We start from the raw sequence: 57,118 nt of genomic DNA on the forward strand, positions 1-57,118 counted from the left end.
GAACTCGACATCGAGCGCGTCAAGCCCGAGGCCAATCTCTACGAAGACCTGGAGATCGACAGCATCGACGCCGTCGACCTGATCGACCACATCAAGCGCCAGACTGGCAGGAAGATCTCCGCCGAGGACTTCAAGGCCGTGCGCACCGTCAACGACGTGGTCGAGGCCGTGTTCCGCGTGGTCAACGCCCCCGCTCCGACCTGACCGATGAAGCGCCTGCTGGGACTGATCCTGGTGGTGGCCGGCGTGCTCTACCCGTTCGCCGTGTATTTCGGCCTCGGCCACCTGTCGCCCCGCCAGTTCGCCCTGCTGCTGGGTGGCCTGTGGATCGCCCGCACGCTGAGCGACTGGCGCAAGCCCGGCAGCCTGTGGATGGCGGGCCTGGCCCTGGTCTTCTGCCTGACTCTCGGACTGGTCGACGAACCGGCGCTGCTGCGCTGGTATCCGGTGCTGCTCAACGCCATGCTACTGGCCGTGTTCGGCCTCAGCCTGAAATTCGGCACGCCGCTGGTCGAGCGCCTGGCACGCCTCAGCGAGCCCGACCTGTCCGACGCAGGCGTGCGCTATACACGCCGCGTGACCCAGGTCTGGGTCGGCTTCTTTCTCGCCAACGGCCTGGTGGTGACCGCCCTCAACCTGTGGGCGCCGCTGAGCTGGTGGACCCTTTATACGGGGCTGATCGCCTATGTGCTGATCGGCCTGTTGTTCGCCGGCGAATGGCTGGTGCGCCAACGCGTGCGGAGGTACGCATGAGCTGGATCGGCCTGGATGCCATCCTTGAAAAAGCCCGTCCCGAGCGGGTCGTCGCGGTAGAGCCGGTGCTCGATCACGGCCAGTTGCAGGCACGCGCACTGCGGGTCGCCGGTGCCTTCAAGGCACGCGGCATCGAGCGGGTCGCGCTGCACCTGGAAGACACCGCCGAGCTGGCGATCGCCTTGCTCGGCGCCTGGCGCGCGGGCGTCGAAGTGTTGCTGCCGGCCGATGCCCAGGCGCAGACGCGCAAGCGCCTGGCCGAGCATTGCCAGCTATGGCTCGATGACCTGAATGGCTTCGACGGCGAGCCGCTGACGCCCGCCGTCCTCGACCTCGATGCCTGCCGCCTGACCCTGAGCACGTCCGGCTCCAGCGGCGCGGCCAAGCTGATCGGCAAGAGCCTGCGCCAGTTGGCCAATGAAGTGCAGGCACTGGAGAACCTCTGGGGCGAGGCTCTGGATGACAGCCTGATCCTCGGCAGCGTCGCCGCGCAACACATCTACGGCCTGCTGTTCCGCGTGTTGTGGCCCTTGTCTGCCGGCCGGCCCTTCGTGCGCCGCGCCCTGCCGTTCCCGGAAGACCTGCAGCGCGAAAGCCTCGAACTCAGCATCACCGGCAGCTTTGCCTGGATCGCCAGCCCAGCCCTGCTCAAGCGTATGGGCGACAACCTCGACTGGTCGGCCTTGTCCCAGGTACGGCAGATATTTTCCTCGGGCGGCGCCTTGCCAGCAGAAGCCACCGAACGCCTGCATGAACGGCTTGGCCAATTGCCGACAGAAATCTACGGCAGCTCGGAAACCGGCGGCATCGCCTGGCGCCAGGGCGGCGAGCACTGGCAACCGTTCGCCGACGTCAGGCTGAGCCTCAACGATGAAGGCGCGCTGCGCCTGACTTCGCCCTACCTGCCGAGCGGCCATGTCGAGCAGACCGCCGATGCCGCGCAGATCGACGCCGACGGCCGTTTCATCCTGCGCGGCCGCCTCGACCGCATCGTCAAGCTGGAGGAAAAGCGCATCGCCCTGCCCGCTCTGGAACAGGCCTTGGTCAGCCATACCTGGGTCGACGATGCGCGCCTGGGCATGGTCGAGCAAGGTCGTGCCTTCCTCGGCGCCCTGGTCGCCCTGAGCCCGGCGGGCCTGCATGCGCTGCGCAACCAGGGCCGGCGTACCGTCACCAAAGCCCTGCGCGCGCACCTGGCCGGCCAATGCGAGGCGATCGCCCTGCCGCGCCGCTGGCGCCTGCTCAAGCAGTTGCCCTACAACGCCCAGGGCAAGCTGGCGCAAGCCACGGTGGACAGCCTGATCCAGGCCGAACGGCCAACCCGCGCCGAACCGCTCGACCCGCGCCGGCAAGACAATGGCGAGTGGCTGTTCGAGCTTGAGGTGCCGCTGGACCTCGCCCACTTCACCGGCCACTTCCCGCAGACGCCCGTGCTGCCGGGCGTGGTCCAGGTCGGCTGGGCCCAGCAACTGGCGGGCGAGCTGATTCCCGACCTGCCGCCGCGCTTCAGCGGCATGGAAGTGCTGAAGTTCCAGCAACTGGTACGCCCTGGCGACCGCCTGCAGGTCTCGCTGCGTTTCGATGCGGAAAAAGGCAAGCTCTACTTCGCCTACCGCAACGGCGAGCAAGCCTGCTCCTCCGGGCGCATCCTGCTGAGTGCAGCAGCGGCCGATGCATAGGCCCTGCGCGGTGATCCCGGTGTACAACCACGAGCACGCGCTGCCCGTGGTGGTCGACGCCTTGCGCGCCAGCGGGCTGCCCTGCGTGCTGGTCGACGATGCCTCGACGGCCGCCTGCGCCAGGGTCATCGATCAGCTCGCCGAGCGCGAGGACGTGTACCTGGTGCGCCTGCCCGTCAACCAGGGCAAGGGCGGCGCAGTCATGGCCGGGTTGCGCGAGGCCCTGCGCCTGGGCTTCAGCCACGCCCTGCAAGTGGATGCCGATGGCCAGCACGACCTGCACGACGTCGAGACCTTCCTGGCCACCTCGCGGCAGTATCCACAGGCGCTGGTCTGCGGTTATCCACAGTACGACGAGAGCGTGCCGAAAAGCCGCCTGTACGCCCGCTACCTGACCCACGTCTGGGTCTGGATCAACAGCCTGTCGCTGCACATCCGCGATGCCATGTGCGGTTTCCGCGTCTACCCGCTGCCGGCCACGGTGGCGTTGATCGATACGACCCGGCTCGGCAGGCGCATGGACTTCGACCCGGAAATCCTCGTGCGCCTGGCCTGGCGCAACCAACCGATGCAGTGGCTGCCGACCCAGGTGCACTACCCGCTCGATGGCCTGTCGCATTTCCGCCTGTTCCACGACAACGCGCTGATCTCGAAGATGCACGCCAAGCTGTTCTTCGGCATGCTCGTGCGCTCGCCGCTGATCCTCTGGCGCCGAGGTCGTGGATGAACGAACGCGGCAGCACCAGCCACTGGGCCGCCCAGGGCGAACGCGGCAGCTACTTGCTGATGAAGTTCACCGCCGTGGCCGCGCGCCTGCTTGGCCGCCGCCTGCTCAGCCCGCTGCTGTACGGCATCGTCCTGTACTTCTTTATCTTCGGCGCGCGGGCGCGGCGCAGCATCCACGAGTACCAGCGCAACCTGGCGACCTGGAGCGGCCGGCCCGAACTGGCGCCGAGCCGGCGCCGGGTGTTTCGCCAGTTCATGAGTTTCGCCGACACCCTGCTCGACAAGCTCGACGTGTGGAACGGCAGGATCGGCCTGCAACACATCATCCTTGAGGACCCGCAGGACCTGCGCGGGCAGATCCGCAGCCAGGCACGCGGGCAGATGGTGGTCGGCGCGCACCTGGGCAACCTCGAGGTCTGCCGCGCCCTCGCCGAGATGGGCAAGCACGTGCAGATGAACGTGCTGGTGCATACCAAGCATGCCGAGCAGTTCAACCGCCTGCTCGGCGAGTCCGGCGCCACCCACATGCGCCTGATCCAGGTCAGCGAACTGGACGCGGCGATCATGCTGCAATTGTCCCAGCGCCTGGACCGTGGCGAGTGGCTGGCCATCGCCGGCGACCGCGTGCCTCTGCGCGGCGTACGCAGCAGCCGCGTGGACTTCCTCGGTCACCCGGCGGCATTCCCGCAAGGCCCCTGGTTGCTCGCCGGCCTGCTGCAATGCCCGGTCAACCTGCTCAATTGCCTGAAGATCGACGGCCGCTATCACGTGATCCTCGAAGCGTTCACCGAACGCGTCGAATGGAAGCGCAACAATCGCGAGGCGGTGATCGAGCACTGGATTCGACAGTACGCCGAACGCCTGGGCCAACGTTGCCTGGACGCTCCCCTGCAATGGTTCAACTTCTATCCGTTCTGGAATCGACATGACTGACTCCATCGTTTTTGGCGAAGCCCACCTCAGCATCGAGCAGGTCGTGGCGCTGTCCCGGCGCGCTGCCAGCGCCAGCCTGCAGAATGACGCGGCCTACCGCGAGAAGATCGCCAAGGGCGCGCGCTTCCTCGATACCCTGCTGGACAAGGAAGGCGTGATCTACGGCGTCACCACCGGTTATGGCGACTCCTGCGTGGTCGCCGTGCCGCTGCATCAGGTCGAGGCGCTGCCCAGGCACCTGTTCACCTTCCACGGCTGTGGCCTGGGCAAGTTGCTCGACGCACCGAGCACCCGGGCCGTGCTGGCCGCCCGCTTGCAGTCGCTGTGCCATGGCGTTTCCGGCGTGCGCGTGGAACTGCTGGAACGCCTCCAGGCGTTCATCGACCACGACGTACTGCCGCTGATCCCGGAAGAAGGCTCGGTCGGCGCCAGCGGCGACCTGACCCCGCTGTCCTACGTCGCCGCCACGCTCAGCGGCGAGCGCGACGTGCTGTACAAGGGCGAGCGTCGCAGTGCCGCCGAGGTGCATGAGGAACTCGGCTGGACGCCGCTGACCCTGCGCCCGAAAGAAGCCCTGGCGCTGATGAACGGCACCGCGGTGATGACCGCCCTGGCCTGCCTGGCCTACTCGCGCGCCGACTACCTGCTGAAACTGGCGACGCGCATCACCGCGCTCAACGTGGTCGCCCTGGAAGGCAACCCGGAGCATTTCGACGAGCGCCTGTTCGCCGCCAAGCCGCATCCGGGGCAGACCCAGGTCGCCGCCTGGATTCGCCAGGACCTGGCCGTCGAAGCGCCACTGCCGCCGCTGCACCGCCTGCAGGACCGCTACTCGATCCGCTGCGCGCCGCACGTGCTCGGCGTACTGGCCGACAGCCTGGGCCTGCTGCGCCAGTTCATCGAGACCGAACTGAACAGCGCCAACGACAACCCGCTGTTCGACGCCGAAACCGAACGCACCCTGCACGGCGGTCACTTCTACGGCGGGCATATCGCCTTCGCCATGGACAGCCTGAAGAACCTGGTCGGCAACGTCGCCGACCTGCTCGACCGCCAGCTCGCGCTGTTGGTCGACAGCCGCTACAACCACGGCCTGCCGAGCAACCTCTCCGGCGCCCCGGCCGCGACGGCGATGATCAACCATGGCTTCAAGGCCGTGCAGATCGGCGCCAGCGCCTGGACCGCCGAAGCGCTGAAGAACACCCTGCCGGCCAGCGTGTTCTCGCGCTCCACCGAGTGCCACAACCAGGACAAGGTGAGCATGGGCACCATCGCCGCCCGCGACGCCCTGCGCAGCCTGGAACTGACCGAGCAGGTCGCCGCCGCCACCCTGATCGCCGCCAACCAGGGCGTGTGGCTGCGCGAACGCGCCGGCAAGCGCGACATCCCGGCGCCACTGGCGGCGATGCGCGAGCAACTGGCTGCAGACTTCCCGCCGGTGATCGAAGACCGTGCCCTGGAGCGCGAGCTGCGCCTGTGCCTGGAGCGGATTCGGGCGCAGCACTGGACACTGTATGTTTGAGGCATTGCTGAAAAGCGCCACGGAGCCCTCCTGCCATGCGTAGCCAAGGCATCGTCCACGCCGAGATCGAAATCCTCGTGCCGTTCTTCGACGTCGACATGATGGAAATCGTCTGGCACGGCCACTACGTCAAGTATTTCGAGCAGGCCCGCTGCGCCCTGCTCGACAAGCTCGGCCACAACTACGCGCAGATGCGTGACAGTGGCTATGCCTGGCCGGTGATCGACCTGCAATTACGCTATGTCCGGGCCGCGCAGTTCGGCCAGCGTATCCGCGTGCGCGCCGATCTGGTCGAGTGGGAAAACCGCCTCAAGATCAACTACCTGATCAGCGATGCCAGCAGCGGCGAACGCATGACCCGCGGCAGCAGCGTGCAGGTCGCCGTGGCAATCGCCAGCCGGGAAATGCAGTTCGCTTCGCCCAAGGTATTCACCGACATCGTGCAGAGGTTCCTGCCGTGAAACGCTCGTTCAGCACGGCCATGGCCGTCGTCCTGGCTTGCCTCGCACCGCTGGCGCAGGCCTTCGACATCGACCAGCTCAGTCAGCAGTTGGGCAAGCCCGAGGTCGTGCGCGGCAGCTTCATCCAGGAAAAGCACCTGCGCGCCATGCCGCAGCCGCTGACCAGCCGCGGCCACTTCGTCCTGGCCCGCGAACACGGCCTGCTCTGGCTGCTGGAAAAACCGCTGCAACAGGACTATCGCATCGACGGCAAGGGCATCGCCCGGCGCAGCGAGCAAGGCTGGCAGTTCGTCGCCCAGCAAAGCGCCACGGCCCAGCAGAATCGCCTGTTCCTCGCCGTGCTCAAGGGCGACAGCAGCGGCCTGCGCGAAGACTTCGAGCTGAGCCTCAGCGGCAGCGCGGACAATTGGCAGCTCGACCTGACGCCACGCGGCGTGCTGCTCAAGCAGGTGTTCAGCACGATCCACATCAGCGGCGGTAGCCTGGTCCAGCGTATCGAGCTGAACGAAGTGCAGGGCGACCGCAGCGTACTGACGCTGCAGAACGCCAGCGCCGACCAGCCCTTGAACGAAGCGGAACAGAATGACTTCCAGGATTGAATACTGGGGTCCGCGGCTGTTCCCGCTGGCCCTGTTGCTGCTCGTCGCCCTGGCCGCCTGGCAATGGCGGGACGGCCCGCCGGTATCGGCCAACCTGCTCGAACTGGTGCCCAGCGCTGCGCCCGATGCGCTGGAGCAGCAGGCCGAACAGCGCATACAGGAGCCGCTCAACCGCGAGCTGCTGGTGTTGATCCAGCATCCGGATCGCCAACAGGCGATGAGCCTGGCCAGGCAATTGGGCCAGCGCTGGCGCGAGGCGGGGCTGTTCGAGAAGGTCCAGTGGGATTTGCAATCGGACCTGCCAAGTCTGCGTCGCCAGTTACAGGACCAGCGTTTGGCATTGCTGCCTAGCGCCGATGCCCAACTGCTTCTCGAACAGCCAGGACGCTTCATCGAACGCCGGGCCCAGGATTTGTTCGATCCGTTTCGCGGCGAAGGCGTGGTCGCGACTGCCGACGACCTGCTGGGCCTCAGCACACTGATTGAAAAAAACCTGCCCCATGTACACAACGTGCAGGTCGACCTCAGCGGCGCCTTGATTGCCGAAAGCCAGGGCGAGACCTGGGCGATGCTGCGCGCCCGCACCACCGCCGACGCCTTCGACGGCAACCTGCCGCTGGCCGTCGATGCGCTGGTCGCCCAGGCCCGCGAGGAGGTCACGGCCAAGGGCGGGCAACTGCTCGCCAGCAGCGGCCTGCTCTACTCCGCCCATGGCCAGCGCCAGGCCACCAGCGAAATCGGCCTGATGGGCAGTATCGCCAGCGCCGGCGCACTGCTGCTGATGCTGGTGGTATTCCGCCGCTTTCGCGTGCTGCTGGCCTTCATTCCCGCCGGCATCGGCGTGCTGGCCGGCCTGACCGCCTGCGTCGCGGTGTTCGGCCACATTCACGTGATGACGCTGGTGCTTGGCTCCAGCCTGATCGGCGTGGCCATCGACTACCCGCTGCACCTGCTGTCGAAAAGCTGGACCCTGCAACCCTGGAACAACTGGAAAGCCCTGCACGCCACGCTGATCGGCCTGACCCTGGGCCTGGCGACCAATGTCATCGGCTACCTGGCGCTGGCGTTCACGCCGTTCCCAGCGTTGACCCAGGTGGCGATCTTTTCCTCGGCCGGCCTGATCGGCTCTTACCTATGTTCGGTGTGCCTGCTGCCGGCACTGATGGGCAAGGTCGAGATAAAACCCTGGCATCCGCCCCATGCCCTGGCCGAACGCATGCTCGCCTGGCGCGAGGCCCTGCTCGAACGGGTCTCGACGCCCTGGCTGCTGCTCCTGTTCATGCTGTTCTGCATCGCCGGCATCGCCCAGCTCTCGCACAAGGACGACCTGCGCCAGTGGGCCAGCGTGCCACCGCACCTGCTCGAACAGTCGCAGCAGGTCGGCAAGATCGTCGGCATGCAACCGACCAGCCAGTTCTTCCTGGTCCGCGCCGCCGACGAGAATCAGTTGTTGAGTCGGCAACTGCTGCTGAGCCAGCGCCTGGACAAACTGGTGGCCGACGGCAAGCTGAAGAGCTACCTGGCCCTGAGCCAACTAGCCGCACCGGTCGCTCGCCAGGACGCCCTGCGCCAGGCCCTGTCGCGACTGCCCACTGTGAGCCAGCCGCTGACCGACCTCGGCCTGCCACAACAGGCCATCGAGCAGGAAGTGATGCGCCTGCAGGCCTTGCCTTCGCTGAATATCGAACAGGTTCTCGCCGGCCCATTGGGCGAACCCTGGCGGACGCTCTGGCTAGGGCGCACCGCGGATGGCCAGGTCGCCGGCCTGATCAGCCTGCAGGGCCTGAGCAACAGTGACCTGCTCGCCGCCCAGGCCGAAGGGCTCGACGGGGTGAAACTGGTCGACCGCCTGGGCGAACTCAACCGCCTGTTCGCCGCGACCCAGGTCAGCGCCGCCGAACTCAAGCTGGCCTCCTGCGTGCTGATCTTCGTGGTGCTCTGGGTGTCCTTCGGCGCCCGTGGCGCGACCCGCGTACTGGCCGTGTCGCTGCTCGCGGCCCTGGCCAGCCTGGCCAGCCTGGGCTGGCTCGGCCAACCGCTGACCCTGTTCAGCCTGTTCGGCCTGCTGCTGGTCACCGCCATTGGCGTGGACTACGCGATCCTCATGCATGAACGGGTCGGCGGCGCCGCCACCAGCCTGCTCGGTACACTGCTCTCGGCCCTCACCACCTGGCTGTCGTTCGGCCTGCTGGCCATGTCCAGTACCCCGGCGGTGAGCAATTTCGGCCTGACCATCAGTATCGGCCTGGCCTTCAGTTTCCTGCTCGCCCCCTGGGCGGGAAGTGCGCACAAAGGGGAGCGCCAGCCATGACTGTGATCCTGTTCTGGCTGCTGGCCCTGGCCAGTTACATGCTGCTGGCGATCATTGGCGGGCGGCGTTTGATCCCCATCGTCGGCCAATTGCTGGTCGCCAGCCTGGCCGTTCCGGCGCTGCTGCTCGGCTGGTTCGAACCCCACACCGGGTTGACCGCCCAGGCGCTGCTCGCGCCGGTATGGGTCGGCACCCTCTACAACTTCTGCTTCGCCCTGTTGCTCGGCTACATCCTCAGCGATGTGATCGACATGCAGGTCAGCAGCGACTGCCTGAAGATCGCCCTGCCGAGCTTCCTGGTGCCGCTGCTGGTCGGCCTGGCCTGTGCCCTGTGGCTGCTGCCGGGCGAGCACCCGTGGTTGAGCGCGGTGGGCATCGGCCTGCTGTTCTCGATCACCGCGATCCCGGTGCTGTACCTGTTCCTGCAAAGCATCGGCTACCCGGCCGAGGCGACCAAGCGCCTGCTGCACGCGGCGATCCTCATGGACTTCATGTGCTGGACCCTGTTCGGCCTGGCCCAGGGTACAGCCAACCCGGCCGCCTTGCTGTGGCCGCTGGCGGCCTCGCTGCTGCCGCTGCTGCTACACAAGCTGCTCGGCCTGCGTCACGGCCTGTTCTACAGCCTGCCGTTCTTCGTCCTGATGCTGGTGTTCCAGCACTTCAAGCTCAACGCCCTGGTCTTCGGCATCGGCTACATGCTGTGCCTGGCGTGGCTCAAACAGCCGTTCAATCTGCCCTTGCCGGAAAAGCAGTGGAAACGCCTGCTCAACGGCCTGGCCGTGCCATTGATCCTCACCTGCGGCGTTTTGCGCGTCGATTTCCACGGCGTCGGCGAGCACTATTCCTGGCTCTACCTCGGCACCCTGCTGGTGTTGCCGGTGGTCAGCAAGGTCCTCGGCAGTTGGCTCGGCCTGCACTGGGCCGCGCCTCGGCAAAGCCAGCGCATCAAGTGGCGCGAAAGCCTGCTGCTGAACATTCGCGGGCTGACCGAGATCGTCTTCCTCAACCTGCTGCTGCAATTGCAACTGATCGATTCGCTGGTCTATTTCAGCCTGCTGCTGATGAGCCTGTTTTCCACTCTGCTGCCCGCCGTGCTGGGCCGCCACCAATCTTCCGCGAGCGAGGGAAAGAACCGTTATGAAGCCTCTTGAAGTCGAACAACGTCGCGTCGTCGTCATCGGTGCCGGCCCGTCCGGCGCCATCGCCGCCGCCCTGCTCAAGCGCAACGGCCATGACGTGCTGGTGCTCGAGCGCCAGCAATTCCCGCGTTTCTCCATTGGCGAAAGCCTGCTCTCGCATTGTCTGGATTTCGTCGAAGAAGCCGGCATGCTCGACGCGGTGCAAGCGGCCGGCTTCCAGATCAAGCACGGCGCGGCTTTCGCCTGGAAGGAGCGCTACACCGAGATCGACTTCCGCGAGAAATTCACCGACGGCAAGGACACCACCTTCCAGGTCCAGCGCGCCGCCTTCGACAAGCTGCTGGCCGACGAAGCCGCACGCCAGGGCGTGGAAATCCGCTACGAGGAAGAAATCGTCGCCGCCGACTTCTCGCAGGCCCGTCCGCGCCTGAGCGTGCGCCGCCTGGCCGATGATCAGCGCTACGACGTCGAGTGCGACTTCGTCCTCGACGGCAGCGGCTACGGTCGCGTGCTGCCGCGCCTGCTCGACCTGGAGCAGCCGTCCGATTTCCCGGTACGCCGCGCGGTGTTCACCCACATCGAAGACCGCATCGACCCGGCCAGCGGCTTCAACCGCGAGAAAATCCTCATCACCACCCATCCCGAGTTCCGCGACGTGTGGTTCTGGAGCATTCCGTTCAGCAATGGCCGCTGCTCCCTCGGCGTGGTCGCCGACGCCAATCGCTACCAAGGCCGTGGCGACGACCTGGACGCCGTGCTCAAGCAATTCGTCGCGGAAACGCCAAGCCTGGCCCGCGTCCTGGACAACGCCGTGTGGGACACCCCGGCGCGCGAGATCAAAGGCTACTCGGCCAACGTCAAGCGCCTGTACGGCCCGGGCTTCGCCCTGCTCGGCAACGCCGCCGAATTCCTCGACCCGGTGTTCTCCTCCGGCGTGACCATCGCCATGCGTTCGGCGAGCATGGCCGCCGGCCTGCTCGACCGCCAGTTGAACGGCGAAACGGTGGACTGGGAAAACCAGTTCTCCGAGCCGCTCAAGCGTGGCGTGGACACCTTCCGCGTGTACGTCGAGGGCTGGTACGAAGGCGCCTTCCAGGACGTCATCTATTACGACAAGTCATCGCCCGACATTCGCGCCATGATCAGCTCGATCCTCGCCGGCTACGCCTGGGACCTGAACAACCCCTACGTCGCCGAGCCGCGCCGGCGCCTGCGCGTACTGGCCGAAATCTGCACCACGGAGTGAGTCGATGCGCCGCGTCCTGCTCATCGGCCTGTGCCTGCTGCTCGGCGCCTGCGCCGCCCGTGCGCCGCTGCCAAGCCAGCCGCCAACCCTGGCCTTGCCGCTGTCGCTGCATATCCAGCGCGAGCAGGATGCCGTGCGCCAGGACTGGCTGCTGGTGGTGCAGGAAGAGCACGGGGCATTGCGCTGGTCGCTGTTCGACCCGCTCGGCATGCCCCTCTCGCGGCAACTGCTGAAAGACGGCGCATGGCACAACGACGGCCTGCTGCCGCCCAACGGCGAGGCCCGCGAGCTGTTCGCCGTGCTGCTGTTCGCCCTGACGCCCGCCGATCAACTGGCTCCTCGTTACGACGGCAAGAGCTGGGCGCAAGACGCCGATGATCGACGCCGACTTAACCCGGGCTGGCGCATCGTTTATCGTGCGCCCTCGGATTTCACCCTGGATACTCCGGCGGGCCCGCATTACCGGGTCACGCCTCTGGACTCGCAAGAAGGCTTTTGATGCCCAGTTATCTCAACGCCCTCGGCCTGCTCTGCGCCCTTGGCCAGGGCAAACAGGCCGTGGCGACTGCCCTGTTTGCCGGCGATGCCTCGGGCATGCGCGCCGAGTCGGGCTGGGTCAGCGAACACGCGCTGACCGTTGGCGCGGTGCGCGCCGAATTGCCAGCGCTACCCGTTGGCCTGCCACAGCCAGCGAGCCGCAACAACCAGATGCTGCTGGCCGCCGCCCTGCAGATCGAAGACGACATCCGCGCCGCCATCGCCCGCTACGGGGCCGGACGCATCGGCGTGATCCTCGGCACCAGCACCACCGGCATCGACGACGCCGCGCGTGGTATCGCCCGCTACGTCAACGAAGGTGAATTGCCGCCTGACTACCATTACGGCCAGCAGGAACTGGCCGCGCCAGCCGGCTTCCTGGCCGACTGGCTGGGCCTGAGCGGGCCGGTGTACAGCCAGTCCACCGCCTGCACCTCCAGCGCCCGCGCCCTGCTCAGCGCCCACCGCATGCTCCAGCAGGGGTTGTGCGACGCGGTATTGTGCGGCGGCGTGGATACCCTGTGCCGGCTGACCCTCAACGGTTTCTCGTCGCTGGAAGCGGTCGATCCAGAGCGCTGCAACCCGTTCTCGGTCAACCGCCACGGCATCAACATCGGCGAGGGCGCCGCGCTGTTCCTAATGAGCCGTGAGCGTTCGCCCATCGCCTTCCTCGGCGGCGGCGCCACCTCCGACGCCCATCATATTTCCGCGCCGCAACCCGATGGGCTTGGCGCCCAGGCCGCCATGCGCCGCGCCTTGCAAAGTGCCGGCCTGCAAGCCGGGGACATCGATTACCTGAACCTGCACGGCACCGCCACCCGGCACAACGACGCCATGGAAAGCCTGGCCGTGCGGGCGGTTTTCCCGGACGGCGTGGCCTGCTCCTCGACCAAGCCGTTGACCGGCCACACCCTCGGCGCCGCCGGCGCCCTGGAAGCGGCGTTCTGCTGGCTGACGCTCAGCCAATACAACCCCGACAGCCGCCTGCCAGCGCATTTGTGGGATGGCGAGAAACAGGACGACGTGCCGACGCTTGATCTGGTCAACGGCGATCAGCGCCTGGCCACAGGCCGGGCACGCAGGTTGATGAGCAACTCGTTCGCCTTCGGCGGCAGCAACCTCAGCCTGATCCTGGGAGATACGCCGTGATCGCGTGGCGTATCGAAGAGCTGCTGCCCCATGCCGGCGACATGCTGCTGATCGACGCGGTGCACTTCATCGATGAAGAGAACGTGCAGGCAACCGTACGCATCCGGCCCCATGGCTTGTTCAGCCAGGCAGACGGCAGCATGCCGGCCTGGGTCGGTATCGAACTGATGGCCCAGACCATCGCGGCCTACGCGGGTTATCACCTGCTCAGCGCCGGCCAGCCCATCGAGCTTGGCTTCCTGCTCGGCACCCGCAACTACCAGTGCAGCGTCGAGCGCTTTCCTGTCGATAGCGTGCTGCAACTCAAAGCCTTGCGCACCCTGGAAGACGAAAGCGGCATGGGTATGTTCGAATGCCACATCGACGCACCCGGCATCCACGCCGAAGCGCGCCTGAACGTTTTCCGCCCGCCCAATGTGGCCAGCTATCTGAAGGAACCCGAATCATGAGCGACCCGATCCTGGTCACCGGCTCGAGCCGCGGCATCGGCCGGGCCATTGCCCTGCGCCTGGCCCAGGCCGGCCATGACCTGGTACTGCACTGCCGCTCGCGCCGCGACGAAGCCGAGGCGGTGCAGGCACAGGTCCAGGCCCTCGGCCGCCAGGCGCGCATCCTCCAGTTCGATGTCTCCGACCGCGCGGCCTGCAAGGCAATCCTCGAAGCGGACATCGAGGCCCACGGTGCCTACTACGGCGTAGTGTGCAACGCCGGGTTGACCCGCGACGGCGCCTTTCCGGCCCTCTCCGAGGAGGATTGGGACCAGGTGCTGCGCACCAACCTGGATGGTTTCTACAATGTCCTGCACCCGCTGAGCATGCCGATGATCCGCCGCCGCAAACCAGGGCGCATCGTCTGCATCACCTCGGTATCCGGCCTGATCGGCAACCGTGGCCAGGTCAACTACAGCGCGTCCAAGGCCGGCATCATCGGGGCGGCCAAGGCCCTGGCCATCGAGCTGGGCAAACGCAAGATCACGGTCAACTGCGTGGCGCCGGGATTGATCGACACCGAGATTCTCGATGGCGATCTGCCGCTCGAGGAAATCCTCAAGATGATCCCGGCGGCGCGCATCGGCACCCCCGAGGAAGTGGCGGGCGCGGTGAATTTTCTGATGTCCGAGGAAGCCGGCTACATCACCCGGCAGGTCCTCGCGGTCAATGGCGGATTGTGCTGATGAGTGGATTCAAGCGGGTTGTAGTCACCGGCATGGCCGGGGTGACGTCGCTGGGTAGCGACTGGGCCAGCATCGCGGCGAACTTCCGCGCGGGCAAGAGCGGCATCCGGCGGATGCCCGAGTGGGATCGCTTCGGCGAACTCAACACCCGCCTCGGCGGGCCCATCGACGACTTCGTCCAGCCCAGCCACTGGACCCGCAAGCAGACCCGCAGCATGGGGCGGGTCTCCAAGCTGGCGGTAGCCGCCGCCGAGCGTGCCCTGGAAGATGCCGGCCTGCTCGGCGACGAGCGCATCGGCGACGGACGCATGGGCGTGTCCTGCGGCTCGTCGATCGGCAGCACCGAAGAGGTCAAGGTCTTCGGCAACATGCTGTCCACCTCGGTGGCCTCGGGCCTCAACGCCAACACCTACATCCGCATGATGCCGCACACCGCGGCAGCCAATATCAGCATCTTCTTCGGTCTCAAGGGCCGCTTGATTCCCACCTCCAGTGCCTGCACCAGTGGCAGCCAGGGCATCGGCTACGCCTATGAAGCAATCAAGTTCGGCCGCCTGCCGCTGATGCTCGCCGGCGGTGGCGACGAACTGTGCCCGACCGAAGCCATGGTCTTCGATGCGCTGTATGCCACCAGCCTGAAGAACGATACGCCCCACCTCACTCCGCGCCCCTATGACGCGGGCCGCGATGGGCTGGTGATCGGTGAGGGCGCCGGTATCCTGGTTCTCGAAGAGCTGGAACACGCCCTGGCCCGTGGCGCGCGCATCCATGCCGAGATCGTCGGCTTCGGCTGCAACGCCGACGGTGTACACGCCACCAAGCCGGAAGAGGCAACGATGCGCGGCGCAATGGAACTGGCCCTGCATGACGCGGGTCTGAGTCCCGACGCCATTGGCTACGTGAACGGTCACGGCACGGCGACCGAGCAGGGCGACGTCGCGGAAACCCGTGCCACCAACAGCCTGTTCGGCCCGAACATGCCGATCAGTTCGCAGAAGAGCTTCCTCGGCCATACCCTGGGTGCATGCGGTGCGCTGGAGTCCTGGTTCAGCATCGAGATGATGAACAGCGACAGTTATGCGCACACCCTCAACCTGGATACGATCGACCCGGCCTGCGGCCAACTGGACTACCTGCGCAGCGAGTTCCGCCCAATGAGCAACCGCTACGTGATGAACAACAACTTCGCTTTCGGCGGCGTGAACACATCCCTGATCTTCCGCCGTTGGAGCTGATTCCCCAGGACCTGCACCCATACCGCGGGCAGGTCCGCACCACCGCCAAGAAGGAGACTGGCCCCATGCTTCGCAAACTCTCTATCGCCCTGTTCGGCGTGCTGTTCCTCGGCCTTGCCGCCTGCTCTTCCAAATCCTTGCAGACCATCGAGAGTGACGTTCCGGCCAACACCGCACGCAACGAGGACGATGTCCGGGTGGCGATCCTCAGCGCCCTGGAGCGCCGCCGCTGGTCCGTGCAGCGCGCCGACCGTGGCCAGGTGTTCGCCAGCATCGCCCCACGCGGCAACATTCGCGTCGAGATCGTGATCCCCTATAGCGCCAATCATTACTCGATCCGCTACCGCGACAGTGAAGGCCTGAGCTATCGCAACGGCAAGATTCATCGCAACTACAACAATTGGGTGATCAACCTCGATCGCACCATCAAGCAGGAACTGAGCAGCCCCACCCGCTACCTGAATCGATAAAGAAGGAGACGACCATGAAAACCAAGAACTGGATCATCGCAGCATTCTGCCTCGGCGCACTGCCCGGCCTGGCCCAGGCCCGCGACACCCAACTGTTCCCTGTATTCCAGACCGCCGTGCAGGAAGCGACCGCGGCAGGCCGTCTCGACGGCAGCGTGAAGTTCTACCTGGCCGGCCAGCCGATCGGCAAGGCCAGCATCATCAGGCCCAACGTCACCACCAGCCAGAAAACCAATGCCGTGGGCAAGAGCGACGAGGAGGCATGCAACTGGGCCATGCAATCGGCGCTGATCCGCCTGCAGAACGCCGCCAAGCAGGCCGGTGCCAACGCGGTGGTGAACATCGCCAGCAACTACAAGAACATCGAGTACAAGGACCCGGCCAAGTACGAATGCCACGCCGGCGCCATCATGGCGGGCGTCGCCCTCAAGGGCGACCTGGCCAACGTCCGCTAAGGGCAGCTACAAGCAAAGGCGGCGCCTCAGCCCGAACGGGCCTGGAGCGCCGCCGCCTCTCGCGTTACCAACTCGACGAATGCCCTGGCCTGGGGCGAACGTTCGTCCTCGCGCATGACCAACCAGATGGCCGATGTCGCGCCCTCGTCCAGCAGTGTCCGGTACACCACCCCATCCACCCGCGTGCGACGGAACGATGCCGGCAGCATGGATACACCCATGCCCGCCGCCACCAGACCGATGATGGTCATCGCCTCGCTTGCCTCCTGGGCGATATGCGGTACGAAGCCGGCCCGGCTGGCCAGGTCGAGTAGCTGGTCGTTGAGCCCGGTTCGATAAGAACGCGGGAAGAATACGAAGGGCTCGCCCGCCAGGTCAGCCATCGACAGTCCCTCCTCGCTGCCCTGCGCCAGCGGGTGATCCGCGCGCATGACCGCCACCAGCGGATCACGGAACAGTTCTACCGAACGAATGTGCTCGGGCAGCACGAAGGGACGGATCACTCCGACTTGCAGGCTCCGCTCGGTCAGGCCTTCGACCACCTCGCCACTGCTGCCTTCGAGCAGGCTGAGATGGACATCCGGATAGGCCTGGCGAAAGGCGAACAGGCTGCGGGTGATGGTCGAGGTGAAAGGCGCCGAGGCCGTGAAACCGACCTTCAGCTCGCCGACCTCGCCGAGATGGGCGCGCCGGGCGAGCAGTGCCGCCCGCTCCGAGCGCTCGAGAATCTGCCGGGCCTCACCCAGAAACAGGCGCCCGGCCTCGGTCAGCGCGACCCGGCGGTTGGTGCGCTCGAAAAGGCGTGCGCCGATCTCCTCTTCCAGCGCCTGGACCTGCTGGCTCAGCGGCGGCTGGGAGATGCCCAGGGCTTCGGCAGCCCGGCCGAAATGCAGGGTTTCGGCAACCGCGACGAAGTAACGCAGATGGCGCAGCTCCATGGTTCGTCATCCAGGAATGAGTCGAAAAACCTATTAAACGTGTCGATCAATATATTGGAAATAACAAAATGCGTTCCTTATCCTTTTTCACAGTCGTTATTTCGCTTGAGGTGCGTTGTGAGCAAGGCAGTTGCAGGGACCACGTTGGAGCCAGCCGACTTCATCGAGAAAGGCACGCCGCAATTCCTGCACACCTCCCTGGCCCTGTTCGCCGGGGGCTTCGCCACCTTTGCCCTGCTCTATTGCGTGCAGCCCTTGATGCCGGTGATGTCCAGGGACTTCGGCCTCAACGCGGCGCAAAGCAGCCTGGTGCTGTCCATCTCCACCATCATGCTGGCCATCGGCCTGCTGTTCACCGGCCCGCTGTCCGACGCCCTCGGCCGCAAGCCGGTGATGGTCGTTTCGCTGATGTCGGCCGCGCTGTTCACCGTACTCGGTACGCTGGTGCCCAATTGGGAGGGTCTGCTGGTTACCCGCGCCCTGCTCGGCCTCTCGCTCAGCGGACTGGTGGCGGTGGCCATGACCTACCTCGGCGAAGAAATGGACCCGCGCTTTCTTGGCGTGGCCATGGGCCTGTATATCGGCGGCAATGCCATCGGCGGCATGGGCGGTAGGCTGATCGTGGGCGTGCTGGTGGATTTCGTCGATTGGCGCATCGCCGTCGGAGCCCTGGGAATGATCGCCTTGATCGCCGCCACGCTGTTCTGGCGCGTGCTTCCCGAGTCCCGGCATTTCCAGGCGAGCCCGCTGAACCTGCGCACCATCATCGGCAACTTCGCCCTGCACATGCGCGACGCCGGCTTGCCCTGGCTGTACCTGGAAGCCTTCCTGCTGATGGGTGGCTTCGTCACCCTCTACAACTACATCGGCTATCGCCTGCTGGACGGCCCTTACAACCTGAGCCAGGCGCTGGTCGGCCTGCTCTCGGTGGTCTATCTCTCGGGTATCTGCAGCTCGGCCTGGGCCGGCTCGCTGGCGGACCGCCTGGGCCGGCGCAAGGTGTTCTGGGCGTCGGTCAGCCTGATGCTGGCCGGTTTGCTGGTGACCTTGCTGCCACAGCTACCGGTGATCCTGCTGGGCATGGTGGCCTTCACCTTTGGCTTCTTCGCCGCCCATTCGGTGGCCAGCAGTTGGATCGGTCGCCGCGCCCTGACTGCCAAAGGCCAGGCCTCGTCGCTGTACATGTTCAGCTACTACCTGGGGTCGAGTGTGGCGGGCACCGTTGGTGGCGTGTTCTGGCACAACTTCGGCTGGCTGGGAGTGGGGCTGTTCATTGCTGCGCTGCTGGCGCTGGCACTGGCCGTGGCTCTGCACCTGAGCCGCCTGCCAGCCAAGGTCAACCCTCAATAAAATGCAAAAGCCGGGCGACTTCGCCCGGCTTGCGCGCCTTCAAACGATACTTACTTCACGATCTCGACCAGATCGACGTCCACTTCCCGGCTCATCAGGTTCTTCTCCACTTCGCCGGTGAGCTTGACCCGGGTCTTCTCGTTGAACGGCGTCGGCGGCAGGTCTTCGTCGTCGATCTCGACGGTGATGGTGCCGGTCTCGTCCTTGAATTCGTACTTGTCGTCGTTGTTGATCTTCTTGGTCACGAAGCCTTGCAGCACCACAGGCGAATCATCGGCAGCGCTGTTGGCCGCGGCAACGGTGGTGATGGTCTGCGCGCCCGGCCCGGTGTAGCTGGAGGCCAGGGCCGCGGTGCTGAACAGCGGTGCGAGTACGAGGGCGAGGTAACGGGTTTTCATGAGGCTGGTCCTTGTTTCGGTTTCGATGGGACCAGGCTATGCGCAGCGGCTGAATTGAAGCTTAATCGCGGGCTATTGCGGTTTCGACTTGAACGACGGCGATGAGGGGCGGGCGTTCAAGATGATTAACCGTCACTCCCGCGAAGGCGGGAGCCCAAATAAAAAAGCGCTTCTGGATTCCCGCCTTCGCGGGAATGACGTCCACACGCCGCGTAAAACGGTCATCACCTGGATGCCCGCTCCTGCCTCGCAGCAGTCACTCAAAGGAAACAAGCAGTTCGTAGGGTGGACAACGCGAAGCTTGTCCACCGCTTTGCGTCGCCAATGGTGGACAAAAAGAGCGTTGTCCACCCTACAAGAGCGAACGACTGCTTTTGCCTCGCAGCAGCCACTCAAAAGGAAACAAGCGGCCAGCAGATCGTCACCCGTGATACTGCGCCGAAAGCTCGTGCACCGCCTCGAAGAACGCCCCGGCATTGGCCGGATCGACTTCCGGGGTCACGCCATGGCCGAGGTTGAAAACCTGGCCCGAGCCCTTGCCGAAGCGCGCGAGAATCTGCGCCACCTCGGTGCGGATCGCCGCCGGATTGGCATACAGCACGGCGGGGTCCATGTTGCCTTGCAGGGCCACTTTGTCGCCGACCCGGGCGCGGGCATCGCCGATGTCGCAGGTCCAGTCCAGGCCCAGGGCTTCGGCCCCGGTATCGGCCATGGACTCCAGCCACAGGCCGCCGCCCTTGGTGAACAGGATCACCGGAATACGCCGCCCCTCGTGTTCGCGGATCAGGCCATCGACGATCTTCTTCATGTAGGCCAGGGAGAACTGCTGGTAAGCCGCTGCCGACAGCGCGCCGCCCCAGGAATCGAAGATCTGTACCGCCTGGGCACCCGCCAGGATCTGGCCATTGAGGTAGGTGATCACCGACTGCGCCAGCTTGTCGAGCAGCGCATGCAGGGTCTGTGGCTCGTTGTAGAGCATCGCCTTGGCCTTGCGGTAGTCGCGGCTGGAACCGCCCTCGATCATGTAGGTGGCCAGGGTCCAGGGGCTGCCGGAGAAGCCGATCAGCGGCACGCGGCCATTCAGCTCGCGACGGATGGTGCGCACGGCATCCATCACATAGCCCAGGTCCTTCTCCGCATCCGGCACCGGCAACGCTTCGACGTCGGCCAGGCTCGATACGGTCTTGTGAAAACGCGGGCCCTCGCCGGTCTCGAAGAACAGGCCCTGGCCCATGGCATCGGGAATGGTCAGGATGTCGGAGAAGAGGATCGCCGCGTCCAGATGTGGATAACGCGCCAGCGGCTGCAGGGTGACCTCGCAAGCCAGCTGCGGATTCATGCACAGGCTCATGAAGTCGCCGGCCTGGGCGCGGGTCGCGCGATACTCCGGCAAGTAACGACCGGCCTGGCGCATCATCCACACCGGCGTGACGTCCACAGGCTGCTTGAGCAGGGCGCGCAGGAAACGGTCGTTCTTCAAGGCGGTCATGGCGAGCTTCTTGTAGGCAGCGAAAAAGTGCGGGTATTTTCGCAGAGGCCAAAACAAAAGGCACGGCGAGTGCCGTGCCTTTTGTCCAGCGCGACGAAATGCCGCGCGCCGAGATCAGACGCTCAGGTAGTCGAGGATACCCTCGGCCGCGTTGCGCCCCTCGTAGATCGCCGTCACCACCAGGTCGGAACCCCGGACCATGTCGCCGCCGGCGAAGATCTTCGGGTTGCTGGTCTGGTGCTTGAAGGTGTTCTTCTCCGGTGCCACCACACGGCCCTGGCTGTCGGTCTGGATCTCGAACTGCTCGAACCAGGACGCCGGGCTCGGACGGAAGCCGAAGGCGATCAGCACGGCGTCGGCCGGGATGATTTCCTCGGAACCGGGGATCGGCTCGGGGCTGCGACGGCCACGGGCGTCCGGCTCGCCGAGACGGGTCTCGACCACCTTCACACCCTCGACCTTGCCTTCGCCGACGATGGCGATGGGCTGGCGGTTGAAGAGGAACTTCACGCCCTCTTCCTTGGCGTTCTTCACTTCCTTGCGCGAGCCCGGCATGTTCTCTTCGTCGCGGCGATAGGCACAGGTCACGGCCTTGGCGCCCTGGCGGATCGAGGTACGGTTGCAGTCCATCGCCGTGTCGCCACCGCCGAGGACCACGACCTTCTTGCCCTTCATGTCGATGAAGTCTTCCGGCTGCTTCTCGAAACCGAGGTTGCGCTTGACGTTGGCGATCAGGAAATCCAGCGCATCGGTCACGCCCGGCAGGTCTTCGCCCGGGAAACCGCCCTTCATGTAGGTGTAGGTGCCCATGCCCATGAACACGGCATCGTACTCATCCAGCAATTGCTGCATGGTCACGTCCTTGCCGATCTCGACGTTCAGGCGGAACTCGACGCCCATGCCAGTGAACACTTCACGGCGGCGGCTGAGGACACTCTTCTCCAGCTTGAACTCAGGGATGCCGAAGGTCAGCAGGCCACCGATTTCCGGGTTCTTGTCGAACACCACCGGGGTCACGCCGTTGCGGACCAGGATGTCGGCGCAGCCCAGGCCCGCCGGACCGGCACCGATCACCGCGACGCGCTTGCCGGTCGGGCGTACCTTGGACATGTCCGGACGCCAGCCCATGGCGAAGGCGGTATCGGTGATGTATTTCTCCACCGAACCGATGGTCACCGCGCCGAAGCCGTCGTTCAGGGTGCAGGCACCTTCACAGAGGCGGTCTTGCGGGCACACACGGCCGCAGACTTCCGGCAGGGTATTGGTCTGGTGGCTCAGTTCGGCAGCGGCCAGGATGTTGCCTTCCGACACCAGCTTGAGCCAGTTCGGAATGAAGTTGTGCACCGGGCACTTCCACTCGCAATACGGGTTGCCGCAACCGAGGCAACGGTGCGCCTGGTCGCTGGCCTGGGCCGGCTTGAAGGTGTCGTAGATCTCGACGAATTCCTTCTTGCGCTGGCGCAGCAGCTTCTTCTTCGGATCCTTGCGCCCAACTTCGATGAACTGGAAGTCGTTGTTCAGACGTTCAGCCATTTGGAAAACCTCATCAGGTAGCCCGAAGCTGGAAGCTTGAAGCCAGAAGCGAAGGCAGCGCTTCCGGCTTTGAGCTCATTAGCTTCCAGCTCAAGTTCTTATTGCGGATTGGCACGCGTGGACGACAGTAAGCTCTTCAGGCTCGCGGCCTTAGGCTTGACCAGCCAGAACTTGCGCAGGTAATCGTCCAGGTTCTCCAACAGCTCGGCACCCCACGCGCTGGCGGTCTCCGCGACGTACTCGGCGAGCACGCTGCGCAGGTGGCTGCGGTAGGCTTCCATCGACTCGTTGTTGATCCGCTGGATTTCCACCAGTTCGTGGTTGACCCGGTCGACGAAACCGTTGTCCTGGTCGAGCACGTAGGCGAAACCACCGGTCATGCCGGAGCCGAAGTTGATCCCGGTCTTGCCCAGTACGCAGATGAAACCGCCGGTCATGTACTCGCAGCAGTGGTCACCAGTGCCCTCGACCACCGCGTGAGCGCCGGAGTTACGCACCCCGAAGCGCTCGCCCGCGGTACCGGCGGCGAACAGCTTGCCGCCAGTGGCGCCGTACAGGCAGGTGTTGCCAATGATGGCCGACTCCTGGGTCTTGAACGGGCTGCCGGCTGGCGGAACGATGACCAGCTTGCCGCCGGTCATGCCCTTGCCGACGTAGTCGTTGGCGTCGCCTTGCAACAGCAGGTTGAGACCGCCGGCGTTCCACACGCCGAAGCTCTGGCCCGCCGTGCCCTTGAAGCGGAAGGTGATCGGCGCATCCTTCATGCCCTGGTTGCCGTGGACCTTGGCGATCTCGCCGGAAATCCGCGCGCCGATGGAGCGGTCGCAGTTGCAGATATCCAGTTCGTATTCGCCACCGCTCTTGGCGACGATCGCCGCCTTGGCTATCTCGACCATTTTCTCGGCGAGCAGGCCCTGGTCGAACGGCGGGTTGCGCTCGACACCACAGAATTGCGGCTTCTCGGCAGGCACGTGGGAGCTGCCAAGCAACGGCGACAGGTCGAGGTGTTTCTGTTTCTCGGTTTCGCCGGGCAGCATTTCCAGCAGGTCGGTACGGCCGATCAGGTCACGCAGGCTGCGTACACCGAGCTTGGCCAGCCACTCGCGGGTTTCCTCGGCGATGTAGGTGAAGAAGTTCACCACCATGTCGACAGTGCCGATGTAGTGGTCCTTGCGCAACTTCTCGTTCTGCGTGGCCACGCCAGTGGCGCAGTTGTTCAGGTGGCAGATGCGCAGGTACTTGCAGCCCAGGGCGATCATCGGCGCGGTGCCGAAACCGAAGCTCTCGGCGCCGAGGATGGCCGCCTTGATCACGTCCAGGCCGGTCTTCAGACCACCGTCGGTCTGCACCCGGACCTTGCCGCGCAGGTCGTTGCCGCGCAGGGTCTGGTGGGTTTCGGCGAGGCCGAGCTCCCAGGGCGAACCGGCATACTTGATCGAGGTCAGCGGCGACGCGCCGGTGCCACCGTCGTAGCCGGAGATGGTGATCAGGTCGGCATAGGCCTTGGCCACACCGGCGGCGATGGTGCCGACGCCGGCTTCCGCCACCAGCTTCACCGAGACCAGCGCCTGCGGGTTGACCTGCTTGAGGTCGAAGATCAGTTGCGACAGGTCTTCGATGGAGTAGATGTCATGGTGCGGTGGCGGCGAAATCAGGGTCACGCCCGGCACCGCGTAACGCAGCTTGGCGATCAGGCCGTTGACCTTGCCACCCGGCAACTGGCCGCCTTCGCCAGGCTTGGCGCCCTGGGCGACCTTGATCTGCAGCACTTCGGCATTGACCAGGTATTCCGGCGTGACACCGAAACGGCCAGTCGCGACCTGCTTGATCTTGGAGCTGCGGATGGTGCCGTAGCGCGACGGGTCTTCACCGCCCTCGCCGGAGTTGGAGCGCCCGCCCAGGCGGTTCATCGCCTCGGCCAATGCCTCGTGGGCTTCCGGCGACAATGCGCCAAGGGAGATACCCGCCGCGTCGAAACGCTTGAAGATGTCTTGCAGCGGCTCGACTTCATCCAGGCTCAGCGGTTGCCCGGCCAGCTTGACGCCAAGCAGGTCGCGCAGCATCGACACCGGGCGCTTGTCGACCAGCGCGGTGTACTCCTTGAATTTCTCGTAGTTGCCTTGTTGCACCGCCGCCTGCAGGGTGTTGACCACGTCCGGGTTGTAGGCGTGGTACTCGCCGCCGTAGACGAACTTGAGCAGGCCGCCCTGCTGGATCGGCTTGCGCTGGCTCCAGGCTTCGCCGGCGAGCAGCTTCTGCTCGTTCTCGATATCGACGAAACGCGCGCCTTTCAGGCGGCTGGCCACGCCACGGAAGCTGAGCTCGCAGACTTCCTCGGACAGGCCGACGGCCTCGAACAGTTGCGCGCCGCGATAGGAGGCGATGGTAGAGATACCCATCTTCGACAGGATCTTCAGTAGGCCCTTGGAAATGCCCTTGCGGTAGTGCTTGAACACTTCGTAGAGGTCGCCCAGCACTTCGCCGGTGCGGATCAGGTCGCCGAGCACCTCGTAGGCGAGGAACGGGTAGACCGCCGAGGCGCCGAAGCCGAGCAGCACCGCATAGTGGTGCGGGTCGCGGGCGGTGGCGGTCTCGACCAGGATATTGCAGTCGCAGCGCAGGCCTTTCTCGGTCAGGCGATGGTGCACGGCACCGGTCACCAGCGAAGCGTGGGCCGGCAGCTTGCCGGGGGCGATGTGACGGTCGCTAAGTACCAGTTGGGTCTTGCCGGAACGTACCGCTTCCTCGGCCTGGTCGGCCATGTTGCGTACGGCGGCTTCCAGGCCGATCGACTCCTCGTAGTTGAGGTCGATGATGGCGCGCTCGAAGCCCGGACGCTCCAGGGTCATCAGGGTGCGCCACTTGGCCGGCGAGATCACTGGCGAGCTGAGGATCACCCGCGAAGCGTGCTCGGGCGACTCTTCGAAAATGTTGCGCTCGGCCCCGAGGCAGATTTCCAGCGACATGACGATGGATTCGCGCAGCGGGTCGATCGGCGGGTTGGTGACCTGGGCGAACTGCTGGCGGAAGTAGTCGTATGGCGAACGAATGCGTTGCGAGAGGATCGCCATCGGCGTGTCGTCGCCCATCGAGCCGACCGCTTCCTGGCCCTGCTCACCCAGCGGACGCAACACCTGATCGCGCTCCTCGAAGGTGACCTGGTACATCTTCATGTACTGCTTGAGTTGGTCGCTGTCGTAGAAGGCCGAGCCGTGGTCGTTGTCTTCCATGGTCGCCTGGATACGCAGGGCATTCTTGCGCAGCCATTGCTTGTAGGGGTGACGCGACTTCAGGCGGTTGTCGATGTCGTCGGTGGTCAGCACCTGGCCGGTTTCGGTATCCACCGACAGGATCTGCCCAGGCCCGACGCGGCCCTTGGCCAGGACGTCTTCCGGCTTGTAGTCCCACACGCCGATTTCCGACGCGAGGGTGATGTAGCCGTTCTTGGTGGTGACCCAGCGCGCCGGGCGCAGGCCGTTACGGTCGAGCAGGCACACCGCGTGGCGACCGTCGGTCAGTACCACGCCAGCCGGGCCATCCCAAGGCTCCATGTGCATGGAGTTGAATTCGTAGAACGCACGCAGGTCGGCGTCCATGGTCTCGACGTTCTGCCACGCTGGCGGAATCAGCATGCGCACGCCACGGAACAGGTCGATGCCGCCAGTGACCATCAGTTCGAGCATGTTGTCCATGCTCGACGAGTCGGAACCGACGCGGTTGACCAGCGGGCCGAGTTCTTCGAGATCGGGGATCAGTTCGTTGGCGAACTTGGTGCGCCGCGCCTGGGCCCAATTGCGGTTGCCGGTGATGGTGTTGATCTCGCCATTGTGGGCGAGGAGCCGGAACGGCTGGGCCAGCGGCCACTTCGGCAAGGTGTTGGTCGAGAAGCGCTGGTGGAATACGCAGATGGCGGTCTGCAGACGCTCGTCACCCAGGTCCGGGTAGAACTGCTGCAGATCGCGCGGCATCATCAGGCCTTTATAGATGATGGTCTTGTGCGAAAAGCTGCAGATGTAGTGGTTGGCGTCCTCGGCGTTGGCCACGGAGGAACGGCGACGGGCGCTGAACAGCTTGATCGCGAAGTCCTGGTCGCTCAGGCCTTCGCCGCCAATGAACACCTGCTCAATCTGCGGCAGGCGCTCCAGGGCCAGCTGGCCGAGGACACTGGTATCGATCGGCACCTTGCGCCAGCCGACCAGGGTCAGGCCAGCGGCGAGGATTTCGCGATTCATGTTTTCGCGGGCGACATCCGCCTTGCCGTTGTCCTGGTTGAGGAAGACCATGCCGACGGCGTATTGCGCCGGCAGATCGACGCCAAAATGCGCCTTGGCCACGGCGCGCAGGAACAGGTCCGGCTTCTGAATCAGCAGACCACAACCGTCACCGGTCTTGCCGTCGGCGTTGATACCGCCACGGTGGGTCATGCAAGTCAGCGCTTCAATGGCGGTCTGCAGCAAATGGTGGCTCGCCTCGCCCTGCATGTGGGCGATCAAACCGAAGCCGCAGTTATCCTTGAACTCTTCAGGATGGTACAGACCTGCTTTCATAGGGACTCTCACCAGGCTGCCTTTTAAGAAAGGCTAATTGCTTTAATTTCATCGACTTGACTAACCATGCGCGCACGCCACTCAGGGCCTGAGGCAGGCAAAGGGCGGCCATTGTACATAGCGACCCTGCCACCAACAAACCGGAAACGACGTTTTATTGAATTTTTATGTCGCGCTGATGAAAGGTTATAAGCAATTCCCCATGATAATTCCAGCCCCTTTCGAAGGCCTTTTCATCATCCTCGCTGCCGAATAGCGCACGCTAGACGCGGCCAAGCCTGGCTAGGCGGACATGAATGGGCCTGCCATTCGTCCGTATCCATGCCTGGGGAATCGACCCAAGGGTCTGGCGAGCAGCCGTGCAGTCCCCACGAGACCGCACGAGCGATGATGAATCAGCGAACCTGTGCCGCTTCCTGCTTGATGCTGGCGAAGGTTCTCGGCCAGGGCTTGCCTGCCTGAACACTGGCAGGCAGCGTCTTTATCGCAGCCTGGGCCGCAGTCCGCGAAGAAAAGGAGCCGTAGGTAACGACGTACAAAGGCTGCCCCTGAAGCAGTTTCTTGAAGTAGCGGTACTCACCGCCATTCTTGCTGACGAAGGCCTGGGCCGCGCTTTCCGAACGCGTACCGAGAATCTGCAGGGCAAAGCTAGCACCAGGCTGCGCTGCATACCAGGCCATTCCGGCTGCTGGCGCCGCCTTCGCCACCGTCGGAGCAGGTGGTTTTACCGCCGGCACAGGCTTCGCCGCAACGGGCGCGGCAACGGGTTTGGCCGGAACAGTTGGCGCGGGCGTCGGCTTGCTCGCAACGGCGGGCACCTCATGCACCGGCGGCGCAACCGGAGCGATTGTAGTGACAGGCGTGGGATTGACCACTGGTACGGCAGGCGGATTTACGCTGGCTGCGGCCCCGGACTCCTCACCCTCAGCCATACCCGAAGCCTGGGCCAGCGGCTCACGAATCACCGGCTGCGCCTGCCCCACCAATGGCAGCGGCAGTGGCTGGCTCGAACCGGCAAACTCGATGGCGGTCCCCTCTTGCGCCTTGGCAGCATCAGTTACTTCGTTCGGCTTCGCTGGACTGGCCGCCTCGGGAGGTTGCGCTGCCGTCGTTTCCTCATGAGTGGCATCCTTGCGCCCCTGCATGAACCAGGCTGCCCCCAGGGCCAGTAACACCACGGCGGCGGCGATCACATGCTTCTTAGGCACTCCAGCCTTGCGCGCCCCGCCCGTGGAGGCACCACGGCGAGCCATCATGCCTTCGACGAGCACATCCCGCGCCGCCTGGTTGATCAGCCCCGGCCAACCTTCCGCGGTGAGATGAATGTCGCTGATCTGCTCGTCGCTGAGCAGCTCGATACCCTGGCCGGCACCGTCCAGGCGCTGCGCCAGGTATTCGCGGGTTTCATCTTCGCTATACGGCTGCAGCTCGATGGGGTGGAAACGCTCCTCTCCGTCGGCGAGCAGTTCGAGACGCGGCAGCAACTCGGGCTCAGCGAACAGGAACACATGCGCGCGAGCCTGCCCATCGCCAATCGCCAGGCTGAACAGCGCATCGAGTGCGCTATCCGCCAGTTGTTCGGCATCATCGATCAGCAGATAGACTTCCTGTCCCGTGATTGCAAGCTCGGCAATCTGCGCCTGGATCGAACGTGCATCCGCCTGCTGGATACCCAGCCCCTGGGCAACCTGGCGCTGAATGCTCACCGCATCGCTCGCCCCACGCGCCGAGGCCACGACGCTGAGCACGGACTGTTTGTTGGTACTGGCGACCAGCGCCTGACGAAGCAAAGTCTTGCCGCTGCCTTTGGGGCCGGTCACCACCAACAGCAGCTGACTGTAACGCGCCAGGTGGTGAAGCTGCCCCAGAACCGGCTTGCGCTGGGCCGGGAAGAATCGGAAGCCAGGGACACGCGCCGCGAACGGATCGTGACTGAACTGATAGTGGCCGAGAAAGGCCTCATCGGCATGCAGACTGGTCATTGAGCTCTCTGATCTAGGCGCGCCACAAGCGCTTGATAATCGGTTTCCAGGGTTTCATCGAGGATGCGCCGCTCGAATGCGTCGGTGACGACCGCCTCGCCCATGCCCTTGAGCAGGACCAGACGCATGCGTCCATCCAGGACTTTCTTGTCCACCACCATGTGTTCGAGAAAGTCCTTGGCCGACATCTCCAGCGGTGGCACAACCGGCAGACCGGCATCGCGCAACAGGCGAATACCACGGTCACGCTCAGCCTCGCTGATCCAACCCAGACCTGCTGACATCTGTAACGCCATGACGGTTCCCGCCGACACCGCCTCGCCATGCAACCAAACGCCATAGCCCATGTGTGTCTCGATGGCATGGCCGAAGGTATGGCCCAGGTTGAGCGTCGCCCGGATACCGGACTCACGCTCGTCAGTGCCAACTACCCGCGCCTTGGCCGAACAGGAACGCTCGATGGCCTGGACCAGCAGATTTTCGTCCAGAGCCCGCAAACCACCCATGTTCGCCTCGAGCCAGTCGAGGAAGGGCGCATCGCAAATCAAACCGTACTTGATAACCTCCGCCAGCCCGGCCGATAACTCGCGGGGCGGCAGGCTGCCTAGCACTGTCACGTCGATCAGCACGGCCTTGGGCTGATAGAACGCCCCGACCATGTTCTTGCCGAGCGGATGATTGATCCCGGTCTTGCCGCCAACGGAGGAATCCACCTGGGACAGCAGCGTGGTAGGAACCTGAATGAAGTCGACACCGCGCTGGTAACAGGCTGCGGCAAAGCCAGCCATATCACCGATCACCCCCCCACCAAGGGCAACTACGGTGGTACGACGATCATGACGAGCCTTCAACAAACCATCGAAGATCAGTTGCAGTGTTTCCCAGTTTTTGTAGGACTCGCCATCCGGCAATACGATGGTAGCCACCTGGCGATCCGCGAAAACTGCTTTGATGCGCTCAAGATAGAGCGGCGCAACAGTCTCATTGGTAACGATGGCGACCTGCCGCCCGGCGAGATGGGGAACGAAGAGTTCCGCGCGATCCAGCAGGTTGGAACCGATATGGATGGGGTAACTACGATCCCCCAGTGCGACTGTGAGCGTCTGCATGAAGCCCCCGCTAATGAAAGGGCCATAGAATAACGCAGTTGAGGATCGCCGGTCAGAACTGCCTTAACGAGGAACCAAAATCTCCAGGCGATCCATGATCTCCTGGACCACCATGCGCGGTGGACGCTCGTCGGTCTTGATGACGATATCGGCGATTTCTCGATAGAGCGGATCGCGAATTTCCATCAGGCCTTTCAGTACCTGTCCCGGATTCGGATTGCGCAGCAGCGGACGATTCTTGTCACGCGCAGTGCGATCGATTTGCTGCTCGACCGACGCATGCAGGTAGATGACACGCCCGCCCTTGCGCAAGGCCTGGCGATTCTGCTCGCGTAGAACAACACCGCCACCAGTAGCGATGACGACGCCATCCATATGACACAGATCGGCTATTGCAGCCTGCTCACGCTCGCGAAAACCTTGCTCGCCTTCGACATCGAAGATCCAGGGGATGTCCGCCCCGGTACGTTGCTCGATTTCCTTGTCCGAATCCCTGAACTGCAACTTCAATTCTTTGGCCAACAAACGCCCGATGGTGCTCTTGCCAGCCCCCATCGGGCCTACCAGTATCAGATTACGCACAACATCAACGACTCACAGCGATAGCCTGGCTGTTGATGATACGCGGAGTCAGGAAGATAAGCAGCTCTTCCTTCTCGTCCTGAACGGTGTCCTGGCGGAACAGGCGCCCCAGGTACGGCAGGTCGCCGAGGAACGGCACCTTCGACGTCGACTTGGTCTGGGTGTTGCTGAACACACCGCCGAGAACGATGGTCTCGCCATCGTTGATCAGCACCTTGGCATTGACCTCGTTGGTATCGATGCTTGGCGTACCGTTGACGGCATCCTGGAAGTTCGCCTGATCCTTGTTGACCTTGACCTCCATGATGATGCGGTTGTCAGGCGTGATCTGCGGGGTCACTTCAAGCGACAGTGCGGCCTCCACGAAGGAAACACTGGTCGCACCGCTGGAGCTGGATTCCTGGTAAGGAATTTTCGAGCCACGCAGGATCTTGGCGGTTTCCTTGTCGGAGGTCACGACCTTGGGCTGGGAGATAATCTCGCCATTACCCGTGCTTTCCATCGCCGTGAGCTGCAGATCGAGCATGACGTTGTCGGTCAGGAAGCCGATACCGATACCCGATGTCGCGTTACTGGCGGCAAGGTCAACGAACGGCGTCGACGCCGTACCATCGGTTGCAGTCCAGTCGCCTACGGTATCGGTTCCAGGGAAATAGACCGTGCCGTCGTCATCTACGGTACGCGTACCTGACTGGCCACCGTAGGTGGACCACTTGCCACTGCTGCTGGTCGCCGCACCACCCCAGCGAACCCCCAGGCTCTTGTTATAGCCAACGGTGGCCTCGACGATGCGCGCCTCGATCATGACCTGGCGTACCGGGATATCGAGCTGAGCAACGATGCGCCGCAGTTCGTCAAGGGCCTCCTGGGTCTGGTAAGCGATGATGCTGTTGGTACGGTCATCGACCGTGATCGAGCCACGCTGAACCTGCTGGGCCGCTGTCGAGGCCTGCTGGCCAGTAGTGGCATTCCCACCCGAGACCGAGCTGAACAGTGCAGCGATGTCAGAGGCCTTGGCGTAGTTGACCTGAATCAGCTCACGACGCAGCGGCGCCAACTCGGCAATCTGCTTCTTGGACTCCAGTTCCTGACGCTCACGGGCAGCAATCTCATCAGCCGGAGCGACCAGCAGGACGTTGCCAACCTTGCGCTTGTCGAGACCGCGCGTCTTCAGTACCAGATCCAGCGCCTGGTCCCACGGCACGTTCTGCAGACGCAGGGTGATATTGCCCTGCACAGTGTCGCTCGCTACCAGGTTGAGATCGGTAAAGTCGGCAATAAGCTGCAGCACCGAACGCACATCGATATCCTGGAAGTTCAGCGAAAGTTTTTCACCCGAATAGGCAAAACGCTCTTTCTTCTTGTTCTCCACGTCATCCTGGGACAACGGCTTGACACTGACGGTCAGCTTGTTGTCTGCCTGGTAGACCAGATAATCGTAGAAACCGGTTGGCTCGATGAAGATAGTCGCCTTGTCCGACTGGGCACTGGTGCTGACGAATTGCACTGGAGTGGCGAAATCCTTCACGTCCAGCTTGGCACGCAGACTCTCCGGAACCTGGGTCTTGTTGAAATCCAGGCGGATCTTGCCGCCCTGTTCCTGGATATCAGGGCTCACCGAAGCGTCGGACAATTCGATGACGACGTTACCCTCGCCACCCTGCCCACGCTGGAAGTCGACGCCCTTGATGGCACGACCGGAAGACACCGCCGCGACCGGCGCACTCTGTACTTGCGAGGGAGTGGTGAACGCGCTTGTAGTGGCCGCACCATCGCCGACGACCACGACGATATTGTTGCCTTCCGCCCTCGTGCTATAGGGCACCAGGGTCGAGAGATTCACGATGAGGCGGGTACGATCCTTGGCCTCGACGACGGTAACGCTACGGGCGTTGCCGACACCCAGCTCGCGATTCTTGGTGCCAAGCTTGTTGGAAACCCCCGGCAGGTCCAGGGCGATCCGGGCAGGCTGCTCGATGGTGTAGCCCTTGGGCGCAGATATCGGCTGATCGAAGGCGAGCCGGAGCTCGACCTTGCCTCCCGGCAGGGCTGCAACATCCAGTTTCTGCAGGTTCGCCGCCAGCAGCGCAGGCGCGAACAGCGTAGCAACGATTGAAATTCCGAAACGCGCCAGAGAGCTATTCATCACCCTATTCCATTGTGCAGATCTGTTTTTTGATTTCATTTTCGAGCCCGCCATCACGAACGCTCCTTGAGAGGCAAGCTGCGAGGACGCTCGAGCCACCCTCCCTCGCCATCGGGAACAATCTCTATAACGTCGATCTCGGACTCGGTAATTGCCGAAATACGACCATCGTTACGGCCCAGGTAATCCCCGACCTTGATGCGATGCACGCCACCCGCACCTTTCACCAACCCATAGGTAGAGCCGTCATTGGACAGGGTGCCGACCATTTCGAATGTTTCGATGTTGAAACCTTCAAGGAACTGCTTGACCCGGGTTTCGTCAGGCTTGATGTCCTTCGAACCCTTCTTCTGCGCATTGAGCTCGATCTTGATCGGCGGCTGGAAAGGACTGCGCATGTTCGCAGCCTTATAGACGAACGCTTCGTACACTGGCGATTTGGGAATCGCTTCGACCTTGCCGTTGGGGCGGGCGCGCTGCTGATCCATGAACTCTTGCAGATCAGCGAAATCGCTGCTTCCCGAACATCCCGCCAGGTAGACGACCATGGCAGGTAAATACAACAGACGGGCTACTTTCATTTTTTCTTCAGCCCCTGATCATTGTAGCGATAGGTCTTGGCCAGGATACTCATGCGCAGCTTGGTAGTGCTGCCCTCGGCTGCCGGCTTGATCTCGAAATCATGCAGGGTCACGATACGCGGCAAGCTGGAAACGCCGCTGACGAATGTCGCGAGGTCGTGATAGCCGCCGACGACCGATATCTGGATAGGCAACTCGATGTAGAACTGCTGGGTGACTTCCGGCTGCAGCTTGATTTCCTCGAATTCAAGACCGCTGTCGAGGCCTTGGCGCGTGATGTCCTCCAGCAACCCAGGCACCTCGGTATCGCTGGGCAGTTGCTTGAGCAAGGCACTGAAGGAGTTCTCCATCTCCACCATCTGGGCCTTGTATACCTCCAGATTGGCGGCCTGGAAGGCCTTGTCGGAGAACTTGCCCTTCAGCGTTTCCTCTTCCGCGACCACCGAAGCCAGTCGATCCTGCAGGTCCTCCAAGTAGAGCTTATAGCCCACGCCCAGGGAAATGATCAGCAGCAGGATACAGGCGATAACCTTCACTACTGGCGGCCAGGCGCCAAGATTGTTGACGTCGAGCTCGGATAGATTGACTTTCTTCAAAGACTCTAAGGATTCGGTAAGGCTCATTTCTTGGCCCTCCCTTTGCTAGCGGCAGGCTTGCTTGCGGTACTGCCCTGAACTTCTTCGCTGGCATCGTCGCCAGGGCGCGTCTGCTGAACGGTCAGTTTGAACACATTGGCCTGATCGATGGCTCCTGCGGTCACAGCCTTGACCTCGGCGAGGTTGGGCGCTGTCAGCCATTCGGAAGCCGCCATGTTGCGCATCAGGTTGGAAACCCGGCTGTTGGATTCAGCAGCACCAGAAATGGCGATGGTCTTGCCAGACATTTTCAGCTCGGTGAAATAAACGCCATCCTGCAAAGTGCGAACCAATTGATCGAATACGTGTCCGATTATTGGCCGGTTACCCTGCAGGTCCTGAATGACTTTCATACGTTCGATCAACTGCTGGCGACGCGCCTTGAGCTCATTGATTTCCTTGATTCGGGCGTCGAGCACGGCGATTTCCTTCTTGATGAAATCATTGCGCGCGCTCTGCTGCTCGATTGCACCTTCAAGGTACTGCCCACCAAGAAAGATGATGCCAGCGCCAAGAACCAGCACACCGACCAGCGACACGATAAAACGCTGCTTGCGCTCCTCGCGCAGTTGCTCGCGCCAAGGTAAAAGGTTGATCCGTGCCATCAGTCGAAACTCCTCATCGCCAAGCCGCACGCAATCATCAACGCTGGCGCATCGCTTGCCAGGGCCCCCGCATTGACCTTGCTGCCCAGCGCCATGTCGGCGAATGGATTTGCAACTTGAGTGGGAGTGCCGATCTTTTGCTGGATCATACGATCCAGATCAGGAATGGATGCGGTACCGCCTGCCAGCAGGATGTAGTCGACGTCATTGAACTGTCCGGCCGCGAAAAAGAATTGCAGCGAGCGGGAAACCTGCTGGACCACCGCCTCCTTGAATGGCAGCAGCACTTCGTTCTCGTAGTCATCCGGCAGGCCGCCCTGCTTCTTGGCAAGTCCGGCCTCGTCCACCGAGAGGCCATAGCGGCGCTGGATTTCCTCGGTCAACTGACGGCCGCCGAACATTTGCTCGCGGGTATAGATAGTACGCCCGCCATGCAGCACGCTGAGCGTGGTCATGGTCGCGCCGATGTCGACGACGGCAACGGTCAGGTCTTCGTGTCCACTGCCCAGTTGCGGCGCTAAGAGACCATATGCGCGCTCCAGTGCGTACGCTTCGACATCGACCACCTTGGGCGTCAGGCCAGCCAGCCCCAGTGCCGCCTCACGCACTTCGACGTTTTCCTTGCGGCATGCGGCAAGGAGAACCTCGACCCGTTCTGCGTTGCGCGCGGATACTCCCTGGACCTCGAAGTCGATGGCGACCTCCTCCAGCGGGTAGGGAATGTACTGATCGGCCTCGACCTTGAGCTGGGTTTCCAGTTCGTCTTCGGAAAGCCCCGCTTCCATTTCGATGGTCTTGGTGATGACTGCGGAACCTGCAACGGCGACCGCCACGGACTTGACCCCGGTCTTGGCCTTGGCCAGTACTCGGGAAAGTGCCTGGCCGACGCCCTCCAGCTCGGCAATGTTCTTCTCGACCACGGCATTGGGCGGCAGCGGCTCGACGGCATAAGCCTCGACCTTGTAGCGGCTACCTGTCCGACTCAATTCAAGGAGCTTTACCGAGGTCGAACTTATATCGATCCCCAGAAGCGTATTCGCTTTCTTACTGAAGAGCCCTAGCACGACCGTTTTCCTTCTGCATCCGAGACTTACGGACTATTTATGTTTTTCCACATTAAATAACAGTCTTGACAGAAGCGCAAATAGCTCCCCGTCAAAAAAAACGCTTATAATGTGAACAGTTTTTCCCTTATCTACTGCGCGCAATACTTAACTCTTTCTTTTATCTGGAAATCCACGGAACCCAATGCGTCTGCTGAAGTTTATATGGTGGTCCTGCGTCGCCATTTTTTGTGGTTTGCTGCTCAGTTTTAGTGGTGCATTCCTCTATCTGAGCCCAAGCCTCCCCTCCGTCGAATCCCTGCGCAGCATTCAGTTGCAGATCCCGCTGAGGATCTATAGCAGCGATCAGAAACTGATTGCCGAATTCGGCGAAATGCGTCGCTCCCCCATTCGCTTCGACGACATTCCACCAGACTTCATCCAGGCACTGCTCTCTGCCGAAGATGACAACTTCGCCAATCATTATGGCGTCGACTTCAGCAGCCTGATGCGCGCTGCTACGCAGTTATTGTCGAGCGGCCACATTCAGTCCGGCGGCAGTACCATCACGATGCAGGTCGCGAAGAACTACTTCCTCACCAACGAGCGCAGTTTCTCGCGCAAGATCAGCGAAATCCTCCTTGCCTTGCAAATTGAGCGCCAACTCACCAAGAACGAGATCCTGGAGCTCTACGTCAACAAGATCTACCTCGGCAACCGTGCCTACGGTATCGAGGCCGCGTCACAGATTTACTACGGCAAGTCGATCCGCGACGCGAGCCTGGCGCAAATGGCCATGATCGCCGGCCTGCCCAAGGCACCCTCCCGCTACAATCCACTGGTCAACCCGACACGCAGCAAGGAGCGGCGCGACTGGATCCTTGGCCGCATGCTGCGCCTGGGCAAGATCGACCAGGCCCGCTACAACGCGGCGCTGGCCGAGCCGATCGACGCCCATTATCACGTACAGCCCCCCGAACTGAATGCGCCCTATATCGCAGAAATGGCCCGCGCCGAAATGGTCGGCCGCTATGGCAGCGACGCGTACACGGAAGGCTTCCGAGTAACCCTGACCGTTCCATCTCCCCTGCAGGAGGCAGCGAACAAGGCACTGCATGATGGGTTGATCAGCTACGACCAGCGCCACGGCTATCGCAGCCCCGAGACTCGCCTGCCCGGCCAGACCCGTGAGGCCTGGATTGCCGAACTGGCCAAGCACCGCACTATCGGCGGGCTGGAACCCGCCGTGGTCAGTCAGATCGAAAAGAGCGGCATCCTGGTTATCACCCGCGATGGCCAGGAGCAGGCGGTATCCTGGGACAGCATGAAATGGGCACGCCCCTTCCTCAACACCAACAGCATCGGTGCCAAGCCCCAGCAGCCCGCTGACGTGGTACAGATCGGCGACATGATCCGCGTCGAACGCGACAAGGAAAACAACACGCTGACCTTCAGCCAGGTCCCCGCCGCGCAAAGCGCCCTGGTTTCGCTCGACCCGCAGAGCGGGGCGATCCGCGCGCTGGCCGGCGGCTTCGCCTTCGAGCAGAGCAACTACAACCGGGTCACCCAGGCCAAGCGCCAGCCAGGCTCCAGCTTCAAGCCGTTCATTTATAGCGCCGCCCTCGACACCGGCTTCACCGCCGCCAGCCTGGTCAACGATGCGCCCATCGTGTTCCAGGAGGCCGGCATGGAGGAAGCCTGGCGACCGAAGAACGACAACAACACCTTCCTCGGCCCGATCCGCCTGCGCGAAGCGTTGTACAAGTCGCGCAACCTGGTCTCGATCCGCCTGCTGCAAACCATCGGCATCGACTACGCGCTCAACTACGTCAGCCGCTTCGGCTTCAACAAGCAGGACCTGCCACGCAACCTGTCCCTGGCCCTGGGCACGGCCAACCTGACACCAATGGAAATCGCCACGGGCTGGACCGCCTTCGCCAACGGCGGCTACAAGGTCCAGCCCTACCTGATCGACCGCATCGAAAGCCGCGATGGCAAGACCCTGTTCACCGCCAACCCGGCGCGCACCGCGGACAGCGCCCGCGACATCCAGGAAGAGAACACCGTCAAACTGTCGAAGGACCCGGCCGCCAGCGTGGTCGAACCGGTCGCCGCCGAGCAGATCATCGATGAACGCACCGCCTACATCATGACCAGCATGCTGCAGGATGTGATCAAACGCGGCACAGGTCGACGCGCTTTGGCAATGGGCCGCGGCGACATCGCCGGCAAGACCGGCACCACCAACGAATCGAAGGACAGTTGGTTCTCCGGCTACAACGCCGACTACGTGACCACCGTCTGGTCGGGCTTCGACCAGCCGGAAAGCCTGGGCCGCCAGGAGTTCGGCGGCACCGTGTCGCTGCCGATCTGGATGGCGTACATGGCGGCGGCGCTGAAGGACAAACCTGAGCATCTGCCGAAGGAACCGGAAGGCCTGCTGTCACTGCGGGTCGATCCCGTCAGCGGCCGCGCCGCCACGCCAGGCTCGCCAAACGCCTACTTCGAGCTGTTCAAGAGCGAGGACTCGCCGCCGCCCATGAATGAAATAGAGGGTGGTCCTGCGGTTCCAGGCAGCCCGCTGCCGGCGGACGAGTCAGCACCGCTGGATCTGTTCTGAAAAAATCTCGAGCAATAAAAAAACCGCCGCGGCGGTTTTTTTATTGCGATCGAATCAGCGCTCAGCCTTTGAATACATCATCCACCGACGTCAGCGGATAGTGCTTCGGATACGGCAGCAGCGCCACGCCAGTCTCGATGGCGGCCTTGGCGACCGCGTCGGAGATGACGGTGATCAGGCGAGCGTCCAGCGGCTTGGGAATGATGTACTCGCGCCCGAACGACAGCGCGACACCACCATAGGCATCGGACACCTCCTGAGGCACCGGCAGCTTGGCCAGGTCACGCAGGGCCAGGGCAGCAGCGATCTTCATCTCCTCGTTGATGCGGGTCGCTCGAACGTCCAGCGCGCCGCGGAAGATGAAGGGGAAGCCCAGCACGTTGTTGACCTGGTTCGGATAATCCGAACGCCCGGTCGCCATGATCACGTCATCGCGAGTGGCGTGGGCCAGCTCCGGCTTGATCTCCGGGTCCGGGTTGGAACAGGCGAAGACCACCGGATTCGGCGCCATGCGTAGCAGGTCTTCCGAGCCCAGCAGGTTGGCACCGGACAGGCCGACGAATACGTCCGCGCCATCGAGTGCCTCGGACAGGGTGCGCTTGTCGGTCTCGTGGGCGAACACCGCCTTGTACTGGTTCAGGTCGTCGCGACCGGCATGGATCACGCCTTTGCGATCGATCATGAAAATGTTCTCGACCTTGGCCCCCATGCTGATCAGCAGCTTCATGCAGGAAATCGCCGCAGCGCCAGCGCCAAGGCAGACGACCTTCGCTTCCGGCAGGGTCTTGCCGGCGATTTCCAGGGCGTTGAGCATACCCGCGGCGGTGACGATGGCGGTGCCGTGCTGGTCGTCGTGGAATACCGGGATATCGCACTGTTCGATCAGCGCACGCTCGATCTCGAAACACTCGGGCGCCTTGATGTCTTCGAGGTTGATGCCACCGAAGGTGATGGAAATACGCTTCACGGTATCGATGAAGGCCTGCGGGCTTTCGGCATCGACTTCGATATCGAAGACATCGACACCGGCGAAGCGCTTGAACAGAACCCCCTTGCCTTCCATGACCGGCTTGGAGGCCAGCGGGCCGAGGTCGCCCAGGCCGAGAATGGCGGTGCCGTCGGAGATAACGGCAACCAGGTTGCCTTTGCCGGTGTAGCGATAGGCCAGCTCCGGGTCGCGAGCGATTTCGCGCACAGGCTCGGCGACCCCCGGACTGTATGCCAGGGCCAGGTCACGAGCGGTCGCGGTGGGCTTGGTCAGCTCCACGCTCAGTTTTCCAGGGCGAGGATTGGCGTGGTATTCGAGAGCGGCAGTTTTTAGGTCAGACATATTGGTTATTTCCGCTGTTGCTATGAAAAGCAGGCGTCGGAGCATACGCAAGATGAATACACGTCACAAGATTGGTCGGACCAGTCCGGATTCGGCGCCCACAGACTCAGCCTAGTCGCTGCCTGACAGGCGAATCATCCGCGAATGAGTCAGAGGCAGTAGCCATCTCGCCTGCGCGACGGCGCCGCCATTACGGCTACGGTCGACGATCCAGCCACGCACCTCGACTTCGCGCCCGATCATGCGCCGCAATGACGCCTCGTCGAAACTGTCGACTCGCCGCCTGTCGATGTGTGCGACCAGACCGCCACGCAGCTCGATCCACAGGCCACCACGATTACGCTCGACGGCCGTCACGCTTGCGCGCACCAGCGCGAAACCGCTGCGGCGGATGGCCTTCGGCGTGATCACCACGGGCTGTCGCCACAGTCCCAGGGCGGCGGTACGCGCATGGCGCTCGGCCTCGTCCAGGCATTGCAACCAGGCATCGCCTGGCGCATAGGCGATCAGATAGGCAAAGCCTTCCGCCAGCAACAGGGCTTCCAGGCTGCGATTGCGTGTGTCGTACAGATGAGCGAGGGTACGCCCGTAGCGATCCCGGGCCGGGTCTCCGGAAGCCAGCCTTAGCCGCCCAGCGGACTCATCGACCAGCGCCTGCAGGCGCTGTCTTGCGCGCTGGGCGAACGGTTCGTCGGCACGACCACGTCCGGCGAGTTCCGGGGCGTTGATGCCGATGAGGCGCACGCTGCGACCATCCTGGAGGCGCACGGTATCGCCATCCACCACCCTGGCCACCGCGACGGACTCCAGACCATCAGGCTGCGGGCATTGCGCCCAGGCCACGAGCGGCAGCACGGCAGAAACGAAAAAGGCGCCCAGAAAGGGCGCCTTTTTCAGCAACTCGAAGAAGGCCATCGGGCTTTCCGCGATGATTCGGCCAATTACTTGGCGCCGAACACACCGAAACGCTGCTTGAAGCGGTCGATACGGCCACCGGTGTCCAGCACTTTCTGCTTGCCGGTGTAGAACGGGTGGCACTCGGAGCACACGTCCAGGCTCAGCGACTTGCCCAGGGTGGAGCGAGTGTTGATGACGTTGCCGCAGCTGCAGGTCGCAGTCACTTCTACGTAGTTCGGGTGGATATCAGCTTTCATCGCATTTTCCTCGGTGGGTGTGCCGCCACTCGACGCCATTGTCGAGTACCGCACGGAATAAGGCGGCGGATAATACCAGACATACCCTGCACTGCAAGCGCAACGATACGCCGCCTGTCCGCCAGCGTGCTAGCATCGCCAACCCTGCGAACGAGCCATCCCGCCTCGGAGTGAGCGTGCCCGATACCATCCTGCGCCTGGCCCTGCCTTCGCCCCTGCGGCGCCTGTTCGATTACCTGGCGCCTGCCGGCTTTCCACGCAGTGCGCTGCAGCCGGGCGTCCGCCTGCGCGTGCCCTTCGGCAGGCGCGAGGTCATCGGCATCCTGGTGGAACTCAGCGACCGCAGCGAGGTGCCGGCGAACAAGCTCAAGCCAGCCCTGGAACTGCTCGACCGCACGCCAGCGCTACCGGAATCGCTGTTCAGGCTGTGCCTGTGGACCGCCCAGTATTACCAGCACAGCCTGGGCGATACCTTGAGCTGGGCGCTGCCTGTGCTGCTACGCCAGGGCGAGCTCGCCGAAGCACGCCAGGAGCGCTTCTGGCTAGTCAGTCCGGGAGCCAATCCGGACGATCCGCGCCTGGCCCGCGCCCCGCGCCAGCGCGAAGCGCTGCGCACCCTTGCCCAGCATCATCATGGCGTACCGCACACGCTGTTGAGCAAGCTGCAATTGAACAAGGACAGCCTCGACCTGCTCCTGCAAAAAGAACTGGTGCACGTGGAAATCCGTCGCAGCGCCCCCTTGCAAAGACACGGCAGCAGTTGGCTGGCGCAACCGGAGCTGCCACTCAATGCCCAGCAGCGCGCCGCCTTCAACGCCGTGCAATCGGGCATGGACGACTTCGGCGCCTTCCTTCTTTATGGCGTGACCGGCAGCGGCAAGACCGAGGTCTACCTGCAACTGATCCGCCACGCCCTGGAGGCAGGCAAGCAAGTGCTGGTGCTGATTCCGGAAATCAACCTCGGCCCCCAGACCTTCGAACGCTTCTCGCGGCGCTTCAACGCGCGCATCGCCCTGCTCCACTCAGGCATCAACGACCGCGACCGCCTCGACGCCTGGCTGGCCGCGCGCGATGGCGAAGCCGACATCGTCATCGGTACCCGCTCGGCGTTGTTCACGCCGCTGAAGCGGCCAGGCCTGATCATCGTCGACGAAGAACACGACGGCTCCTATAAACAGCAAGAAGGCTTGCGCTACCACGCCCGCGACCTGGCCCTGGTGCGGGCGCGCCAGGAAAACCTGCCCATCGTGCTCGGCTCTGCCACACCTTCACTGGAAAGCCTGCACAACGCCCATGCCGGCCGCTATGCCTTGCTCAAGCTCAGCGAACGTGCCGGCAACGCCAAGCCGCCGCGCTTCCTGCGCCTGGATGTGAAGAGCCTGCCGCTCGACTCCGGTATCAGCGGCCCGCTGCAACAGGCCATCGGCAAGACCCTGGAGGCTGGCCAACAGGTGCTGGTGTTCCTCAACCGTCGCGGCTTCGCGCCGACCCTGCTGTGCCACGACTGCGGCTGGATCAGCCAGTGCCCACGCTGCGACGCGCGCATGACCCTGCACCAGCGTCACAACGAACTGCGCTGCCATCACTGCGGCCATGTCGAGCGCGTGCCACGCCAGTGCCCGGAATGCTCGCAGGTCGACCTGCGCCCGGTCGGCGCCGGTACCGAGCGGGCCGAGGAGCGCCTGGCCCTGCTGTTTCCCGATTACCCGGTGTTTCGCGTCGACCGCGACAGCACTGCGCGCAAGGGCGCGATGGACAAGCTGTTCACCACCATCAGCAAAGGCGAGCCCTGCCTGCTGGTCGGCACGCAGATGTTGGCCAAGGGTCACCACTTTCCCCGCGTGACCCTGGTCGCGATTCTCGATGCCGATGGTGGCCTGTTTTCCGCCGACTTCCGCGCCAGCGAGCGCATGGCCCAATTGATCGTCCAGGTCGCTGGCCGCGCCGGACGGGCGGACGAGCCCGGCAAGGTGATCATCCAGAGCCACCTGGCCGATCACCCGCTGCTGGTGCAGCTCACCGAGCAAGGCTACACGGCATTCGCCGAGCAGGCCCTGAGCGAACGCCGCAGCGCCAGTTGGCCGCCCTTCTCGCACCTTGCCCTGTTGCGCGCCGAGGCGCACAAGCCGGGCCAGGCGGAAAGCTTTCTCGACGAAGCCTGCACAATCGCTGAACAGCTCATGCAGCAAGGAGTTGGCTCGAACATCGAACTTCTCGGCCCGGTTCCTGCTCCCATGGAGCGGCGCGCCGGGCGCTATCGCGCTCAGCTTCTGTTGCAGGCAGGCCAGCGGGCACCGCTGCACCGCCTGCTCGCCACCTGGCTCCTCGCACTGGAAGCACTGCCTTCAGGACGCGCGGTACGCTGGTCGCTGGACGTCGATCCGATGGACATGTTCTAGCGTTTCAGCGCTCGCGGCTTGAAGGCATGCCCCCTGCGCACCGATAATCCCCCGTTTTCGACCCGCCAAGGCCGACCGAGCAGACCATGAAAGACACGATTCGCCACCTGATCCAGCAAGCCCTGACTCAACTGACCGCGGACGGCGTGCTGCCCGAGGGCCTCGCCCCGGCGATCCAGGTGGAGAACACCAAGGACAAGAGCAACGGCGACTTCGCCAGCAACATCGCCATGATGCTGTCCAAGCAGGCCGGCATGAAACCACGCGACCTGGCCGAGAAGCTGGTCGCCGCGCTGCCGGCAGACGACGGCATCGCCAAGGTCGAGATCGCCGGGCCGGGCTTCCTCAATTTTTTCCAGAACAGCGATGCCCTGGCCCAGCGCCTGGAGGCGGCGCTGGCCGACACCAGGCTCGGCGTGCGCAAGAGTGGCGCCAGCCAGCGCACCGTGGTCGATCTTTCCGCGCCCAACCTGGCCAAGGAAATGCACGTCGGCCACCTGCGCTCGACCATCATCGGCGACGGCGTGGCGCGGGTCCTGGAGTTCCTTGGCGACGAGGTGATCCGGCAGAACCACGTCGGCGACTGGGGCACCCAGTTCGGCATGCTGCTGGCCTACATGCAGGAGCAGCCGGTCGGTAGCGATGCCGAGCTGTCCGACCTGGAAACCTTCTACCGCGCGGCGAAGAAGCGCTTCGACGACTCCGCCGAATTCGCCGACCGTGCCCGCGAACTGGTGGTCAAGCTGCAGGCCGGCGATGCCGAGTGCCTGCGCCTGTGGCACCGCTTCAACGATATCTCCCTGAGCCACTGCCAGGCCCTCTACGACCGCCTCGGCGTCAAGCTGAGCATGGCCGACGTCAAGGGCGAGAGCGCCTACAACGATGACCTGGCCAAGGTCATCGCCGACCTGGATGCCAAGGGCCTGCTGACCGAGAGCGATGGCGCCCGCTGCGTGTTCATGGAGGAATTCAAGAACGCCGAAGGCAACCCGCTGCCACTGATCGTGCAGAAAGCGGGAGGCGGCTACCTGTACGCCACCACGGACCTGGCGGCGACCCGCTACCGTGCCAACGTGCTCAAGGCGGACCGCGCCCTGTATTTCGTCGACCAGCGCCAGGCCCTGCACTTCCAGATGGTCTTTGCCGCCGCGCGCCTGGCCGGCTTCGTGCCACCCTCGATGGACCTGGAACACATGGGTTTCGGCACCATGAACGGTGCCGACGGCAAGCCGTTCAAGACCCGCGACGGCGGCACGGTAAAGCTGGTCGACCTGCTCGAAGAGGCCGAGCAGCGCGCCTACGCCCTGGTGAAAGGCAAGAACCCCGAACTGGACGACGCCGAGCTGCGCCAGATCGCCAGCGCCGTGGGCATCGGCGCGGTGAAGTACGCCGACCTGTCCAAGCACCGCACCAGCGACTACAGCTTCAACTTCGAACTGATGCTGAGCTTCGAGGGCAACACCGCGCCTTATCTGCTGTACGCCTACACCCGCGTGGCCAGCATCTTCCGCAAGCTGGGCAAAGGCGTCGACGAGATCGGCGGGCGGATCACCCTGGTCGCCGACCAGGAACAGGCATTGGCCGGCAAGCTCGCGCAGTTCGCCGACGTGCTCAACGGTATCGCCGACAAGGGTACGCCACACCTGCTATGCGCCTACCTCTACGACCTGGCCGGCCTGTTCTCCAGCTTCTACGAGAACTGCCCGGTGCTGACCGCCGAGGACGAAACGACCCGTAACAGCCGCCTGCGCCTCGCCGCGCTGACCGGCCGTACCCTGAAACAGGGCCTGGAGCTGCTGGGCCTGCGAACCCTGGAGCGCATGTAAGTGGCGGCAAAGAAAAAAGCGGCGCCCAAACGCGGCGCCAGCCGCTACCAGGCGCCGAAGAAGAAGCCGGTTCCCGGCTGGATCTGGCTGGCCTGCGGCCTGGTGATCGGCGGCTTCATGGTGTTCCTGTTCAGCCTCGAACCGGGTCGCAACGAGGTCAAGCGCACCAAGCCCGAGGAGCAGAAAGCCAGTGCCGCCAAGCCCGCACCGGCCAGCGGCACCGCAGCCAATGACCCGGTCAAGCCGAAGTACGACTTCTACACCCTGCTGCCCGAGTCCGAAGTGATCGTGCCGCCGGACGCCATGCCACAGCAGACGCCAGCCGTTCCGCCACAGAAGCCCGTGACGCCGGAAGAAGCGGCGAAGATCGACGCCGCGCGAGCCGAAGCGCTGCTCAATGGCCGGACGCCTCCGCCGCCGCCGACCGTGGCCAGCGCCCAGACCACGGCGCCAACGCCGCCTGCCGCGACGCCGACCAACACCGCGCCGCTGACGACCCAGTTCTTCCTCCAGGCCGGCTCGTTCCGCAAGCAGCAGGACGCCGACAGGGTACGCGCGCAGATCATCCTGCTCGGCCAGAACGTCTCGGTGGAATCCGGCACCGTGCGCGACGAAACCTGGTACCGCGTGCTGGTCGGTCCCTATGCCAGTCGCGAACAGCTCGCCGCGGCGCAGAAACAGTTGGCCGCCAGCGGCTACAGCAATCTGCTGCTGCAACAGCGCCAATCAAGGCGCTGATCCGATATCCGTGGCCGGCCATGGTTGAAAAACCCGGCCGGCCACCCCATTTGTGTCTCCTATCCGGGCAAAACCGCCCCGCTGCGTGGAGACTTTCCCTTGACCACCATCGTTTCAGTTCGCCGCAACGGCAAAGTCGTCATGGGCGGCGACGGCCAGGTATCGCTCGGCAACACCGTGATGAAAGGCAACGCCAAGAAGGTCCGCCGCCTGTACCACGGCCAGGTGCTGGCTGGCTTCGCTGGCGCCACCGCCGACGCCTTCACCCTGTTCGAGCGCTTCGAAGGCCAGCTTGAGAAACACCAGGGCCATCTGGTGCGCGCCGCCGTCGAACTGGCCAAAGACTGGCGCACCGACCGCTCCCTGAGCCGCCTGGAAGCCATGCTGGCGGTGGCCAACAAGGACGCCTCGCTGATCATCACCGGCAACGGCGACGTGGTCGAGCCCGAGCATGGCTTGATCGCCATGGGCTCGGGAGGCGGTTTCGCCCAGGCCGCGGCCATGGCCCTGCTGCAGAAGACCGACCTGACCGCTCGCGAGATCACCGAGACGGCATTGAACATTGCCGGATCGATCTGTGTCTTTACTAACCAGAACCTGACCATTGAGGAGCAGGACTGCGCGGAATAAGCGCAGGCCGCACCGGAGCAAACAAGCATGTCCATGACGCCCCGCGAGATCGTCCACGAACTCAATCGCCATATCATCGGCCAGGACGACGCCAAGCGTGCCGTAGCCATCGCCCTGCGCAACCGCTGGCGGCGCATGCAGTTGCCCGCCGAACTGCGCCAGGAAGTGACCCCGAAGAATATCCTGATGATCGGCCCCACCGGGGTCGGCAAGACCGAGATCGCCCGACGCCTGGCCAAGCTGGCCAACGCGCCGTTCCTCAAGGTGGAAGCGACCAAGTTCACCGAAGTCGGTTACGTCGGCCGTGACGTCGAATCGATCATCCGTGATCTGGCCGACGCTTCGATCAAGCTGCTGCGCGAGCAGGAAATCGTCCGCGTCCAGCACCGTGCCGCCGATGCCGCGGAAGAACGCATCCTCGATGCCCTGCTGCCGCCAGCCCGCTCGTTCAACGAAGAGGCCGCGCAAAGCACCGATTCCAACACCCGCCAGCTGTTCCGCAAGCGCCTGCGCGAAGGCCAACTGGACGACAAGGAAATCGAGATCGAAGTCGCCGAACAGCCGGCCGGCATCGAGATCATGACCCCGCCGGGCATGGAGGAAATGACCAACCAGTTGCAGGGTCTGTTCGCCAACCTCGGCAAGGGCAAGAAAAAGAACCGCAAGCTCAAGGTCAAGGACGCGCTCAAGCTGGTCCGCGACGAAGAAGCCGCGCGCCTGGTCAATGAGGAAGAACTCAAGGCCCGCGCCCTGGAAGCCGTCGAGCAACACGGCATCGTGTTCATCGACGAGATCGACAAGGTCGCCAAGCGCGCCAATACCGGCGGCGCCGACGTCTCCCGCGAAGGCGTGCAGCGCGACCTGTTGCCGCTGATCGAAGGCTGCACGGTCAACACCAAGCTGGGCATGGTCAAGACCGACCACATCCTGTTCATCGCGTCCGGCGCCTTCCACCTGAGCAAGCCCAGCGACCTGGTGCCCGAGCTGCAGGGGCGCCTGCCGATCCGGGTCGAACTGAAGGCGCTGACCCCGGAGGATTTCGAACGCATCCTCACCGAACCCCACGCCGCGCTGACCGAACAGTACAGCGAACTGCTGAAGACCGAGGGGCTGCACATCCAGTTCGCCGAAGATGGCATCAAGCGCATCGCCGAGATCGCCTGGCAGGTCAACGAGAAGACTGAGAACATCGGTGCCCGTCGCCTGCACACCCTGCTCGAACGCCTGCTGGAGGAAGTCTCCTTCAGCGCCGGCGACCTGGCCGGCCAGCAGAACGGCGAACCGATCGTCATCGACGCGGACTACGTCAACGGCCACCTGGGCGAACTGGCCCAGGACGAAGACCTGTCGCGCTACATCCTCTGAAGCAGCCATGAGCGCCAAGCTACAAGCGTAAAGTCAGAAACGTTGCCCTGACTCCACTTGTAGCTTGGGGCTTGCGGCCTGGAGCTGCCTCCATGCGTGTCCCTTCCGCGATCAAGCTGCACAAGGCCTCGAAGACCCTGGAGCTGCATTACGGTGAAGAGCGCTTCGTGCTCGATGCCGAGTTCCTGCGTGTGCACTCGCCCTCGGCGGAAGTGCAGGGCCATGGCAAGCCGGTCCTGCAGACCGGCAAGCTCGGCGTCGGCCTGAGCAAGCTGGAGCCAGCCGGCAACTACGCGCTGAAGATCAGTTTCGACGACGGCCACGACAGCGGCCTGTTCACCTGGGATTACCTCTACCAGCTCGCCACCCGCCGGGAAGCACTCTGGCAGGACTATCTGGACGAACTCGCGGCCGCAGGAAAATCCCGCGACCCGAACGAGTCAGTGGTCAGGTTGATGCTTTAAGGTCTGCTAGCCTTTGCGCGTGAACGACTGAATCGAGACAAGAGCGGCCGTTCGCTTTTGTAGGGTGGACCGGGACGCGCAGTCAACGCGAAGCTTGTCCACCATTGGCCATGCAGAGCGGTGGACAAGCTTCGCGTTGACTGCGCGTCCCGGTCCACCCTACGAAGCAGCCATTTTGGGCTGCTCGAAAACCTCATCCAGCCTCTTAAAACTGCTCTGCACTCAACAGATACAGCGATTCACTGCCCGCCCGCACCGAGGCAGTGAGCGAATGAATACGCGGCAACAGCCGTGCGAAGTAGAAGCGCGCGGTGCCCAGCTTGCTGGCGTAGAACGCGTCCTCGCCCTGTTTCGCCAGCGCCGTGCGCGCCATCAGCGCCCACATGTAGGCGTAGGCGGTATAGCCGAACACATGCAGGTATTCGACCGACGCGGCACCGACTTCATTGGGGTTCGACTTGGCCCGTACCAGCAGTTCGCTGGTCATCTGTTCGAGGTTGGCGATGGCGGCCTTGAGCGGCTCGACGAACTCGCTCAGCGCAGCATCGGCGGAATCGGTGAACGCCTTGATCTCTTCGGCAAAGTGCTTGTAGTAAGCCCCACCGCTGCCCACCACCTTGCGCCCGACCAGATCCAGCGCCTGGATACCGTTGGTGCCTTCATAGATCTGGGTGATGCGGCAATCGCGCACCAGTTGCTCCTGCCCCCATTCGCGGATGAAGCCATGGCCACCGAAGACCTGCTGGCCATGCAGCGTGGTTTCCAGGCCCATGTCGGTGAGGAAGGCCTTGGCCACCGGCGTCAGCAGCGCCACCAATTCTTCGGCACGCTTGCGGGTCGCCGGCTCTTCGCTGTACTTGGCGGTGTCGAGCTGCATGGCCACGTAGCTGGAGAACGCACGGCCACCTTCGTTGAGCGCCTTCATGGTCAGCAGCATGCGACGGACATCGGGATGCACGATGATCGGATCGGCCGCCTTGTCCGGGGCAACCGGACCGCTTGGCGCGCGACTCTGGATACGTTCGCGGGCGTACTCCACGGCACTCTGGTAGGAGCGCTCGCCAGTCGCCAGGCCCTGGATGCCAACCCCCAGTCGCTCGTAGTTCATCATGGTGAACATCGCTGCCAGGCCCCTGTTCGGCGCATCGACGATCCAGCCCGTGGCAGCGTCGAAATTCATCACACAGGTCGATGACGCCTTGATCCCCATCTTGTGTTCGATGGAGCCGCAACTGACCGGGTTACGTTCACCCAGCGAGCCGTCCTCGTTGACCAGGAACTTGGGCACTAGGAACAACGAGATGCCTTTGGAGCCGGCAGGCGCATCAGGCAGCTTGGCCAGCACCAGATGGATGATGTTCTCGGTCAGGTCATGCTCGCCACCAGTGATGAATATCTTGGTGCCACTGATCGTGTAGGAGCCGTCGGCCTGCGGCTCGGCCTTGGTGCGGATGATGCCCAGGTCGGTACCGGCATGCGGTTCGGTCAAGCACATGGAGCCCGTCCAGACGCCGGCATACAGGTTCGGCAGGTATTTCTGCTTGAGTTCTTCGCTGGCGTGGGCGTTGAGCGACAGGCAGGCCCCGGCGGTCAGCATCGGATAGAGGCCGAACGACAGGCTGGACGAATTGACCATTTCCTCCACCTGGGCGCCGATCACCTTGGGCATGCCCATGCCACCGAACAGCGGATCGCCACCGACGCCAACCCAGCCGCCCTCCGCATAAGTGCGATAAGCCTCGGGAAAACCTGCCGGGGTCTTCACCGCCGAGTCGTGCCAGGTGCAGCCTTCCTCGTCACCGCTGCGATTGAGCGGTGCAATACTGCCGGCGGTGACTTTGCCCGCCTCTTCAAGCACCGCATTGGCAGTCTCTTCATCGACCAGCTCAGCAAGGCCGGGTAACTGGGCCCAGAGCCGGGAGACCTGGAACACCTCGTTGAGGACGAAGCGCATATCGCGCAGCGGAGCTTTGTAATCGGCCATGGAACCCCCTCGATGAAATCACGGAACGGCGACTGGCGCCTCGGTCTGAGCCGAGTCTACAAGACTACAGAAACAGTACAACAAGCCATAAAATGACCGACCGGACACGACTGTTTCTCGACACCCCCAGCCTAGACGCCCCGCTAGTCCTGTACAGCGGTTGCCACGCGCACGGCACCACGGCGCTCCGGCTGCCCATGGGCCATGACGCAGTTACGCCCGGCCCGTTTCGCCGCATACAGCGCCTTGTCCGCCGCGCGGATCACTTCGTCGGCCGAACGCTGGTGGGCTTCGCGCTCGGCCATGCCGATACTGATAGTCACCGAAACGCTGGTGGCCTCGGCGGCGCGGCGCAGACGTTGCCCCTGACGGTCGCTATTCGGCCTGCTCTGCTTGTCGCGCAGTTGCAGGCGGTAGGACTCGATGGCCTGGCGAATGCTTTCCAGGTGTTGGCGGCACTCCTCCAGCGTCTTGCCGGGAAATACCAGGGTGAATTCCTCGCCACCATAGCGATAGGCCTTGCCACCGCCGCCGATACGCCGCAGTTGGCTGGCGACCAGGCGTAGCACCTGGTCGCCGATATCGTGGCCATGGGTATCGTTGAACTGCTTGAAGTGATCGACATCAGCCATGGCGATCACGTAATTGCGCCCCAGGCGATCCAACCGGTCATTCAGCGCCCTGCGCCCGGGCAAGCCGGTCAGCTCGTCACGGTAGGCCATCTGGTAGGCCTCCTGGGCGATAGCGGCAATGATCATCAGCATCACCAGACAGCTCATCACTTGCAGCGCATGGGGCAGGATGAATGTGTTGGGCAGCATCCAGAACAAGGCAGGCAGGCCGAACAGCAAGGCGCCGTGAAGTGGCCTCGGTTGGCGGATGCACTGTACCAGCAACAGAACCAAGGCAATCAAGAACAGCGGATAGGCCATCTGCACCAGGCTCATCCATTGCCCATGCCAGGACGGCCAGTGGATGTCCGCCAGCCAGGCCTGCATCGACTGTGGAAAACGCAAGGCCAGCCCGCCGGCAACCGCGCCGACCGCGCCCAGCACCGCGGATCGGGCAACGAGGTCCTGGAGCAGGTGACTGCGTTCGCGCCAGAGCCCGAACAACGCGTATAGCGCAGGCAGCAACAGGCTGCACAGATGAAAGACCAGCGCGGCGTCGTCGCGCACCTTGCCGTGCGCCCGGAAATAGTCGATCTGATCATCCAGCAGGTAATACGCCAGGTAGACCACCACCAGTAGCGACAACTCGCGCTGGCGTCGATACATCGCGCAGAACATGCCACCCAGCAGCAGAAGCAGGGTCGGCAAGACATTGAACAACGACTCGAAGAACTCGCTCAGCCTGGTCAGGTAGGCAACCGGCCAGCCCCCCGCCAGCAACAGGGCAGGCAGGGCGAATTGGCCAAGGCGCGTGATGAGGGGACGAGGCAAGGCGAAATCTCCGGCATCGCAACAGCGAGATGGCATTTTGCCTAGCGGCGCGGTCTTTTACATCGCGCAGTCGACAACGAATCCAAAAAAAACCGCGGCACCAGGCCGCGGTTCTCGACTGGCAACCCTGTCAGTAACCCAGGGTGAAATCCGCCTCGTCCATATCCATCAGGCTGGCCGCGCCGGACAGCATGGTTTCGACGTGGGTGCGGGTACGCGGCAGGATGCGCTTGAAGTAGAAGCGCGCGGTCTGCAGCTTGGCCTTGTAGAACGCCTCGTCGCCCTCGCCGGTAGCCAGCTTCTCGGCCGCCACACGCGCCATGTCGGCCCAGAAGTAGGCCAGGCAGGCGTAGCCGGAGTACATCAGGTAATCCACCGAGGCGGCACCGACTTCCTCGCGGTCCTTCATCGCTGCCATACCGATCTTCAGGGTAACGTCGCCCCACTCCTTGTTCAGTTGCGCCAGTGGTGCGATGAGCTCCTTGAGCGCTTCGTTGGACTCATTGGCCTGGCAGAACTTGTGCACGATCTTGGTGAAACCCTTGAGCGCCTCGCCCTGGGTCATCAGCACCTTGCGCCCGAGCAGATCAAGCGCCTGCACGCCGGTGGTGCCCTCGTACATCATCGAGATACGGCTGTCGCGCAGGTTCTGCTCCATGCCCCACTCGGCGATATAGCCGTGGCCACCGTAGATCTGCATGCCATGGGAGGCCGACTCGAAGCCGACTTCGGTCATGAACGCCTTGGCGATCGGCGTGAGGAACGCCAGCAGCGAGTCGGCGGCCTTCTTCTGCTCTTCATCCTGGCTGTACTTGACGATGTCGACCTGCTTGGCGGTGAAGTAGACCATCGCCCGGTTGCCTTCGGCGAAGGCCTTCATGGTCAGCAGCATGCGACGCACGTCCGGGTGCACGATGATCGGGTCGGCCGCCTTGTCCGGCGCCTTCGGGCCGCTCAGGGAGCGCATCTGCAAGCGCTCGCGGGCGTACTTGATGCCGCCCTGGAAGCCGATCTCGGCATGGGCCAGGCCTTGCAGCGCGGTACCCAGGCGCGCGGTGTTCATGAAGGTGAACATGCAGTTCAGGCCCTTGTTCGCCGGGCCGATCAGGAAACCGGTGGCACCGTCGAAGTTCATCACGCAGGTGGCGTTGCCGTGGATGCCCATCTTGTGTTCGAGCGAGCCACAGGAAACCGCGTTGCGCTCACCCAGCGCACCATCGGCGCCCGGCAGCACCTTGGGCACGATGAACAGGGAGATGCCCTTGGTGCCTTGTGGCGCATCGGGCAGGCGGGCCAGGACGATATGGACGATGTTGTCGGCCATGTCGTGCTCGCCAGCGGAAATGAAGATCTTGGTCCCGCTGACCTTGTAGGAACCATCGGCCTGGGGCTCGGCCTTGGTCCGCAGCATGCCCAGGTCGGTGCCGCAATGCGGCTCGGTCAGGCACATGGTGCCGGTCCATTCGCCGGAGACCAGCTTGGTCAGGTAGGTGTGCTTCTGCTCGGCGGTGCCGTGGGCTTCGATGGTGTTCATCGCGCCATGGGACAGGCCGGGATACATGCCCCAGGCCCAGTTGGACTCGCCAACCAGCTCGCTGAGCACCAGGCCCAGGGATTCCGGCAGGCCTTGGCCGCCGTGCTCGACATGATGCGCCAGGCTCGGCCAGCCGCCTTCGACGAATTGCTGGTAGGCCTCCTTGAACCCGGTTGGCGTCTTCACGCCGGATTCGGACCAGACGCAGCCCTCGGTGTCACCGACGCGATTGAGCGGTGCGAGAACCTGCTCACAGAACTTGGCGCCCTCCTCAAGGATGGCATCGACCATATCGGGGGTCGCGTCCTGGCAACCGGGCAAGCTTTGATAATGCGCTTCGTAACCAAGCAGTTCATCGCGGACGAAACGAATATCACGCAACGGGGCCTTGTACTCAGGCATGGCGGTTAACCTCTACGGTGAATGCTTTGGTTTTATAGTTCGAGCGCGCTCGGATGGCGCGAAGAAAGCTCGAACTGAGTCAGGCGAACGCTGTTAAACGGACGTTTGAAACTTACGTTTCAGCCTGACCCTTGTCAAGCACCGCCCCGCACGCTCACGCAGAGACGTCCAATGCCGGAGCGTAGCTTGCGCCAGAGGAAATGTGCCGGTAGAGATCGAGTGCGCGACTGGCCAGCGAGGCCGAATCGCCCTGCTCATTCTCCGAATCGTCGCCTTCGCTTTCCTGACTTTTCTCGACGGCCTTCTCTGCCTGTTCTTCACGTTGGACCTTGGCCAGTTCGCCCTGGGCCTCGAGGGAACGCGCCTGGGCCTGGGCAGCGACACGTCGATCCTGTGCCGAGGGCTCTGCCGGCGCCAATGCCGCACGCTGAACGACTTCCATCTTGCGGATGGTCGCTTGCGGGTCGCCGTTGACCGCGCCGACGTCGATGCCAACCTCCCCTGCCGTGGCATAGGCCTTGCCATTCGGGCCACGGGTATAGGTGTAGGACGGTGAGCCGGCATGGGCGCCCCCGACTGCGGCATGCGCCTGCTCATGGGCACGAACCTCACGGTCGCGCTTGGCCAGTTCGGAGAGTTCTTGAAGATCGGCTTGCTGCTGGGCTTTCTCGGCACGGCTCGCTAACTGCCCGGGAGAATTCGTAGCGCCGCCCTGGCCATCGCGGGACGTGCTGTCGTCGGCATCGGCCGAACGCTGGCTGGCAGTGGGGGCAGGGATGGATTCGGAGGCAGGCGTGGGTGCAGCCCACGCATAGGGTTGAGGCAGAAGGGATGAAGAACCGACGCTACCGATCTGCATCGTGGATCTCCTCGCCCGTCATGGCGGGCGAGTCGGGTCAGGCGCGGGTATCGATCAGGGTGCCGAGCACTTGGTCGGCGGTTTTGATCACCCGAGCACCGGCCTGGGCCTCGATCGAGCCAACGTTCAGCGCTACGGCACTGTCCTCGATGCTTGGCGTGACATCACGCGCGTCTTGGATGGACTGGCTCACACGCTCGGTAGGACGCTCGACCGCCGACTGTGAATTGGCTGTATTAGCGGCGATATCGGTGGCGGCCTGATCGACACGACGCTGCCCGGACTGAAAGGCGTTCAGGCCGTAGCCAAGGGCGTTACCGGAAATCTGCATGGGTTTTGCTCCCCAACGCAACTGAGGTATCGGAATTGAAACAGAAAGCGGACAAAAAACGTACAGAAAAATGGCTATATGAAGTGCTGCCGGTTATTGCCAATCGACCGTCGGCAGGCCGAGGTAGCTGGCAACGGACCCGGGCGTCGGTCCAACCAGGAACGGCACGCGCCCCAGGCAAGGCGCCGCCAGGCACTGCGCCAGGGTCTGCAGGTTCTCCTCCAGCCGTGACGTTGCCGGATCGACCACATTGGCCACCCAGCCTGCCAGGCGCAAACCGTCGCGAGCGATGGCCTCGGCGCTCAGCATCGCGTGATTGATGCACCCAAGCCGCACACCCACCACCAGGATCACCGGCAAATCGAGGGCAATGGCCAGGTCCGCCAGCGTTTCGCGCCCTGCCAGTGGCACCCGCCAGCCACCGGCGCCTTCGACCACAGTGAAATCGGCACCCCGCGCCAGAACGTGCCGTACCGGCCCCAGCAACGCCTCGACAGTCAGCGCCACGCCAGCCTCGCGTGCCGCCAGGTGCGGAGCGATGGCCGGCGCGAACGCAACGGGATTGACCTCGGCATAACTCAGGGGCATGGAACACTCGCCGAGCAACGCCAGGGCATCGTCATTACGCAGCCCCTGTTCCGTCAGCGTGCAGCCAGAGGCAACCGGCTTGGCCGCCGCGGTGGACAACCCCAGGCTGCGTGCCTTGTACAACAGTGCGCAAGCGATGGTGGTCTTGCCGATTTCCGTATCGGTTCCGGTCACGAAATAAGCGCTCATCGGCACGCCTTCTGCAGCACGCCGTAGACCACCTGGTAGGTCGCCGGCAGGCCGGATGGCTGGCGGAACCGTTCGTAGGCCTGGGCCAGGGCGCGCAGCCGCGCTCGCCCGGTCAAGCCTTCCGGCCGGCCCGGGTTGAGGTTGTGGGCACCGATCGATTTCAATTCATGAGTCAGCTCGCGCAGGTCGGCAAAGTGCAGCACCCGCGCCTTGCGCTCAAGGCCCAGCAGTTTCATGCCGGCCTTCGCACATTGCTGCTGGTAGTCACTGAAACAACGAAAGCGATTGACGTGAACGTAGCCATCGACGACCTGCCAACTTTCACGCAACTCCTGCAACGTGCCCTGGCAGAGACTGGAGAATGCCAACACCCCCTCGGGCCTGAGCACACGCCGCGCTTCATCGAGTACCGCCGGAAAATCCGCGCACCACTGCACCGCCAGGCTGGAGTACACCAGGTCGACACTGCCATCGCGCAGCGGCAAGTGCTCCGCATCGCCCGCCAGAAAATGCCGCGCGCCACCCTGGGGTCGTGCATGCTTCAGCATGCCTTCGGCCAGATCCAGGGCCAGCCCTTCGGCGTCGGGGAAACGGGTGGCCAGCACTCGACTGAAGTGCCCGGTGCCGCAGCCAAGATCCAGCCAGCGCTGGGGTTCGAGCTGAACAGGCAGACGCGCCAACAACTCGCTGCCCACGCCGCGCTGCAAATCCGCGACCTCGTCGTAGCTCTTCGCCGCCCGGGAAAAGGAGATCGCCACCTGGCGCTTGTCTGGCAAAGCGGGCTGCTCATTCATGCAGACTGCTCCCGAATGAACGTCAGGATAGCCGCGGCCACCTCATCCGCACGTTCGACAGGGAATGCATGGCACGCCGACTCGACCCGCATCGTCGGCTGCCAGATCGACTGGCTGGCCTGCACCGGCACCAGGGCGTCGGCCTCGCCGAACAGATGCAGGCTCGGTCCCACATAGCTCTGCAACGCAGGGCGTGTATCCAGAGACGCCAGCACATCCAGGCCAGCCAGCAGCGTCGAGGCCTGCGTTCCAGGCGCCTGCGCCAGGAGGTTGCGGCCCAGCGCGCGCGCGTCGGCTGCCCCCTGGCCGCACAGCAGCGCAAAGCGCTTGAGGGTCGCCTCGGGTTGCTCTGCGCAGCCCTGATAAAAGGCGGCAAAGACCTCGGGCGCCATCGCTGCCGGCCAATCCTCGCGGGCCACGAAACAGGCGTTGCTGGCCAGGCTGATGACGCCGGGGCAACGACGTTGGCGGCGAGCCGCCAGTTCCACCGCCAGCATGCCGCCCAGGGACCAACCGGCCAGCCAGGCATCTTGTGGCAGGGCCGTATCCAGGCGCTCCAGCCAATCGGGTTCGGCGAAATCCGGCAACGCCACCACTTCGACGGGCAGCTCGCCTTCGAGTCGGGCGAGCAAACCAGCCAGGGGCGCCGTACCGAGCCCCCAGCCAGGCAGAAGAAGCAGACGCTCACTCATCGGCAGCCACCAGCGGCCAGCACTCGGCCAGCGTCTCCAGCAAGCGCTCGACCTGCGCGGCGCTGTGCGCCGCCGACAGGGTGACTCGCAAGCGTGCGCCCCCCACCGGGACGGTCGGCGGGCGGATCGCGCCGACCATCACCCCGCGCTCGCGCAGCAAGGCCGACAATCGCACGGCCCGGGCGCTGTCGCCGACCAGAATCGGCTGGATCGGCGTCGGACTGTCCATCAGGGTCAGGCCGATGGATTCGGCACCCTGGCGCAAGCGACGGATCAGCGTGGCGAGATGCTCACGGCGCCAGTGCTCGGCACGCAGCAGTTCGAGGCTCTTCAGCGTGGCGCAAGCGACCGCCGGTGGCTGGCTGGTCGTATAGATGTAGGGCCGGGCGAACTGGATCAACGTCTCGATCAGTTCCTCGCTGCCGGCGACGAAGGCACCCGCGGTACCGA

At 63.8% G+C, this 57,118-nt stretch carries 51 protein-coding genes (2 of these 51 running past the window's edge); 26 read left to right on the forward strand and 25 right to left on the reverse strand.

Annotated features, from left to right (window positions below; genetic code table 11):
- The 18 genes from ACSZPK_RS12940 to ACSZPK_RS13025 form a co-directional block, all read left to right on the forward strand.
- On the forward strand, window positions 1-204 hold the 3' portion of the coding sequence (locus ACSZPK_RS12940) for an acyl carrier protein (RefSeq protein ID WP_437881874.1). The gene continues 57 nt to the left of window position 1, outside the view; only the last 204 of its 261 coding nucleotides appear in the window; its start codon lies beyond the left edge, outside the window; its stop codon occupies window positions 202-204.
- Window positions 205-207: 3 nt separating this feature from the next.
- On the forward strand, window positions 208-753 hold the full coding sequence (locus tag ACSZPK_RS12945; RefSeq protein WP_437881875.1) for a hypothetical protein: 546 nt from the start codon (window positions 208-210) through the stop codon (window positions 751-753).
- A complete protein-coding gene (locus ACSZPK_RS12950; protein WP_437881876.1) occupies window positions 750-2,432 on the forward strand; it encodes an AMP-binding protein in 1,683 nt (560 codons plus the stop codon). The genes ACSZPK_RS12945 and ACSZPK_RS12950 overlap by 4 nt, the downstream gene beginning before the upstream one ends.
- On the forward strand, window positions 2,425-3,159 hold the full coding sequence (locus ACSZPK_RS12955) for a glycosyltransferase family 2 protein (RefSeq protein ID WP_437881877.1): 735 nt from the start codon (window positions 2,425-2,427) through the stop codon (window positions 3,157-3,159). Before ACSZPK_RS12950 ends, ACSZPK_RS12955 begins: the two co-directional genes overlap by 8 nt.
- Window positions 3,156-4,091 carry an LpxL/LpxP family acyltransferase gene (locus ACSZPK_RS12960; RefSeq protein WP_437881878.1) on the forward strand — a complete coding sequence of 312 codons (936 nt, stop codon included), beginning with the start codon at window positions 3,156-3,158 and terminating at the stop codon, window positions 4,089-4,091. The genes ACSZPK_RS12955 and ACSZPK_RS12960 overlap by 4 nt, the downstream gene beginning before the upstream one ends.
- A complete protein-coding gene (locus ACSZPK_RS12965) occupies window positions 4,084-5,613 on the forward strand; it encodes an HAL/PAL/TAL family ammonia-lyase (protein ID WP_437881879.1) in 1,530 nt (509 codons plus the stop codon). Before ACSZPK_RS12960 ends, ACSZPK_RS12965 begins: the two co-directional genes overlap by 8 nt.
- A gap of 35 nt (window positions 5,614-5,648) precedes the next feature.
- Window positions 5,649-6,074, forward strand: a complete 426-nt coding sequence (locus ACSZPK_RS12970; RefSeq protein ID WP_437881880.1) for an acyl-CoA thioesterase — start codon at window positions 5,649-5,651, stop codon at window positions 6,072-6,074.
- A 20-nt stretch (window positions 6,075-6,094) separates the two neighbouring features.
- On the forward strand, window positions 6,095-6,673 hold the full coding sequence (locus ACSZPK_RS12975; RefSeq protein WP_437882012.1) for an outer membrane lipoprotein carrier protein LolA: 579 nt from the start codon (window positions 6,095-6,097) through the stop codon (window positions 6,671-6,673).
- Complete coding sequence (locus ACSZPK_RS12980) at window positions 6,657-8,984, forward strand: MMPL family transporter (protein ID WP_437881881.1); 2,328 nt, start codon at window positions 6,657-6,659, stop codon at window positions 8,982-8,984. The genes ACSZPK_RS12975 and ACSZPK_RS12980 overlap by 17 nt, the downstream gene beginning before the upstream one ends.
- Window positions 8,981-10,135, forward strand: a complete 1,155-nt coding sequence (locus ACSZPK_RS12985; protein WP_437881882.1) for a sodium:proton antiporter — start codon at window positions 8,981-8,983, stop codon at window positions 10,133-10,135. The genes ACSZPK_RS12980 and ACSZPK_RS12985 overlap by 4 nt, the downstream gene beginning before the upstream one ends.
- Window positions 10,122-11,369, forward strand: coding sequence for an NAD(P)/FAD-dependent oxidoreductase (locus tag ACSZPK_RS12990; RefSeq protein WP_437881883.1), 1,248 nt, complete (start codon window positions 10,122-10,124; stop codon window positions 11,367-11,369). Before ACSZPK_RS12985 ends, ACSZPK_RS12990 begins: the two co-directional genes overlap by 14 nt.
- A gap of 4 nt (window positions 11,370-11,373) precedes the next feature.
- Window positions 11,374-11,868, forward strand: a complete 495-nt coding sequence (locus ACSZPK_RS12995; protein WP_437881884.1) for a hypothetical protein — start codon at window positions 11,374-11,376, stop codon at window positions 11,866-11,868.
- Complete coding sequence (locus ACSZPK_RS13000; protein WP_437881885.1) at window positions 11,868-13,055, forward strand: beta-ketoacyl-[acyl-carrier-protein] synthase family protein; 1,188 nt, start codon at window positions 11,868-11,870, stop codon at window positions 13,053-13,055. Before ACSZPK_RS12995 ends, ACSZPK_RS13000 begins: the two co-directional genes overlap by 1 nt.
- Window positions 13,052-13,504, forward strand: coding sequence for an ApeP family dehydratase (locus ACSZPK_RS13005; RefSeq protein WP_437881886.1), 453 nt, complete (start codon window positions 13,052-13,054; stop codon window positions 13,502-13,504). The genes ACSZPK_RS13000 and ACSZPK_RS13005 overlap by 4 nt, the downstream gene beginning before the upstream one ends.
- Window positions 13,501-14,229 (forward strand): 3-oxoacyl-ACP reductase FabG, encoded by a 729-nt coding sequence (fabG, locus tag ACSZPK_RS13010; RefSeq protein ID WP_437881887.1) that lies wholly within the window; start codon window positions 13,501-13,503, stop codon window positions 14,227-14,229. The genes ACSZPK_RS13005 and fabG overlap by 4 nt, the downstream gene beginning before the upstream one ends.
- Window positions 14,229-15,464, forward strand: a complete 1,236-nt coding sequence (locus ACSZPK_RS13015) for a beta-ketoacyl-ACP synthase (protein ID WP_437881888.1) — start codon at window positions 14,229-14,231, stop codon at window positions 15,462-15,464. Before fabG ends, ACSZPK_RS13015 begins: the two co-directional genes overlap by 1 nt.
- 65 nt (window positions 15,465-15,529) lie before the next feature.
- Window positions 15,530-15,934, forward strand: a complete 405-nt coding sequence (locus ACSZPK_RS13020; protein ID WP_437881889.1) for a hypothetical protein — start codon at window positions 15,530-15,532, stop codon at window positions 15,932-15,934.
- A 14-nt stretch (window positions 15,935-15,948) separates the two neighbouring features.
- Entirely contained in the window at window positions 15,949-16,389 is a 441-nt protein-coding gene (locus tag ACSZPK_RS13025) for an excinuclease (RefSeq protein ID WP_437881890.1), read from the forward strand.
- Window positions 16,390-16,415: 26 nt separating this feature from the next.
- Here ACSZPK_RS13025 and ACSZPK_RS13030 read toward each other — a convergent pair whose 3' ends face one another.
- Complete coding sequence (locus ACSZPK_RS13030; RefSeq protein WP_437881891.1) at window positions 16,416-17,327, reverse strand: LysR family transcriptional regulator; 912 nt, start codon at window positions 17,325-17,327, stop codon at window positions 16,416-16,418.
- Between the two features lie 117 nt (window positions 17,328-17,444).
- Between ACSZPK_RS13030 and ACSZPK_RS13035 the strand changes: the two genes are divergently transcribed.
- Window positions 17,445-18,677 (forward strand): MFS transporter, encoded by a 1,233-nt coding sequence (locus ACSZPK_RS13035; protein WP_437881892.1) that lies wholly within the window; start codon window positions 17,445-17,447, stop codon window positions 18,675-18,677.
- A 50-nt stretch (window positions 18,678-18,727) separates the two neighbouring features.
- Here the strand turns inward: ACSZPK_RS13035 and ACSZPK_RS13040 are convergent, their stop codons facing one another.
- The 12 genes from ACSZPK_RS13040 to ACSZPK_RS13095 all read right to left on the reverse strand — a co-directional run bounded on the left by ACSZPK_RS13040 (window position 18,728) and on the right by ACSZPK_RS13095 (window position 35,348).
- Entirely contained in the window at window positions 18,728-19,075 is a 348-nt protein-coding gene (locus ACSZPK_RS13040) for a YgiW/YdeI family stress tolerance OB fold protein (protein ID WP_437881893.1), read from the reverse strand.
- Window positions 19,076-19,496: 421 nt separating this feature from the next.
- The gene (gene hemE / locus ACSZPK_RS13045) at window positions 19,497-20,564 is read right to left on the reverse strand and encodes a uroporphyrinogen decarboxylase (protein ID WP_437881894.1); all 1,068 of its coding nucleotides are present in this window, start codon (window positions 20,562-20,564) and stop codon (window positions 19,497-19,499) included.
- 114 nt (window positions 20,565-20,678) lie between these two features.
- On the reverse strand, window positions 20,679-22,097 hold the full coding sequence (locus ACSZPK_RS13050) for an FAD-dependent oxidoreductase (RefSeq protein ID WP_437881895.1): 1,419 nt from the start codon (window positions 22,095-22,097) through the stop codon (window positions 20,679-20,681).
- A gap of 98 nt (window positions 22,098-22,195) precedes the next feature.
- On the reverse strand, window positions 22,196-26,644 hold the full coding sequence (gene gltB / locus ACSZPK_RS13055) for a glutamate synthase large subunit (RefSeq protein ID WP_437881896.1): 4,449 nt from the start codon (window positions 26,642-26,644) through the stop codon (window positions 22,196-22,198).
- Between the two features lie 395 nt (window positions 26,645-27,039).
- On the reverse strand, window positions 27,040-28,626 hold the full coding sequence (locus tag ACSZPK_RS13060) for an SPOR domain-containing protein (RefSeq protein ID WP_437881897.1): 1,587 nt from the start codon (window positions 28,624-28,626) through the stop codon (window positions 27,040-27,042).
- Window positions 28,623-29,735 (reverse strand): 3-dehydroquinate synthase, encoded by a 1,113-nt coding sequence (gene aroB / locus ACSZPK_RS13065; protein ID WP_437881898.1) that lies wholly within the window; start codon window positions 29,733-29,735, stop codon window positions 28,623-28,625. Before aroB ends, ACSZPK_RS13060 begins: the two co-directional genes overlap by 4 nt.
- Window positions 29,736-29,798: 63 nt before the next feature.
- Entirely contained in the window at window positions 29,799-30,317 is a 519-nt protein-coding gene (gene aroK, locus ACSZPK_RS13070; RefSeq protein ID WP_437881899.1) for a shikimate kinase AroK, read from the reverse strand.
- A gap of 4 nt (window positions 30,318-30,321) precedes the next feature.
- Entirely contained in the window at window positions 30,322-32,463 is a 2,142-nt protein-coding gene (gene pilQ, locus ACSZPK_RS13075; protein ID WP_437881900.1) for a type IV pilus secretin PilQ, read from the reverse strand.
- Window positions 32,464-32,516: 53 nt separating this feature from the next.
- Window positions 32,517-33,044, reverse strand: coding sequence for a type 4a pilus biogenesis lipoprotein PilP (pilP, locus tag ACSZPK_RS13080; protein ID WP_437881901.1), 528 nt, complete (start codon window positions 33,042-33,044; stop codon window positions 32,517-32,519).
- Window positions 33,041-33,667: a type 4a pilus biogenesis protein PilO gene (gene pilO / locus ACSZPK_RS13085; RefSeq protein ID WP_437881902.1), complete on the reverse strand. Its 627-nt coding sequence runs from the start codon at window positions 33,665-33,667 to the stop codon at window positions 33,041-33,043. The genes pilP and pilO overlap by 4 nt, the downstream gene beginning before the upstream one ends.
- On the reverse strand, window positions 33,664-34,284 hold the full coding sequence (locus ACSZPK_RS13090) for a PilN domain-containing protein (RefSeq protein ID WP_437881903.1): 621 nt from the start codon (window positions 34,282-34,284) through the stop codon (window positions 33,664-33,666). The genes pilO and ACSZPK_RS13090 overlap by 4 nt, the downstream gene beginning before the upstream one ends.
- Complete coding sequence (locus tag ACSZPK_RS13095) at window positions 34,284-35,348, reverse strand: pilus assembly protein PilM (protein ID WP_437881904.1); 1,065 nt, start codon at window positions 35,346-35,348, stop codon at window positions 34,284-34,286. The genes ACSZPK_RS13090 and ACSZPK_RS13095 overlap by 1 nt, the downstream gene beginning before the upstream one ends.
- 184 nt (window positions 35,349-35,532) lie before the next feature.
- Between ACSZPK_RS13095 and ACSZPK_RS13100 the strand changes: the two genes are divergently transcribed.
- Entirely contained in the window at window positions 35,533-37,947 is a 2,415-nt protein-coding gene (locus ACSZPK_RS13100; RefSeq protein WP_437881905.1) for a penicillin-binding protein 1A, read from the forward strand.
- A 61-nt stretch (window positions 37,948-38,008) separates the two neighbouring features.
- On the opposite strand, the gene ACSZPK_RS13105 is transcribed toward ACSZPK_RS13100, so the two are convergent.
- The 3 genes from ACSZPK_RS13105 to rpmE form a co-directional block, all read right to left on the reverse strand.
- Complete coding sequence (locus ACSZPK_RS13105; RefSeq protein WP_437881906.1) at window positions 38,009-39,277, reverse strand: malic enzyme-like NAD(P)-binding protein; 1,269 nt, start codon at window positions 39,275-39,277, stop codon at window positions 38,009-38,011.
- A gap of 111 nt (window positions 39,278-39,388) precedes the next feature.
- The gene (locus ACSZPK_RS13110; RefSeq protein WP_437881907.1) at window positions 39,389-40,192 is read right to left on the reverse strand and encodes a thermonuclease family protein; all 804 of its coding nucleotides are present in this window, start codon (window positions 40,190-40,192) and stop codon (window positions 39,389-39,391) included.
- 26 nt (window positions 40,193-40,218) lie between these two features.
- Window positions 40,219-40,431 (reverse strand): 50S ribosomal protein L31, encoded by a 213-nt coding sequence (gene rpmE, locus ACSZPK_RS13115; protein WP_437881908.1) that lies wholly within the window; start codon window positions 40,429-40,431, stop codon window positions 40,219-40,221.
- Window positions 40,432-40,607: 176 nt separating this feature from the next.
- Between rpmE and ACSZPK_RS13120 the strand changes: the two genes are divergently transcribed.
- The 6 genes from ACSZPK_RS13120 (at window position 40,608) to ACSZPK_RS13145 (ending at window position 47,853) form a co-directional block, all read left to right on the forward strand.
- Entirely contained in the window at window positions 40,608-42,830 is a 2,223-nt protein-coding gene (locus tag ACSZPK_RS13120) for a primosomal protein N' (RefSeq protein WP_437881909.1), read from the forward strand.
- Between the two features lie 86 nt (window positions 42,831-42,916).
- The gene (gene argS, locus ACSZPK_RS13125; protein WP_437881910.1) at window positions 42,917-44,656 is read left to right on the forward strand and encodes an arginine--tRNA ligase; all 1,740 of its coding nucleotides are present in this window, start codon (window positions 42,917-42,919) and stop codon (window positions 44,654-44,656) included.
- Window positions 44,657-45,394, forward strand: a complete 738-nt coding sequence (locus ACSZPK_RS13130; RefSeq protein WP_437881911.1) for an SPOR domain-containing protein — start codon at window positions 44,657-44,659, stop codon at window positions 45,392-45,394.
- Window positions 45,395-45,493: 99 nt separating this feature from the next.
- On the forward strand, window positions 45,494-46,024 hold the full coding sequence (gene hslV / locus ACSZPK_RS13135) for an ATP-dependent protease subunit HslV (protein WP_437881912.1): 531 nt from the start codon (window positions 45,494-45,496) through the stop codon (window positions 46,022-46,024).
- A gap of 27 nt (window positions 46,025-46,051) precedes the next feature.
- Window positions 46,052-47,389 (forward strand): ATP-dependent protease ATPase subunit HslU, encoded by a 1,338-nt coding sequence (hslU, locus tag ACSZPK_RS13140; protein ID WP_437881913.1) that lies wholly within the window; start codon window positions 46,052-46,054, stop codon window positions 47,387-47,389.
- A 92-nt stretch (window positions 47,390-47,481) separates the two neighbouring features.
- Complete coding sequence (locus ACSZPK_RS13145) at window positions 47,482-47,853, forward strand: gamma-butyrobetaine hydroxylase-like domain-containing protein (RefSeq protein ID WP_437881914.1); 372 nt, start codon at window positions 47,482-47,484, stop codon at window positions 47,851-47,853.
- A 205-nt stretch (window positions 47,854-48,058) separates the two neighbouring features.
- Here the strand turns inward: ACSZPK_RS13145 and ACSZPK_RS13150 are convergent, their stop codons facing one another.
- The 9 genes from ACSZPK_RS13150 to bioF all read right to left on the reverse strand — a co-directional run.
- Window positions 48,059-49,837, reverse strand: coding sequence for an acyl-CoA dehydrogenase C-terminal domain-containing protein (locus ACSZPK_RS13150; RefSeq protein ID WP_437881915.1), 1,779 nt, complete (start codon window positions 49,835-49,837; stop codon window positions 48,059-48,061).
- Window positions 49,838-49,980: 143 nt separating this feature from the next.
- Window positions 49,981-51,279 (reverse strand): diguanylate cyclase, encoded by a 1,299-nt coding sequence (locus tag ACSZPK_RS13155; RefSeq protein WP_437881916.1) that lies wholly within the window; start codon window positions 51,277-51,279, stop codon window positions 49,981-49,983.
- A gap of 130 nt (window positions 51,280-51,409) precedes the next feature.
- Window positions 51,410-53,215, reverse strand: a complete 1,806-nt coding sequence (locus ACSZPK_RS13160; RefSeq protein ID WP_437881917.1) for a phenylacyl-CoA dehydrogenase — start codon at window positions 53,213-53,215, stop codon at window positions 51,410-51,412.
- Window positions 53,216-53,369: 154 nt separating this feature from the next.
- The gene (locus ACSZPK_RS13165) at window positions 53,370-54,074 is read right to left on the reverse strand and encodes a putative metalloprotease CJM1_0395 family protein (RefSeq protein WP_437881918.1); all 705 of its coding nucleotides are present in this window, start codon (window positions 54,072-54,074) and stop codon (window positions 53,370-53,372) included.
- Window positions 54,075-54,111: 37 nt separating this feature from the next.
- Window positions 54,112-54,405: a pyrroloquinoline quinone biosynthesis protein PqqE gene (locus ACSZPK_RS13170; protein WP_437881919.1), complete on the reverse strand. Its 294-nt coding sequence runs from the start codon at window positions 54,403-54,405 to the stop codon at window positions 54,112-54,114.
- A gap of 93 nt (window positions 54,406-54,498) precedes the next feature.
- Complete coding sequence (gene bioD, locus ACSZPK_RS13175) at window positions 54,499-55,182, reverse strand: dethiobiotin synthase (protein ID WP_437881920.1); 684 nt, start codon at window positions 55,180-55,182, stop codon at window positions 54,499-54,501.
- Window positions 55,179-55,976, reverse strand: coding sequence for a malonyl-ACP O-methyltransferase BioC (bioC, locus tag ACSZPK_RS13180; protein WP_437881921.1), 798 nt, complete (start codon window positions 55,974-55,976; stop codon window positions 55,179-55,181). Before bioC ends, bioD begins: the two co-directional genes overlap by 4 nt.
- The gene (locus tag ACSZPK_RS13185; protein ID WP_437881922.1) at window positions 55,973-56,668 is read right to left on the reverse strand and encodes an alpha/beta fold hydrolase; all 696 of its coding nucleotides are present in this window, start codon (window positions 56,666-56,668) and stop codon (window positions 55,973-55,975) included. Before ACSZPK_RS13185 ends, bioC begins: the two co-directional genes overlap by 4 nt.
- Window positions 56,661-57,118 carry the end of an 8-amino-7-oxononanoate synthase gene (gene bioF, locus ACSZPK_RS13190; RefSeq protein ID WP_437881923.1) on the reverse strand. Its footprint extends 712 nt past the window's final position, so only the last 458 of its 1,170 coding nucleotides appear in the window; its start codon lies beyond the right edge, outside the window; the stop codon is at window positions 56,661-56,663. Before bioF ends, ACSZPK_RS13185 begins: the two co-directional genes overlap by 8 nt.

Source organism: Pseudomonas sp. LRF_L74 (assembly GCF_965644255.1).
In the GTDB taxonomy this organism is placed as follows: domain Bacteria; phylum Pseudomonadota; class Gammaproteobacteria; order Pseudomonadales; family Pseudomonadaceae; genus Aquipseudomonas.

What these genes read in the sequence shown, in the direction of transcription:
- rpmE (WP_437881908.1), bottom strand. Translation starts at nt 40,431, where the DNA reads ATGAAAGCTGATATCCACCCGAACTACGTAGAAGTGACTGCGACCTGC.
- ACSZPK_RS13020 (WP_437881889.1), top strand. Translation starts at nt 15,530, where the DNA reads ATGCTTCGCAAACTCTCTATCGCCCTGTTCGGCGTGCTGTTCCTCGGC.
- ACSZPK_RS12950 (WP_437881876.1), top strand. Translation starts at nt 750, where the DNA reads ATGAGCTGGATCGGCCTGGATGCCATCCTTGAAAAAGCCCGTCCCGAG.
- ACSZPK_RS13145 (WP_437881914.1), top strand. Translation starts at nt 47,482, where the DNA reads ATGCGTGTCCCTTCCGCGATCAAGCTGCACAAGGCCTCGAAGACCCTG.
- ACSZPK_RS13105 (WP_437881906.1), bottom strand. Translation starts at nt 39,277, where the DNA reads ATGTCTGACCTAAAAACTGCCGCTCTCGAATACCACGCCAATCCTCGC.
- ACSZPK_RS12945 (WP_437881875.1), top strand. Translation starts at nt 208, where the DNA reads ATGAAGCGCCTGCTGGGACTGATCCTGGTGGTGGCCGGCGTGCTCTAC.
- hemE (WP_437881894.1), bottom strand. Translation starts at nt 20,564, where the DNA reads ATGACCGCCTTGAAGAACGACCGTTTCCTGCGCGCCCTGCTCAAGCAG.
- ACSZPK_RS12955 (WP_437881877.1), top strand. Translation starts at nt 2,425, where the DNA reads ATGCATAGGCCCTGCGCGGTGATCCCGGTGTACAACCACGAGCACGCG.
- gltB (WP_437881896.1), bottom strand. Translation starts at nt 26,644, where the DNA reads ATGAAAGCAGGTCTGTACCATCCTGAAGAGTTCAAGGATAACTGCGGC.
- ACSZPK_RS13170 (WP_437881919.1), bottom strand. Translation starts at nt 54,405, where the DNA reads ATGCAGATTTCCGGTAACGCCCTTGGCTACGGCCTGAACGCCTTTCAG.
- ACSZPK_RS13000 (WP_437881885.1), top strand. Translation starts at nt 11,868, where the DNA reads ATGCCCAGTTATCTCAACGCCCTCGGCCTGCTCTGCGCCCTTGGCCAG.
- ACSZPK_RS13050 (WP_437881895.1), bottom strand. Translation starts at nt 22,097, where the DNA reads ATGGCTGAACGTCTGAACAACGACTTCCAGTTCATCGAAGTTGGGCGC.
- ACSZPK_RS13165 (WP_437881918.1), bottom strand. Translation starts at nt 54,074, where the DNA reads ATGCAGATCGGTAGCGTCGGTTCTTCATCCCTTCTGCCTCAACCCTAT.
- ACSZPK_RS12985 (WP_437881882.1), top strand. Translation starts at nt 8,981, where the DNA reads ATGACTGTGATCCTGTTCTGGCTGCTGGCCCTGGCCAGTTACATGCTG.
- ACSZPK_RS13185 (WP_437881922.1), bottom strand. Translation starts at nt 56,668, where the DNA reads ATGAGTGAGCGTCTGCTTCTTCTGCCTGGCTGGGGGCTCGGTACGGCG.
- ACSZPK_RS12995 (WP_437881884.1), top strand. Translation starts at nt 11,374, where the DNA reads ATGCGCCGCGTCCTGCTCATCGGCCTGTGCCTGCTGCTCGGCGCCTGC.
- ACSZPK_RS12960 (WP_437881878.1), top strand. Translation starts at nt 3,156, where the DNA reads ATGAACGAACGCGGCAGCACCAGCCACTGGGCCGCCCAGGGCGAACGC.
- pilQ (WP_437881900.1), bottom strand. Translation starts at nt 32,463, where the DNA reads ATGAATAGCTCTCTGGCGCGTTTCGGAATTTCAATCGTTGCTACGCTG.
- ACSZPK_RS13025 (WP_437881890.1), top strand. Translation starts at nt 15,949, where the DNA reads ATGAAAACCAAGAACTGGATCATCGCAGCATTCTGCCTCGGCGCACTG.
- ACSZPK_RS12990 (WP_437881883.1), top strand. Translation starts at nt 10,122, where the DNA reads ATGAAGCCTCTTGAAGTCGAACAACGTCGCGTCGTCGTCATCGGTGCC.
- ACSZPK_RS12970 (WP_437881880.1), top strand. Translation starts at nt 5,649, where the DNA reads ATGCGTAGCCAAGGCATCGTCCACGCCGAGATCGAAATCCTCGTGCCG.
- ACSZPK_RS13150 (WP_437881915.1), bottom strand. Translation starts at nt 49,837, where the DNA reads ATGGCCGATTACAAAGCTCCGCTGCGCGATATGCGCTTCGTCCTCAAC.
- ACSZPK_RS13100 (WP_437881905.1), top strand. Translation starts at nt 35,533, where the DNA reads ATGCGTCTGCTGAAGTTTATATGGTGGTCCTGCGTCGCCATTTTTTGT.
- ACSZPK_RS12975 (WP_437882012.1), top strand. Translation starts at nt 6,095, where the DNA reads ATGGCCGTCGTCCTGGCTTGCCTCGCACCGCTGGCGCAGGCCTTCGAC.
- bioC (WP_437881921.1), bottom strand. Translation starts at nt 55,976, where the DNA reads ATGAATGAGCAGCCCGCTTTGCCAGACAAGCGCCAGGTGGCGATCTCC.
- ACSZPK_RS13090 (WP_437881903.1), bottom strand. Translation starts at nt 34,284, where the DNA reads ATGGCACGGATCAACCTTTTACCTTGGCGCGAGCAACTGCGCGAGGAG.
- fabG (WP_437881887.1), top strand. Translation starts at nt 13,501, where the DNA reads ATGAGCGACCCGATCCTGGTCACCGGCTCGAGCCGCGGCATCGGCCGG.
- ACSZPK_RS13110 (WP_437881907.1), bottom strand. Translation starts at nt 40,192, where the DNA reads ATGGCCTTCTTCGAGTTGCTGAAAAAGGCGCCCTTTCTGGGCGCCTTT.
- ACSZPK_RS13015 (WP_437881888.1), top strand. Translation starts at nt 14,229, where the DNA reads ATGAGTGGATTCAAGCGGGTTGTAGTCACCGGCATGGCCGGGGTGACG.
- pilP (WP_437881901.1), bottom strand. Translation starts at nt 33,044, where the DNA reads ATGAAAGTAGCCCGTCTGTTGTATTTACCTGCCATGGTCGTCTACCTG.
- ACSZPK_RS13160 (WP_437881917.1), bottom strand. Translation starts at nt 53,215, where the DNA reads ATGCCTGAGTACAAGGCCCCGTTGCGTGATATTCGTTTCGTCCGCGAT.
- aroB (WP_437881898.1), bottom strand. Translation starts at nt 29,735, where the DNA reads ATGCAGACGCTCACAGTCGCACTGGGGGATCGTAGTTACCCCATCCAT.
- bioD (WP_437881920.1), bottom strand. Translation starts at nt 55,182, where the DNA reads ATGAGCGCTTATTTCGTGACCGGAACCGATACGGAAATCGGCAAGACC.
- ACSZPK_RS12980 (WP_437881881.1), top strand. Translation starts at nt 6,657, where the DNA reads ATGACTTCCAGGATTGAATACTGGGGTCCGCGGCTGTTCCCGCTGGCC.
- ACSZPK_RS12965 (WP_437881879.1), top strand. Translation starts at nt 4,084, where the DNA reads ATGACTGACTCCATCGTTTTTGGCGAAGCCCACCTCAGCATCGAGCAG.
- pilO (WP_437881902.1), bottom strand. Translation starts at nt 33,667, where the DNA reads ATGAGCCTTACCGAATCCTTAGAGTCTTTGAAGAAAGTCAATCTATCC.
- ACSZPK_RS13030 (WP_437881891.1), bottom strand. Translation starts at nt 17,327, where the DNA reads ATGGAGCTGCGCCATCTGCGTTACTTCGTCGCGGTTGCCGAAACCCTG.
- argS (WP_437881910.1), top strand. Translation starts at nt 42,917, where the DNA reads ATGAAAGACACGATTCGCCACCTGATCCAGCAAGCCCTGACTCAACTG.
- hslU (WP_437881913.1), top strand. Translation starts at nt 46,052, where the DNA reads ATGTCCATGACGCCCCGCGAGATCGTCCACGAACTCAATCGCCATATC.
- ACSZPK_RS13040 (WP_437881893.1), bottom strand. Translation starts at nt 19,075, where the DNA reads ATGAAAACCCGTTACCTCGCCCTCGTACTCGCACCGCTGTTCAGCACC.
- ACSZPK_RS13060 (WP_437881897.1), bottom strand. Translation starts at nt 28,626, where the DNA reads ATGACCAGTCTGCATGCCGATGAGGCCTTTCTCGGCCACTATCAGTTC.